The 57,671-nt window shown below is 65.5% G+C and carries 46 protein-coding genes and 1 tRNA gene (2 of these 47 running past the window's edge); 21 read left to right on the top strand and 26 right to left on the bottom strand.

Features of this window, described 5'->3' with window-relative positions:
- The 4 genes from GJV37_RS01555 to trmJ form a co-directional block, all read right to left on the bottom strand.
- Window positions 1-196: the beginning of an IscS subfamily cysteine desulfurase gene (locus GJV37_RS01555; protein WP_169888960.1), read on the bottom strand. It extends 1,019 nt beyond the left edge of the window; only the first 196 of its 1,215 coding nucleotides appear in the window; it begins with the start codon at window positions 194-196; its stop codon lies beyond the left edge, outside the window.
- 28 nt (window positions 197-224) lie between these two features.
- Window positions 225-719, bottom strand: coding sequence for a Fe-S cluster assembly transcriptional regulator IscR (gene iscR / locus GJV37_RS01550; protein ID WP_024762953.1), 495 nt, complete (start codon window positions 717-719; stop codon window positions 225-227).
- A 140-nt stretch (window positions 720-859) separates the two neighbouring features.
- Window positions 860-1,639 (bottom strand): serine O-acetyltransferase, encoded by a 780-nt coding sequence (gene cysE / locus GJV37_RS01545; RefSeq protein WP_054907347.1) that lies wholly within the window; start codon window positions 1,637-1,639, stop codon window positions 860-862.
- Window positions 1,632-2,411 (bottom strand): tRNA (cytosine(32)/uridine(32)-2'-O)-methyltransferase TrmJ, encoded by a 780-nt coding sequence (gene trmJ / locus GJV37_RS01540; protein ID WP_024762951.1) that lies wholly within the window; start codon window positions 2,409-2,411, stop codon window positions 1,632-1,634. The genes cysE and trmJ overlap by 8 nt, the downstream gene beginning before the upstream one ends.
- A 147-nt stretch (window positions 2,412-2,558) precedes the next feature.
- Between trmJ and suhB the strand changes: the two genes are divergently transcribed.
- The gene (gene suhB / locus GJV37_RS01535) at window positions 2,559-3,374 is read left to right on the top strand and encodes a type III secretion system regulator SuhB (protein ID WP_024762950.1); all 816 of its coding nucleotides are present in this window, start codon (window positions 2,559-2,561) and stop codon (window positions 3,372-3,374) included.
- 131 nt (window positions 3,375-3,505) lie between these two features.
- Here suhB and GJV37_RS01530 read toward each other — a convergent pair whose 3' ends face one another.
- From GJV37_RS01530 to queA, 6 genes are all read right to left on the bottom strand, one after another.
- The gene (locus GJV37_RS01530) at window positions 3,506-4,042 is read right to left on the bottom strand and encodes a glycine zipper 2TM domain-containing protein (protein WP_037010115.1); all 537 of its coding nucleotides are present in this window, start codon (window positions 4,040-4,042) and stop codon (window positions 3,506-3,508) included.
- A gap of 157 nt (window positions 4,043-4,199) precedes the next feature.
- Window positions 4,200-5,117, bottom strand: a complete 918-nt coding sequence (gene secF, locus GJV37_RS01525) for a protein translocase subunit SecF (RefSeq protein ID WP_024762949.1) — start codon at window positions 5,115-5,117, stop codon at window positions 4,200-4,202.
- Window positions 5,118-5,127: 10 nt separating this feature from the next.
- Window positions 5,128-6,990, bottom strand: a complete 1,863-nt coding sequence (gene secD / locus GJV37_RS01520; protein ID WP_193452105.1) for a protein translocase subunit SecD — start codon at window positions 6,988-6,990, stop codon at window positions 5,128-5,130.
- Between the two features lie 64 nt (window positions 6,991-7,054).
- Window positions 7,055-7,396, bottom strand: a complete 342-nt coding sequence (gene yajC, locus GJV37_RS01515; protein WP_024762947.1) for a preprotein translocase subunit YajC — start codon at window positions 7,394-7,396, stop codon at window positions 7,055-7,057.
- 38 nt (window positions 7,397-7,434) lie between these two features.
- Complete coding sequence (gene tgt, locus GJV37_RS01510) at window positions 7,435-8,553, bottom strand: tRNA guanosine(34) transglycosylase Tgt (protein ID WP_089285745.1); 1,119 nt, start codon at window positions 8,551-8,553, stop codon at window positions 7,435-7,437.
- A 12-nt stretch (window positions 8,554-8,565) separates the two neighbouring features.
- Entirely contained in the window at window positions 8,566-9,609 is a 1,044-nt protein-coding gene (gene queA, locus GJV37_RS01505) for a tRNA preQ1(34) S-adenosylmethionine ribosyltransferase-isomerase QueA (RefSeq protein ID WP_170859361.1), read from the bottom strand.
- 106 nt (window positions 9,610-9,715) lie between these two features.
- On the opposite strand from queA, the gene GJV37_RS01500 reads away from it, so the two are divergent.
- Window positions 9,716-9,801, top strand: a tRNA-Leu gene (locus GJV37_RS01500).
- 44 nt (window positions 9,802-9,845) lie between these two features.
- On the opposite strand, the gene GJV37_RS01495 is transcribed toward GJV37_RS01500, so the two are convergent.
- The gene (locus tag GJV37_RS01495; protein WP_024762891.1) at window positions 9,846-11,396 is read right to left on the bottom strand and encodes an EAL domain-containing protein; all 1,551 of its coding nucleotides are present in this window, start codon (window positions 11,394-11,396) and stop codon (window positions 9,846-9,848) included.
- A gap of 161 nt (window positions 11,397-11,557) precedes the next feature.
- On the opposite strand from GJV37_RS01495, the gene GJV37_RS01490 reads away from it, so the two are divergent.
- Window positions 11,558-12,070 carry an RDD family protein gene (locus tag GJV37_RS01490; protein WP_024762890.1) on the top strand — a complete coding sequence of 171 codons (513 nt, stop codon included), beginning with the start codon at window positions 11,558-11,560 and terminating at the stop codon, window positions 12,068-12,070.
- Between the two features lie 51 nt (window positions 12,071-12,121).
- Here the strand turns inward: GJV37_RS01490 and lptG are convergent, their stop codons facing one another.
- Both lptG and lptF read right to left on the bottom strand, forming a co-directional pair.
- On the bottom strand, window positions 12,122-13,189 hold the full coding sequence (gene lptG, locus GJV37_RS01485) for an LPS export ABC transporter permease LptG (RefSeq protein WP_024762889.1): 1,068 nt from the start codon (window positions 13,187-13,189) through the stop codon (window positions 12,122-12,124).
- Window positions 13,182-14,306 (bottom strand): LPS export ABC transporter permease LptF, encoded by a 1,125-nt coding sequence (gene lptF, locus GJV37_RS01480; RefSeq protein WP_024762888.1) that lies wholly within the window; start codon window positions 14,304-14,306, stop codon window positions 13,182-13,184. The genes lptG and lptF overlap by 8 nt, the downstream gene beginning before the upstream one ends.
- A 190-nt stretch (window positions 14,307-14,496) precedes the next feature.
- On the opposite strand from lptF, the gene GJV37_RS01475 reads away from it, so the two are divergent.
- The 6 genes from GJV37_RS01475 to GJV37_RS01450 all read left to right on the top strand — a co-directional run bounded on the left by GJV37_RS01475 (window position 14,497) and on the right by GJV37_RS01450 (window position 20,635).
- Complete coding sequence (locus GJV37_RS01475; RefSeq protein ID WP_170859362.1) at window positions 14,497-15,987, top strand: leucyl aminopeptidase; 1,491 nt, start codon at window positions 14,497-14,499, stop codon at window positions 15,985-15,987.
- 34 nt (window positions 15,988-16,021) lie between these two features.
- The gene (locus GJV37_RS01470; protein WP_024762886.1) at window positions 16,022-16,450 is read left to right on the top strand and encodes a DNA polymerase III subunit chi; all 429 of its coding nucleotides are present in this window, start codon (window positions 16,022-16,024) and stop codon (window positions 16,448-16,450) included.
- Between the two features lie 19 nt (window positions 16,451-16,469).
- Complete coding sequence (locus tag GJV37_RS01465) at window positions 16,470-16,841, top strand: DNA polymerase III subunit chi (protein WP_065084643.1); 372 nt, start codon at window positions 16,470-16,472, stop codon at window positions 16,839-16,841.
- 219 nt (window positions 16,842-17,060) lie between these two features.
- Window positions 17,061-19,910, top strand: a complete 2,850-nt coding sequence (locus GJV37_RS01460) for a valine--tRNA ligase (protein WP_170859363.1) — start codon at window positions 17,061-17,063, stop codon at window positions 19,908-19,910.
- An 88-nt stretch (window positions 19,911-19,998) separates the two neighbouring features.
- On the top strand, window positions 19,999-20,289 hold the full coding sequence (locus GJV37_RS01455; protein WP_037013244.1) for a nucleotidyltransferase family protein: 291 nt from the start codon (window positions 19,999-20,001) through the stop codon (window positions 20,287-20,289).
- Window positions 20,282-20,635 carry a HepT-like ribonuclease domain-containing protein gene (locus GJV37_RS01450; RefSeq protein ID WP_037013245.1) on the top strand — a complete coding sequence of 118 codons (354 nt, stop codon included), beginning with the start codon at window positions 20,282-20,284 and terminating at the stop codon, window positions 20,633-20,635. The genes GJV37_RS01455 and GJV37_RS01450 overlap by 8 nt, the downstream gene beginning before the upstream one ends.
- 88 nt (window positions 20,636-20,723) lie before the next feature.
- On the opposite strand, the gene GJV37_RS01445 is transcribed toward GJV37_RS01450, so the two are convergent.
- Window positions 20,724-22,628, bottom strand: coding sequence for a M14 family metallopeptidase (locus GJV37_RS01445; RefSeq protein ID WP_024762883.1), 1,905 nt, complete (start codon window positions 22,626-22,628; stop codon window positions 20,724-20,726).
- 223 nt (window positions 22,629-22,851) lie between these two features.
- Here GJV37_RS01445 and GJV37_RS01440 point away from each other — a divergent pair, with 223 nt between their 5' ends.
- From GJV37_RS01440 to rlmF, 5 genes are all read left to right on the top strand, one after another.
- The gene (locus GJV37_RS01440; protein WP_170859364.1) at window positions 22,852-24,507 is read left to right on the top strand and encodes a thiamine pyrophosphate-binding protein; all 1,656 of its coding nucleotides are present in this window, start codon (window positions 22,852-22,854) and stop codon (window positions 24,505-24,507) included.
- 114 nt (window positions 24,508-24,621) lie between these two features.
- A complete protein-coding gene (locus tag GJV37_RS01435) occupies window positions 24,622-26,451 on the top strand; it encodes an SLC13 family permease (RefSeq protein WP_037013073.1) in 1,830 nt (609 codons plus the stop codon).
- Between the two features lie 45 nt (window positions 26,452-26,496).
- Window positions 26,497-26,793: a winged helix-turn-helix domain-containing protein gene (locus GJV37_RS01430; RefSeq protein WP_024762881.1), complete on the top strand. Its 297-nt coding sequence runs from the start codon at window positions 26,497-26,499 to the stop codon at window positions 26,791-26,793.
- Window positions 26,794-26,802: 9 nt separating this feature from the next.
- Entirely contained in the window at window positions 26,803-27,381 is a 579-nt protein-coding gene (locus GJV37_RS01425) for a VTT domain-containing protein (RefSeq protein ID WP_024762880.1), read from the top strand.
- 58 nt (window positions 27,382-27,439) lie between these two features.
- Window positions 27,440-28,429: a 23S rRNA (adenine(1618)-N(6))-methyltransferase RlmF gene (rlmF, locus tag GJV37_RS01420; RefSeq protein WP_170859365.1), complete on the top strand. Its 990-nt coding sequence runs from the start codon at window positions 27,440-27,442 to the stop codon at window positions 28,427-28,429.
- Window positions 28,430-28,483: 54 nt separating this feature from the next.
- On the opposite strand, the gene GJV37_RS01415 is transcribed toward rlmF, so the two are convergent.
- Window positions 28,484-30,007, bottom strand: a complete 1,524-nt coding sequence (locus GJV37_RS01415; protein WP_170859366.1) for an MFS transporter — start codon at window positions 30,005-30,007, stop codon at window positions 28,484-28,486.
- Between the two features lie 158 nt (window positions 30,008-30,165).
- On the opposite strand from GJV37_RS01415, the gene GJV37_RS01410 reads away from it, so the two are divergent.
- Window positions 30,166-31,056 (top strand): LysR family transcriptional regulator, encoded by an 891-nt coding sequence (locus tag GJV37_RS01410; protein WP_170859367.1) that lies wholly within the window; start codon window positions 30,166-30,168, stop codon window positions 31,054-31,056.
- Window positions 31,057-31,062: 6 nt separating this feature from the next.
- On the opposite strand, the gene GJV37_RS01405 is transcribed toward GJV37_RS01410, so the two are convergent.
- Genes GJV37_RS01405 through GJV37_RS01395 form a run of 3 tightly spaced genes read right to left on the bottom strand, consistent with a single transcriptional unit; the run spans window position 31,063 to window position 42,458 of the window.
- Window positions 31,063-31,605: a hydrolase gene (locus tag GJV37_RS01405; RefSeq protein WP_170859368.1), complete on the bottom strand. Its 543-nt coding sequence runs from the start codon at window positions 31,603-31,605 to the stop codon at window positions 31,063-31,065.
- A gap of 52 nt (window positions 31,606-31,657) precedes the next feature.
- Entirely contained in the window at window positions 31,658-40,711 is a 9,054-nt protein-coding gene (locus tag GJV37_RS01400; protein WP_193452104.1) for a two-partner secretion domain-containing protein, read from the bottom strand.
- 13 nt (window positions 40,712-40,724) lie between these two features.
- Window positions 40,725-42,458, bottom strand: coding sequence for a ShlB/FhaC/HecB family hemolysin secretion/activation protein (locus GJV37_RS01395; protein ID WP_193452103.1), 1,734 nt, complete (start codon window positions 42,456-42,458; stop codon window positions 40,725-40,727).
- Between the two features lie 396 nt (window positions 42,459-42,854).
- Here GJV37_RS01395 and GJV37_RS01390 point away from each other — a divergent pair, with 396 nt between their 5' ends.
- Window positions 42,855-44,090, top strand: a complete 1,236-nt coding sequence (locus GJV37_RS01390) for a dienelactone hydrolase family protein (RefSeq protein WP_024762871.1) — start codon at window positions 42,855-42,857, stop codon at window positions 44,088-44,090.
- Window positions 44,091-44,116: 26 nt separating this feature from the next.
- A complete protein-coding gene (locus tag GJV37_RS01385) occupies window positions 44,117-44,923 on the top strand; it encodes a PA3715 family protein (RefSeq protein ID WP_170860113.1) in 807 nt (268 codons plus the stop codon).
- 67 nt (window positions 44,924-44,990) lie between these two features.
- Here the strand turns inward: GJV37_RS01385 and GJV37_RS01380 are convergent, their stop codons facing one another.
- The 4 genes from GJV37_RS01380 to sbcD form a co-directional block, all read right to left on the bottom strand.
- Window positions 44,991-45,701 carry a Dps family protein gene (locus GJV37_RS01380; RefSeq protein WP_084359461.1) on the bottom strand — a complete coding sequence of 237 codons (711 nt, stop codon included), beginning with the start codon at window positions 45,699-45,701 and terminating at the stop codon, window positions 44,991-44,993.
- Between the two features lie 145 nt (window positions 45,702-45,846).
- Window positions 45,847-46,302: an aminoglycoside 6'-N-acetyltransferase gene (aac(6'), locus tag GJV37_RS01375; RefSeq protein WP_084359459.1), complete on the bottom strand. Its 456-nt coding sequence runs from the start codon at window positions 46,300-46,302 to the stop codon at window positions 45,847-45,849.
- A complete protein-coding gene (locus tag GJV37_RS01370) occupies window positions 46,302-49,751 on the bottom strand; it encodes an AAA family ATPase (protein WP_193452102.1) in 3,450 nt (1,149 codons plus the stop codon). Before GJV37_RS01370 ends, aac(6') begins: the two co-directional genes overlap by 1 nt.
- Window positions 49,748-50,968 (bottom strand): exonuclease subunit SbcD, encoded by a 1,221-nt coding sequence (gene sbcD / locus GJV37_RS01365; RefSeq protein WP_193452101.1) that lies wholly within the window; start codon window positions 50,966-50,968, stop codon window positions 49,748-49,750. Before sbcD ends, GJV37_RS01370 begins: the two co-directional genes overlap by 4 nt.
- A 133-nt stretch (window positions 50,969-51,101) precedes the next feature.
- On the opposite strand from sbcD, the gene GJV37_RS01360 reads away from it, so the two are divergent.
- The 3 genes from GJV37_RS01360 (at window position 51,102) to GJV37_RS01350 (ending at window position 54,793) form a co-directional block, all read left to right on the top strand.
- A complete protein-coding gene (locus tag GJV37_RS01360) occupies window positions 51,102-52,466 on the top strand; it encodes a TAXI family TRAP transporter solute-binding subunit (protein ID WP_170860117.1) in 1,365 nt (454 codons plus the stop codon).
- Between the two features lie 115 nt (window positions 52,467-52,581).
- Window positions 52,582-53,589 (top strand): nucleoid-associated protein YejK, encoded by a 1,008-nt coding sequence (gene yejK / locus GJV37_RS01355; RefSeq protein ID WP_084359451.1) that lies wholly within the window; start codon window positions 52,582-52,584, stop codon window positions 53,587-53,589.
- A gap of 277 nt (window positions 53,590-53,866) precedes the next feature.
- Window positions 53,867-54,793, top strand: a complete 927-nt coding sequence (locus tag GJV37_RS01350; RefSeq protein ID WP_246228240.1) for a DUF4344 domain-containing metallopeptidase — start codon at window positions 53,867-53,869, stop codon at window positions 54,791-54,793.
- Here GJV37_RS01350 and GJV37_RS01345 read toward each other — a convergent pair.
- From GJV37_RS01345 to GJV37_RS01330, 4 genes are all read right to left on the bottom strand, one after another.
- Window positions 54,774-55,709 carry a glutathione S-transferase family protein gene (locus tag GJV37_RS01345; RefSeq protein WP_084359449.1) on the bottom strand — a complete coding sequence of 312 codons (936 nt, stop codon included), beginning with the start codon at window positions 55,707-55,709 and terminating at the stop codon, window positions 54,774-54,776. The two genes, GJV37_RS01350 and GJV37_RS01345, sit on opposite strands and share 20 nt — an antisense overlap.
- A gap of 63 nt (window positions 55,710-55,772) precedes the next feature.
- Window positions 55,773-56,078, bottom strand: a complete 306-nt coding sequence (locus GJV37_RS01340; protein WP_024762863.1) for a GIY-YIG nuclease family protein — start codon at window positions 56,076-56,078, stop codon at window positions 55,773-55,775.
- Entirely contained in the window at window positions 56,075-56,776 is a 702-nt protein-coding gene (locus tag GJV37_RS01335; RefSeq protein WP_024762862.1) for a glutathione S-transferase C-terminal domain-containing protein, read from the bottom strand. The genes GJV37_RS01340 and GJV37_RS01335 overlap by 4 nt, the downstream gene beginning before the upstream one ends.
- 70 nt (window positions 56,777-56,846) lie before the next feature.
- Window positions 56,847-57,332 (bottom strand): nuclear transport factor 2 family protein, encoded by a 486-nt coding sequence (locus GJV37_RS01330; RefSeq protein ID WP_193452100.1) that lies wholly within the window; start codon window positions 57,330-57,332, stop codon window positions 56,847-56,849.
- A 124-nt stretch (window positions 57,333-57,456) separates the two neighbouring features.
- Between GJV37_RS01330 and GJV37_RS01325 the strand changes: the two genes are divergently transcribed.
- A protein-coding gene (locus GJV37_RS01325; protein ID WP_038803580.1) for a GlxA family transcriptional regulator crosses the window boundary here: on the top strand, window positions 57,457-57,671 show its start. Its footprint extends 742 nt past the window's final position; 215 of the gene's 957 nt are visible here — the first part of the coding sequence; the start codon lies at window positions 57,457-57,459; its stop codon lies beyond the right edge, outside the window.

Here is a 57,671-nt window from a genome sequence, read left to right as displayed (position 1 = left end):
GGTCGGCATTGACCAGTTCGGCGACCTGGCGACGGGCATTCTCAGCCGCTTCCTCGGCCTTCCAGCCGAAGACGTGGGAACGCGAGGCCGGGTTGCCGAAATTGCCGTCAACCAGCAGGCAGTCGGCCATTTTCTGAGCGACACGCGGATCCACCGGGGTGGTGGCGGAGTAGTCGAGGTAAATCGGCAATTTCATCAGGTAACTCCTACAGGCGGGCGTTCGCTCAATCGATGGCGGACGCTTCAATCTTGTCGAGGCGCAGCGACTTGCTGCCGGAGCAGCGACGCTCGTCCTGGCGCTGGGCGACCTCTTGAACTTCGCGGCGCTCGACCAGGTCGGCCAGGCTGATGCCGCTGAGAAACTCGTGAATCTGCTGACTGAGGTCGCACCACAGGTGATGGGTCAGGCAGGTATCGCCGGAGTGGCAGTCACCCTGACCCTGACAGCGGGTGGCGTCGACCGATTCATTGACTGCATCGATCACCTGGGCGACGTGGATACCGGTCATGTCACGGGACAACTGGTAGCCGCCGCCCGGACCGCGCACGCTGACCACCAGGTTGCCACGGCGCAACTTGGCGAACAGCTGTTCCAGGTAGGACAGGGAGATACCCTGGCGTTCGGAGATATCGGCGAGAGAAACCGGGCCACGCTGGGCGTGCAACGCCAGGTCGAGCATGGCGGTAACGGCATAGCGGCCTTTGGTGGTCAATCGCATGGGGAAATCCGGAAGAATCGCTGGTATGGCGGAAGTATGCTCTTTTCCGACTATTTAAGTCAACTATAAGACCTATTACTTTAGTCGGATTTAGCCAGCGAACGGCGCCGTATTCTAACAGTAATAGCGGCGTCGGCACATCACTGCGCCGACTGGCTGCTCTCCTGGTCCTTGACCCCGGCGAAGTCCTCTTCCCGCAGAACCGGAAGATCCTTCGCGCAGTAGTCACTGCCCAGGGCCGTCAGGGCCTTGCACATGCCCTCCAGACGGCCGTCGACCGCCTGCAGGTGATCGAGCAACTGACCGATGGCGCGCGCCACCGGGTCGGGCATGTCCTGGCTGACGCCATAGGCATCGAACCCGAGCTTTTCTGCCATGGCCTGCCGCTTGGCGGCCTGATCCGCGTCATCCTTGACGATGATGCGACCCGGAATACCCACGACGGTTGCCCCAGGCGGTACCTCCTTGGTCACCACGGCATTGGAACCGACCTTGGCGCCAGCACCCACCGTGAAAGGACCGAGCACCTTGGCACCCGCTCCCACCACCACGCCATCGGCCAGGGTCGGATGGCGCTTGCCCTTGTTCCAGCTGGTGCCACCCAGGGTCACACCCTGATAAATGGTCACGTCATCGCCAATTTCGGCGGTTTCGCCGATGACAATGCCCAGGCCGTGGTCAATGAAGAACCGGCGACCGATCTTCGCCCCCGGATGAATCTCGATGCCGGTCATCCAGCGACCGAAGTTCGACACCATGCGCGCCAGCCACTTCCAGCCGGAAGTCCACAAGCCATGGGCCAGGCGATGCAGCCAGACGGCATGCAGCCCCGGGTAGCAGGTCAGCACCTCGAAGGCGTTGCGCGCCGCCGGGTCACGATGGAATACGCTCTGGATATCCTCGCGTACACGCTCAAACATCTTCATCACTCCGCTTGGAAAGCTCCCCGCGGGCAGCCTTCTGTGTCTCGGTGAGAATACCCCGCAGGATATTCATCTCCAGCTTGCTGACCCCGCTACGGCCATACAGGCGGCGCAGGCGCGACATCAGGTGGCGCGGCTTCTGCGGATCGAGGAACTGGATATCCACCAGGGTCGACTCCAGGTGCGCGTAGAAACGCTCCAGCTCGTCCGATGTCACCGGAACGCTGTTGAGCATCGCGGTGGACTCGACCTTCTCCTGTTTGGTCGGCTGCCCCTGAACAGCCAGCCAGGCCATGCGCACCTCGTAGACCAGCACCTGCACCGCCGTCGCCAGGTTCAGCGAGCTGAAGTCGGGATTGGCCGGGATGTGCACATGGAACTGACATCGCTGCAGCTCCTCGTTGGTCAGGCCGGCGTATTCGCGGCCGAACACCAGCGCGACCTCACCACCCTGCTGGACGTGCTCCAGGCTGGTGGTGGCGCACTCGCGGGGATCCAGCAGCGGCCAGGGAATACGGCGATCGCGCGCACTGGTGCCCAGTACCAGGCTGCAGCCCACCAGGGCATCTTCCAGGGTCGGAACCACCACGGCCGCGTCGAGAATGTCATCGGCACCGGAAGCACGCGCGCGCGCTTCACCGCTGGGGAAATCCATCGGATCGACCAGCACGAGGCGCGAAAGGCCCATGTTCTTCATCGCACGGGCCGTACCGCCGATATTGCCGGGATGGCTGGTGTTGACCAGCACCACGCGAATTTTGTCGAGCAACGCGCGACTCCACACATAAAGCGAAAAAGGGAGGGAATCCTACCGCAGCGGTGGGTCTTGCGCCACGCAGGCGACAGGTCGCTCTATGAACGCCGGCGCTTTCTGCTAGAATGTCCGGCTTTCTTTAACGACCCAGGTGACCTCTCCATGCAGCCTATGCTGAATATCGCCCTGCGCGCCGCTCGCAGCGCCGGTGAACTGATCTTCCGCTCCATCGAACGCCTGGATACCCTGTCGGTCAACGAGAAAGAAGCCAAGGACTACGTCACCGAAGTCGATCGCGCAGCCGAACTCTCCATCGTCACCGCCCTGCGCAAGGCCTACCCGAACCACGGGATCATGGGCGAGGAAGGCGGCATGCTCGAAGGCAGCGGCGAAGGCGCCGACTACCTGTGGATCATCGACCCGCTGGACGGCACCACCAACTTCATCCACGGTGTTCCGCACTACGCCGTCAGCATCGCCTGCAAATACCGCGGCCGCCTCGAGCACGCCGTGGTCCTCGACCCGGTCCGTCAGGAAGAATTCACCGCCAGCCGTGGCCGCGGCGCCGCACTGAACGGTCGCCGCCTGCGCGTGAGCAACCGCAAGAGCCTGGAAGGCGCACTGCTCGGCACCGGCTTCCCGTTCCGCGACAGCCAGATGGACAACCTCGACGCCTACCTGGGCATGTTCCGCAGCCTGGTCGGCCAGACCGCCGGCATCCGCCGCGCTGGCGCCGCCAGCCTGGACCTGGCCTACGTCGCCGCCGGCCGCTACGACGCCTTCTGGGAATTCGGCCTGTCCGAGTGGGACATGGCAGCCGGCGCCCTGCTGATCCAGGAAGCAGGCGGCCTGGTGAGCGATTTCACCGGCGGTCATGAGTTCCTCGAGAAGGGCCAGATCGTCGCCGGCAACACCAAGTGCTTCAAGGCACTGCTGACCAGCATCCAGCCGCACCTGCCGGCCTCGCTCAAGCGCTAAGCCTGAGCGGCACCAGAAAAAGCCCGGCGATGCCGGGCTTTTTTGTGCCTGCGAGAACGCACTTCCTACACAAGGTTGGAAAAGAAAAAGGCGCCCATTGGGCGCCTTTTCCACTTACACCTGGCGACGGCTTATTGCTGCCCCAGGACCAGTCGACCGCTCTTGTCGACCGGAATCTGCGAGCCCGGATCACGATCCATGCGGACCTGACCAGCCTTGCCATCGAGCAGGTACTTCACGTCATAGCCGACGACCTTCTCGCTGGTATCGTTGACGGTGCTGCAGCGGGTTTCGGTGGTGGTGTAGGTATCACGCTCCTGCATGCCTTCCTGCACCTTGTTACCCGCGTAGCCGCCGCCGATGGCGCCTGCCACGGTAGCGATCTTCTTGCCGTTGCCGCCGCCGATCTGGTTGCCGAGCAGGCCGCCGGCAATGGCGCCGATGGCGGTACCGGCGATCTGATGCTGGTCCTTGACCGGGCGCTGATGGGTCACTGCCACGTCCTTGCAGACCTGGCGCGGATTCTTGATGGTTTCCTTGACCGGCTGAACGGCGAGCACCTCGGCGTATTGCGGCGCACGGTCCACCAGACTGTAGGTAGCCACGGCGCCACCGGCAGTCACGCCTACAGCGCCCAGCACGGTACCGATTAGCAACGACTTGTTCATAGGGTTCTCCTGGTCTTTCTTCTCATTCGGGCCTTGCCCTTTACCCTGCCTTGGAGCAAAGGATTTGTAAGAAAGTTCCAACAAACCCGTGAGCTACTGCCCACAAACAAGAACTCCCGCCGAAGCGGGAGTTTTGTCGAAAGCCCGGAGCGCTCTATTACGGGCGCTCGTCGACTTCCTTGCTCGGCGGAGGAATCAGGTCCTCGCTGGACAGGTTCAGCCAGATCAGCACCACGTTGGCGATGTAGATCGACGAGTAGGTACCCGCCATCACACCGACGAACAGGGCGATGGAGAAGCCGAACAGGTTGTCGCCACCGAAGAACAGCAGGGCGGCGATGGCCAGCAGGGTCGACACCGAGGTGGCGATGGTCCGCAGCAGGGTCTGGCTGGTCGAGATGTTGATGTTCTCGATCAGGCTGGCCTTGCGCAGCACGCGGAAGTTCTCGCGCACCCGGTCGAAGATCACGATGGTGTCGTTCAGCGAGTAGCCCACCACCGCCAGCACCGCAGCCAGCACGGTCAGGTCGAAGGTGATCTGGAAGAACGACAGGACGCCCATCACGATGATGGCATCGTGGATCAGCGAGAGGATCGCCCCCAGGGCGAACTTCCACTGGAAGCGGAAGCCCACGTACAAGAGAATGCCACCCAGCGCCAGGAGCATGCCGAGGCCGCCCTGGTCGCGCAGCTCTTCACCCACCTGCGGGCCGACGTACTCGACGCCGTTGACCTTGGCCGGATTGGAAGCGTCGGCCTTCTGCAGCGCAGTGGCGACCTTCTTGCCCAGCTCCGGGTCCTCGCTGGGCATGCGCACCAGCACGTCGCGGGTGTCACCGAAGCTCTGCACCACGGCCTCGCTGTAACCGGCGGCGACCAGTTGCTCGCGGACCTTGGAGAGGTCGGCAGGCTGCTCGTAGCTCAGCTTGATCGACGTGCCGCCGGTGAAGTCCAGGCCGAAGTTGATGCCTTTGAAGACCCAGCTGCCGAGGGCGATCAGGGTCAGGATCAGGGTCGCGGCGAACGCAATGTTGCGCACGCCCATGAAGTTGATAGTACCGATCTTGATATTCATCTCTGGCCCCTTAGATCCACAGCTTCTTAACGTCGCGGCCGCCGTAGATCAGGTTCACCATTGCGCGGGTGACCAGAATGGCAGTGAACATCGAGGTGAGAATACCCAGGGACATGGTCACGGCGAAGCCCTTCACCGGGCCGGTGCCCATGGCGTAGAGGATGCCGCCGACCAGCAGCGAGGTCAGGTTGGCGTCGATGATCGCAGTGAAGGCACGGTTGAAGCCCTCGTGAATCGCCCGCTGCGTCGACATGCCCGCCGCCAGCTCCTCGCGTATCCGCGAGAAGATCAGCACGTTGGCGTCCACCGCCATACCCATGGTCAGCACGATACCCGCGATACCCGGTAGGGTCAGGGTCGCACCGAGGATCGACATCAACGCCACCAGCATGACCATGTTGAAGGCCAGGGCGACGGTGGCGATCACGCCGAAGAAGCGGTAGATGACGATGATGAACAGGGAAACGAAGACCATGCCCCACAGGGATGCATCGATACCCTTGGCGATGTTGTCGGCACCCAGGCTCGGGCCGATGGTGCGTTCTTCAGCGAAGTACATCGGCGCAGCCAGGCCACCGGCGCGCAGCAGCAGGGCCAGTTCCGAGGACTCGCCCGGAGCGTCCAGGCCGGTGATGCGGAACTGGTTGCCCAGCGGCGACTGGATGGTCGCCAGGCTGATGATCTGTTTCTCTTCCTTGAACGCCTGTACGGCGACTTCCTGCTCGACGCCGTCGACGACCTGCTTGGTATAGCGGGTGATCGGCTTCTGCTCGATGAACACCACCGCCATGCTGCGGCCGACGTTGTTGCGGGTCGCGCGGTTCATCAGCTCGCCGCCGTGGCCATCCAGACGGATGTTCACCTGCGGACGGCCGTTCTCGTCGAAGCTGGCGCTGGCGTCGGTGACCTGGTCACCGGTGATGATCACGCCACGCTCCAGGGTCGCCGGCGGACGACGCGGCTCGCGGAAATCGAAGGTTTCGGTGGAGGACTTGATCGCATCCGGCTCAGCGGCCAGGCGGAACTCAAGGTTCGCGGTCTTGCCGAGGATACGCTTGGCTTCGGCGGTGTCCTGTACGCCCGGCAGCTCGACGACGATGCGGTTGGCGCCCTGGCGCTGTACCAGCGGCTCGGACACGCCCAGCTCATTCACACGGTTGCGGACGGTGGTGAGGTTCTGCTTGATCGAGTATTCGCGGATTTCGGCCAGCTTGGTGGCGGTCATGGCCAGGCGCAGGACCTGCATGCCATTGCGCTCGCTCTGGGCGGTTTCGAAATCGCGGAAATCCTTGGCGATGATCGACTTGGCCTTGTCCAGGTCGGCCTCTTCAGTGAAGCCCAGCTGGATGCCGCCGTCCTGTACCGGCAGGCTGCGGTAGCGCACGCGTTCTTTACGCAGGGCGCTCTTGACCTCGTTCTCGTAGACCTTCATACGAGCGTCGACAGCCTTGTCCATGTCCACTTCCAGCAGGAAGTGCACACCACCGGACAGGTCCAGACCCAGCTTCATCGGGTGGGCGGCGATGTTGCGCAGCCAGTTCGGCGTGGTCTGGGCCAGGTTCAGGGCGACTACGTAGTCGTCACCCAGCGCACGGCGGACGATGTCCTTGGCCGGCAACTGGTCTTCCTGCTTGACCAGGCGGATCAGGCCGTTGTTCTTGCCCAGCGAGCCCGCCTTCACGGCGATACCGGCGTCGGCGAGCGCCTTGCTGGCCTTGTCCACGTCGGCCTGGGTGACCTGCAGCGCAGTGCTCGCGCCGCTGATCTGGACGGCCGGATCGTCAGGATAGAGGTTGGGTGCGGAATAGATGAAACCGACGGCCAGGACCGCCAGGATCAGCAGATACTTCCACAGGGGATACTTGTTGAGCATGACACCGCCCGTTATGACGCGGGGCGCATCTTGCGCCCCGTCGGTTGGGTTTCTAAGAGGTGGATCAGATCGCCTTCAGGGTGCCTTTCGGCAGGGTCGCGGCGATCGCGGCCTTCTGGAACTTCAGCTCGACGTTGTCGGAAACCTCGACGACGACGAAGTCATCGGCCACCTTGGTCACCTTGCCGGCGATACCGGCGGAAGTGACGACTTCATCGCCCTTCTGCAGGCCGGACAGCAGGTTCTTGTGCTCCTTGGAGCGCTTGGCCTGGGGACGCCAGATCATCAGATAGAAGATGACCAGGAAACCGACCAGGAAAATCCACTCGAAGCCGGTACCGGCCGGGCCAGCAGCAGCGGCCGGGGCTGCGGCGTCAGCGTAGGCAGCGGGGATCAGAAAACTCATTGGAAACTCCTGTCTCAAAGCTTTTTCGATGAATAAGGTCAGTCCGCCAGCGGCGGCACGGGTAGGCCGCGCTTGGCGTAGAAGGCGTCGACAAAGTTCGCCAATGTACCCTGTTGGATTGCCTCGCGCAAACCAGCCATAAGCCGCTGATAATGCCGCAAGTTGTGGATGGTATTGAGCATGCTGCCGAGCATTTCGCCGCACTTGTCCAGGTGGTAGAGGTAGGCGCGGGAGAAGTGCTTGCAGGTGTAGCAATCGCAGGTCGGGTCCAGCGGAGATTCGTCGTGCTTGTGCACCGCGTTGCGGATCTTGATCACCCCGGTGTCAACGAAAAGGTGGCCATTGCGCGCATTGCGGGTGGGCATGACGCAGTCGAACATGTCGACGCCCCGGCGCACACCTTCCACGAGGTCCTCGGGTTTGCCCACACCCATCAGGTAACGAGGTTTGTCAGCCGGCATGTGCCGGGGCAGGAAGTCCAGCACGCGGATCATCTCTTCCTTGGGCTCGCCCACCGACAGGCCGCCGATGGCCAGGCCATCGAAGCCGATTTCCTGCAGGCCTTCGAGCGAGCGCATGCGCAGCTCTTCGTGCATGCCGCCCTGGACGATGCCGAACAGCGCCGACGGGCTGTCGCCGTGAGCAGCTTTCGAGCGTTTGGCCCAGCGCAGCGACAGCTCCATGGAGCGTTTGGCCACGTCGAACTCGGCCGGGTACGGGGTGCACTCGTCGAAGATCATCACGATGTCCGAGCCAAGCGCACGCTGCACGGCCATGGACTCTTCCGGGCCCATGAAGACCTTGGCGCCATCTACCGGCGAGGCGAAGTACACGCCCTCTTCCTTGATCTTGCGCAGCGCGCCCAGGCTGAACACCTGGAAACCGCCCGAGTCGGTGAGGATCGGTCCCTTCCACTGCATGAAGTCATGCAGGTCGCCGTGCTTCTGGATCACCTCGGTGCCCGGGCGCAGCCACAGGTGGAAGGTATTGCCGAGGATGATCTGCGCGCCGATGCCCTCGATGTCGTGCGGGAGCATGCCCTTCACGGTGCCGTAGGTGCCCACCGGCATGAAGGCCGGGGTTTCCACCACGCCGCGCGGGAAGGTCAGGCGGCCGCGACGGGCCTTGCCCTCGGTGGCCAGCAGTTCGAATTTCATGAAGCTCATGGATCAGTCCTCGGGGCCGCGCGGTGCCGGGTTGCGGGTAATGAACATGGCATCGCCGTAGCTGAAGAAGCGATAGCCCTGCTCCACTGCCGCCGCGTAGGCAGCCATGGTCTCGGAGTAGCCGGCGAAAGCGGAGACCAGCATCAGCAGGGTGGATTCGGGCAGGTGGAAATTGGTCACCAGGGCGTCGACCACGTGGAACGGCCGGCCCGGGAAGATGAAGATGTCGGTGTCACCGCTGAACGGCTTGAGCACGCCATCACGGGCGGCGCTTTCCAGCGAGCGCACGCTGGTGGTGCCGACGGCGACCACACGACCGCCACGCGCCTTGCAGGCGGCCACGGCATCGACCACCTCCTGGCTGACCTCCAGCCATTCGTTGTGCATGTGGTGGTCTTCGATGCGCTCTACACGTACAGGCTGGAAGGTACCGGCGCCGACGTGCAGGGTCACGAACGCAGTTTCCACACCTTTGGCGCGGATAGACTCCAGCAGCGCCTCATCGAAGTGCAGGCCGGCAGTCGGCGCCGCAACAGCGCCCGCGCGCTCGGCGTAGACGGTCTGGTAACGCTCGCGGTCGGCGTCCTCGTCGGGGCGGTCGATATAGGGCGGCAACGGCATGTGGCCGACGCGCTCCAGCAGCGGCAGCACGTCCTCACTGAAACCCAGCTCGAACAGCGCATCATGGCGCTGCAGCATTTCAGCTTCGCCACCGCCGTCGATGAGGATCTTCGAGCCCGGCTTGGGCGATTTGCTGGAACGCACGTGGGCCAGCACACGGTGGCTGTCGAGCACACGCTCTACGAGGATCTCCAGCTTGCCGCCGGAAGCTTTCTGGCCGAACAGGCGGGCAGGAATCACCCGGGTATTGTTGAATACCATCAGGTCACCCGGCTTGAGGAAGCCGAGAATGTCAGCGAATTGCCGATGGCTGAGCTCGCCGCTCGGACCGTCCAGCACCAGCAGACGGCTGGAGCGGCGCTCGGGAAGCGGATGGCGGGCGATCAACGCCTCGGGCAGGTCGAAATGAAAGTCAGCGACGCGCATGGGAAGAGCTATCTCGAAGGGGCGCGTATCTTACTGGAAATGCCAAATTCTGACCATTCGAGCCGATTGACCGGCGCAGAGCGGCTCCCTATACTGCGCGCCCATTGCCTCGGTGGCGGAATGGTAGACGCGGCGGATTCAAAATCCGTTTCTGGCGACAGAGTGAGAGTTCGAGTCTCTCCCGGGGCACCATCCTCCCTCTCCTCAGTGGAGGGAACACTTGAAAGCCCGCTCATTCAGCGGGCTTTTTCGTTTCTGGCCTTCAGCGCTTCGATGAAGGCCGCCAGCGCCATCGGCTTGCCGAACAGATAGCCCTGCAGCACGTCCACCTCGCATTGCGCCAGGTAGCGCCACTGTTCCTCGGTCTCCACGCCTTCGGCAACGATCCGCAGATTCAGCTTGCCGCACAGTTCGACGATGCTGTCGAGGATGTGCGAGGACAGCGCGTCCACTCCGATCATCGCGACGAAACTGCGGTCGATCTTCAGCGCGTCGACCTTGAAACGGTGCAGGTACGCCAGGCTGGAGTTACCAGTGCCGAAGTCGTCGATCGCCAGGTAGACGCCCTGGGCATGGAGATTGTCGAACAACTCGTCGATGGCCGCACTGGAGACGATCAGCTCACGCTCGGTCAGTTCCAGGGTCAACTCGGGACGATGCGGCAGGAACCGCGCCTGGAACTCCTGGCAATCCTCGAACAGCCCCGGCTCGGTGAGGTGCCGGGCGCTGATGTTGAAGCCCAAATGGAAGCCATCGCCCAGCAACTCGCCGTGTGGCGCCAGGCCATCGGCGACCTGGTGCATCAGGTCGCGGGTCATCGGCACAATGAGCCCGGAACGTTCGGCCATGGGAATGAACAGATCCGGCCCGACCATCCCTTCGCGCGGGTGAATCCAGCGCATCAGTACCTCGGCGCCGATCCAGCGGCCGTCCCGTGCGTCCACCAGCGGCTGCAGGTAAGGGACGAACTCCCCCGCCAGCAGGGCTCTCTCCAGCTCCAGACTCGGGGTCGCGGAGCGGCCCCAGAGCCAGAAACAGGCAAGGCCTGAGACGCCGCCCAACATGAGCATCAGTGCCACCAGCGGCAGCGAGTCTTCGCGGATGTGCCGCCATTGCGCCCCGGCAGGGAAGCCACCGATCACCGCATACGGAAACAGCTCAGAGCGCCGCTCGACGTGCCCCAGCGGCAACGGCAACGGCTCGCCGTCGCGCACCGCGCCCTCCTCGTCCATCCACTGCCGTCCGACCTGCAGCTGCAGGTCACTGCGCTGATCGACCAATTGCAGGGTGTTGCTCAGGTAGCGTCCGTCAACAGTGGCAAGCGCCGCGTAGATTCCCTGCTGCCGACGCAGGATCAACAGGGCAGAGTCCGGCGTCACCCGGTTCCCGGCCATCATCCGCAACTGCCCCTGCGCATAGAGAGAAGGGTCCAGCAGCTCATCGAACTCGCCGAACAGCGACGTACAGTAGATGTCGTCGTCACGGGCCAGGTTGACCGAGCGGACGAACGGCACTACGGCGACCTGCTCCCTGAGCACCAGGGTCGCCTCGTCGCAGGACTCATCGGCGTGCAGCAGCGCCACGCGGGCCGCGCCGGTGGCATTGCCGAGCATCACATCGAATAGGCGCACGGCTTCGTTCGCAGCGGTACTGGCCTCGACGGTCAGGCTGCGCAAGGCCTGCCAATAGATAATGGCGCTGCCCAGCAGCAGCGGCAGCAGTGCCATGGAAAGTGAAAAGACCAGGCGGGGCAGCAGCCTGCGCCGGGTATAACTGCGTAGCGGCATCCTTGATCCTTGCTCGACGGCGTCGCGACCTGCGGCGCATTGCCACTCCCCGTGGGCAGCGGACGTGGTTTGAGCTTAGAACAGCCTCCGCCGCAGGGCGCCGTGCGCAGGAATCCGTATAATCCCGGCCCCATCGATCCCAGCCTCCATAGAAGACGCTCATGCCCAAGCAGCAGCTCCAGCCCGCGGGAGACTTCCCGCCCGCCACGCTCGTCCGTCGCTTTGCCGCGATGTTCTACGACTTCCTGCTCTGTGTGGCCTTGCTGATGGTGGTGACGCTCATCTACCAGCAAGGCTTCCTGCGCCTGATCTATGGCAGCGAGAAACTCCGCATGCTGGCCGACCAGGGCGCGCTGACCGGCGATCCGCTGCTGTCCAGCCTGCTGTTCATCAGCGTGTTCGCCTTCTTCGCGAAATTCTGGACCCATAGCGGCCAGACCTTGGGCATGCAGGTCTGGGGCGTGCGCGTGCAGAACGCGGACGGGACGCGCATCAGCCTGATGCAGGCGCTGCTGCGCTTCGTCATTGCCATCGTTTCCTGGGGTTGCGTCGGTCTGGGCTTCCTCTGGATGCTCTGGGACAAGGACAAGCGCACCTGGCAGGACCGCTACTCGGAAAGCGTGGTGATCCAGATTCCCAAGGCGGTGCGCAAGGCAACGCAAGGCCGGGGCTGACCCCGGCAGACAAAAAAGCCGGCGATTGCCGGCTTTTTCATTTGCGATGGATCAACCCGCCCTTTTCAGCAGCAATGTGCCAAGGAAAGCGCAGATGGCCGCCGGCACCAGCACCGCCAGCAGCGGCGGGAAGTTGAACACCTGGCTGGACGGACCAAGCAGGTCCTGGGCGATACGGAAGGTGAAGCCCACCAGCACGCCGGTGAACACCCGCTGGCCGAGGGTCACGCTACGCAGCGGACCGAAGATGAAGGAGATCGCCATCAATACCAGGGCGGCCGTCACCAGCGGCTGCAGGATCTTGGTCCAGAACGCCAGCCAGTAGCGATTGGAGTTCAAGCCCTGCTCTTGCAGGTAATGGATGTAATCCCACAGTCCGGTGATCGACAGCGCTTCGGGCTCCATCACCACCGTATTGAGCAGTTGCGGGCTGAGCTGGATATTCCAGGCCTCGCTGGGCTTGCTCACGACCTCACTACGCTTTTCCGCAGCATGCAGCACCGTGGTGGTCACGCCCTGCAACTGCCACTGGTTGTTCTCGAAGACCGCCTGGCGGGCGAAACTCGCGGTCTGCAGACGACGGTTCTCGTCGAAGTCGTAACGCGTCACCCCCAGCAGCACGCCGTCCGGACGCACCACGTTGATGTGGATGAATTCATGCCCCTGGCGGTGCCACAAACCAGACTTGGAGCTCTGCGAGCCGTTGCCGCTCTGCGCCAGGGCGCGCCCGCTCTGGGCGGCGGTTTCGGTATAGGGAATCACGTACTCGCCGACCAGGATGCCGGCGAACATCAGCACCAGCATCGGCTTCATCACCGCCCAGACGATGCGCTGCAGCGACACGCCTGCGGCGCGCATGATGGTCAGCTCGCTGTTGCTGGCCAGGGTACCCAGCCCCACCAGGCAGCCGATCAGCGCCGCCATGGGCAGCATGTCGTAGCCACGGCTCGGCGCGGTCAGCAGGACGAACTTGAGGGCTTCGGTCAGGGTGTAGCTTTCGTCGATCTGCCCCAGTTGGTCAACGAAGGCGAACAGCTCGGCCAGGCCGAGGATCACCCCGAGTACCGCGAGAATGGAAACGAAGACGGTCGTGCCGATGTAACGATCCAGCTTACGCATGCTTCAGCTCCCCGCCCGACTTCGCTCGCTTGGCGGCCAGCTTCAGACGCAGCGGCTCCCAGTACAACAACAGCAGGCCGATGGCCAGGAATATCCCGTGGATCCACCACAGGCCGAGGGCCATGGGGATCTTGCCCTTGTCGAGCATGCCGCGCCCGGCGATCAGCAGCGCCAGGTAGGCCATGTACAGCAGCACCGCCGGCAGCAGCTTGAGGAAGCGCCCCTGGCGCGGGTTCACGCGCGACAGCGGCACCGCCAGCACAGTCACCACGAACACCAGCAGCGGGATGGACAGGCGCCACTGCAGCTCGGACTTCATGCGCGGGTCGTCGCTGCCCAGCAGGTCGGAGGTGGGGATGGCGTCGCGGTCGTCGATCTCGCTGCTCACTTCCGGCTTGGGCAGCAAGGCAGCATAGGTGTCGTACTTGATCTCGCGGTAATCAGCCTGGCCAGGCGTGCCGTCGTAGCGGTAGCCGTCCTTGAGGATCAGGTAGCGGCTGCCGTCGGCATGGATTTCCTGCACGCCAGTGGCGCCGACCAGCACCGAAGTGCCGCCATCCTTGCCGTTGCGCGGGCGGTTCTTGTCCGAGATGAAGACCCCGCCCAGCTCGGTGCGTTCGTTGGCCAGGGTTTCGGTATAGGTCACCCGCGTGCCATCGCGCATCGACTGGAAGCGCCCCGGCGCCAGGGTGTCGAATTCGGTCATCGCGTCCTGCTTGTTCAGCAGCAGCTGCATCTGGGTGATGCCCTGCGGCGCCAGCCACAGGCTCAGCCAGGCCACCAGCAGGGCGATGAACAGTGCCGGTGCCAGGGTGATGGCGAGCAGGCGCTGCTGGCTCATGCCGGTGGCGGTGAGCACGGTCATCTCGCTGTCCAGGTACAGGCGGCCATAGGCCAGCAGGATGCCGAGGAACAGGCCCAGCGGCAGGATCAGCTGCAGGAAGCCCGGCAGGCGCACGCCCATGATCATGAACAGCGAACCCGGATCGAGCAGGCCTTGGGCCGCCTGCGCCAGGTACTTGATGAAACGGCCGCTCATGATGATGACCAGCAGCACGGCGCTCACCGCGCTCATGGTGATCAGCACTTCACGGGACAGGTAACGGAAGACAATCAAACCGGACACTCCAGGGTTGTCACGCTCGGGCGGCTACGCTCAAACTAGCCGCCGTGAAGCATTGCCGGGTGCGCGCGGACGCGACCCAGCGCAAATAGCCGGCATTATCCTGCGATTCGCCAGGCCTGTCACTGCGCAGTCCATCTTCATTCGCAGACCCTTCTGCTCTTTGTCCCGGGGACACTCAGCCATGGAATTCCTTGTAAAAAGCGTACGTCCGGAAACCCTGAAGACCGCCACCCTGGTCATCGCCGTGGGCGAAGGCCGCAAGCTCGGCGCCAGCGCCAAGGCCGTCGACGAAGCCACCGGCGGTGCCATCGCCAACCTGCTCAAGCGCGGCGACCTGGCAGGCAAGGTGGGCCAGACTCTACTGTTGCAAGATTTACCCAACCTTAAGGCCGAGCGCGTGCTGCTGGTCGGCGCCGGCAAAGAGCGCGAACTCTCCGACCGCGCCTACCGCAAACTGGTTTCCGCCGTCCTCGGTAATCTGAAGAACCTGGGCGGCGCCGACGCCGTGCTGGCCCTGGGCGACCTAGCCGTAAAAGGCCGCAATGCCCACGGCAAGGCTCGCCTGCAGGTGGAAACACTGGCCGACGGCACCTACGTCTTCGACCGCTTCAAGAGCCAGAAGGCCGAAGCGCCGAAGCTGAAGAAGATCACCCTGCTCGCCGACAAGGCCGACGCCGCCGCTGTCGAACAGGGCGCCAAGGAAGCCCAGGCCATCGCCAACGGCATGGCGCTGACCCGCGACCTGGGCAACCTGCCGCCGAACCTCTGCCACCCGACCTTCCTCGGCGAACAGGCCAAGGCGCTGGGCAAGGAATACAAGGGTCTCAAAGTCGAGGTCCTCGACGAGAAGAAACTCCGCGAGCTGGGCATGGGCTCGTTCCTCGCCGTCGCCCAGGGCAGCGACCAGCCGCCGCGCCTGATCGTGCTGCAGTACAACGGCGCGAAGAAGAAGGACGAAGCCCCGCACGTCCTGGTCGGCAAGGGCATCACCTTCGACACCGGCGGTATCAGCCTCAAGCCCGGCCTGGGCATGGACGAGATGAAGTTCGACATGTGCGGCGCCGCCTCCGTGTTCGGCACCTTCCGCGCCGTGCTGGAGTTGCAGCTGCCGATCAACCTGGTCGGCGTGATGGCCTGTGCCGAGAACATGCCCAGCGGCGGCGCCACCCGTCCGGGCGACATCGTCACCACCATGAGCGGCCAGACCGTCGAGATCCTCAACACCGACGCCGAAGGCCGCTTGGTGCTGTGCGACGCGCTGACCTACGTCGAGCGCTTCAAGCCGCAGTCCGTGGTGGACATCGCCACCCTCACCGGCGCCTGCATCGTCGCCCTGGGCTCCAACACCTCGGGCCTGATGGGCAACAACGACGCGCTGATCAAGCAACTGCTCAAGGCCGGTGAAGTCGCCGACGACCGCGCCTGGCAGTTGCCGCTGTTCGACGAGTACCAGGAGCAGCTCGACAGCCCCTTCGCCGACATCGCCAACATCGGCGGGCCGAAGGCCGGCACCATCACCGCCGGTTGCTTCCTGTCGCGCTTCGCGAAGAAGTTCCACTGGGCGCACCTGGACATCGCCGGCACCGCCTGGATCAGCGGCGGCAAGGACAAGGGCGCCACGGGCCGCCCGGTTCCACTGCTGGCCCAGTACCTGCTGGACCGCGCCAAGTAATGGCACAGTGCAACCTGCCGATGGGATCGAACGCATGACGCGTGTGGATTTCTACGTCATTCCCAGCGCCGATCCCGACGCACGCCTGACCATCGCCTGTCGCCTGGCCGAAAAGGCCTGGCGGCAAGGCATGCGCATCTTCGTGCTGTGCAGCGATGAGGCCCAGCGCGACGCGCTGGATGCCCGGCTGTGGAACTTCCGTGGAGAAACCTTCATCCCACACAACGCGGTGGAAGAAGACGCCGACTCGCCCATTGTGCTGGCCCTGGGCGAGCCGCCGGAGAGCCACCGGGACCTGCTGATCAACCTGACCCTGGCCATTCCTGCGTTCGTCGACCGCTTCAACCGAGTCGCCGAGCTGGTGATCGAGGAACCGGCGATTCGTCAGGCCGCGCGGGAGAATTTCCGTCGCTACCGCGAGCAGGGCTATCCTTTGCAGGACCATCGCCTGCCGCGCCCTTGAGAGCGTCACCGCCAAGACCATGGACAACCGCAAGCCCCCGCACGACCCCGACCACCTGCTGGAAGACCTGAAGAAGATCCAGGATCTGCTGGACGAATCGGCGGCCGAGCCGCCCCTGCTCACCGAATCCTTCGAGCCGGACAACATCCCGTTGCTCTCCGACGTCGTCACGCCCGCGCCCCAGGGCCCGGCGGCGCCTGCCATCCAACCGGTCGAGCCGAACGCCGTTGCCCAGGCTAGCGAGCTGAATCGCCTGGACCTGGAGCTGCGCGCGGCCGCTCAACTGATCCTGCAGGATGTGATCGACGACTTCGCCCCGCAGATCGAAGCCGAACTGCAGCGCCGCCTGGAAGCGCGGATGCAGCGCCTGCTGGCCCAGCGCAAGCCCTGACATCCCGCGCCATTCCGCTTTTGGAGGAACGAGGGTGTGCCTAGCCCTTGCTCGCGAACCATCGCCACTGCGAGCTTGCAGAAGAGCGTTGGCGAGCAGGCTTGCTCCTGCATGCCCCTTTTGCGGGCACACGGCCATCCGCGCCGGTGGCCTGAGTGCCCCGCCTCCCGTTATACTCAGCGGTTTTCCGTCTAGCCTTATCAGGGTCCCGCCGCGCTCATGGACAAGACCTACCAGCCCCACGCCATCGAATCCCACTGGTATCCCCTGTGGGAGAAAGAGAACTACTTCGCCCCGCAAGGTTCCGGCGAGCCGTACACCATCATGATCCCGCCGCCGAACGTCACCGGCAGCCTGCACATGGGTCACGGCTTCAACAACGCCATCATGGACGCGCTGATCCGCTACCGCCGCATGCAGGGCCGCAACACCCTGTGGCAGCCGGGTACCGACCACGCCGGCATCGCCACCCAGATGGTGGTGGAGCGCCAGTTGGCCGCGCAGGGCATCGCCCGTCATGACCTGGGCCGCGAGAAGTTCCTCGAGAAGGTCTGGGAGTGGAAGGACCAGTCCGGCGGCACCATCACCCGCCAGATCCGCCGCCTGGGCTCCTCCGTGGACTGGTCGCGCGAGCGCTTCACCATGGACGACGGCCTCTCCGAAGCGGTCAAGGAAGCCTTCGTGCGCCTGCACGAGGACGGCCTGATCTACCGCGGCAAGCGCCTGGTCAACTGGGACACCAAGTTCCACACCGCCATTTCCGACCTGGAAGTGGAGAACCACGACGAGAAGGGCCACCTCTGGCACCTGCGCTACCCGCTGGCCGACGGCAACAAGACCGCCGACGGCAAGGACCACCTGATCGTCGCCACCACCCGTCCGGAAACCATGCTGGGTGACAGCGCGGTCGCCGTGCACCCGGAAGACGAGCGTTACGCCGCCCTGATCGGCACCTTCATCGACCTGCCGCTGGTGGGCCGCCGCATCCCGATCATCGCCGACGACTACGTCGACCGCGAGTTCGGCACCGGCTGCGTGAAGATCACCCCGGCCCACGACTTCAACGACTATGAAGTCGGCAAGCGCCACAACCTGCCGCTGATCAACATCTTCGACAAGAACGCCGCCGTGCTCGGCACCGCCCAGGTGTTCCAGCTCGACGGCAGCGTCAACGCCGAGTTCGACGCCAGCCTGCCCGCCGCCTATGCCGGCCTCGACCGCTTCGTCGCACGCAAGCAGATCGTCGCCGACTTCGAAGCCGCCGGCCTGCTCGAAAAGATCGACGACCACGCGCTGAAAGTGCCCAAGGGCGACCGCTCCGGCACCGTCATCGAGCCGTGGCTGACCGACCAGTGGTACGTCTCCACCAAGCCGCTGGCCGAACCCGCCATCGCCGCCGTGGAAGACGGCCGCATCCAGTTCGTGCCCAAGCAGTACGAGAACATGTACTTCAGCTGGATGCGCGACATCCAGGACTGGTGCATCAGCCGTCAGCTGTGGTGGGGCCACCGCATCCCGGCCTGGTACGACGACGCCGGCAACGTCTACGTCGGCCGCAACGAAGCCGAAGTCCGCGCCAAGCACAACCTGGGCGACGCCAACCTGCGCCAGGACGAAGACGTACTGGACACCTGGTTCAGCTCGGGCCTGTGGACCTTCTCCACCCTCGGCTGGCCGGAACAGACCGAATACCTGAAGACCTTCCACCCCACCGACGTGCTGGTGACCGGCTTCGACATCATCTTCTTCTGGGTGGCGCGCATGATCATGCTGACCATGCACCTGATCAAGAATGGCGATGGCAGCGCGCAGATCCCGTTCAAGACCGTCTACGTCCACGGTCTGGTGCGCGATGGCCAGGGCCAGAAGATGTCCAAGTCCAAGGGCAACGTGCTCGACCCGCTGGACATAGTCGATGGCATTACCTTGGACGAACTGCTGGAAAAGCGCACCAGCGGCATGATGCAGCCCAAGCTCGCCGAGAAGATCGCCAAGCAGACCCGCGCCGAGTTCCCCGAAGGCATCGCCAGCTACGGCACCGACGCCCTGCGCTTCACCTTCTGCTCGCTGGCCTCCACCGGTCGTGACATCAAGTTCGACATGGGCCGCGTCGAGGGTTATCGCAACTTCTGCAACAAGCTGTGGAACGCCGCCAACTTCGTCATCGAGAACACCGATGGCAAGGACACCGGCGTGAATGGCGAGCCGGTCGAGCTGTCCTCGGTGGACCGCTGGATCATCTCCGCCCTGCAGCGCACCGAGATCGAAGTCGCCCGTCAGCTCGATGCCTTCCGCTTCGACCTGGCCACCCAGGCCCTCTACGAGTTCATCTGGGACGAGTACTGCGCCTGGTACCTGGAACTGGTCAAGCCGGTGCTGTGGGACGAGAACGCGCCGATCGAACGTCAGCGCGGCACCCGTCGCACCCTGGCGCGCGTGCTGGAAACCGCACTGCGCCTGGCGCACCCGTTCATGCCGTTCATCACCGAGGAAATCTGGCAGCGCATCAAGGCGTCCGCCGGCAAGGATGGTGAAACGCTGATGCTGCAACCCTGGCCGGTCGCCGACGAGGCGAAGATCGACGCCGCCGCCGAAGGCGACATCGAGTGGGTCAAGGCCCTGATGCTGGGCATCCGCCAGATCCGTGGCGAGATGAACATCTCCATGGCCAAGCGCATCGACCTGGTGCTGAACAACGCCTCGCCCGAAGACCACCGCCGCCTGGCCGACAACGAGCCGCTGCTGATGAAGCTGGCCAAGCTCGAGACCATCCGCGTGCTGGACGAAGGCGAAGAACCACCGATGTCCGCCACCGCGCTGGTCGGCGACCTGCAGGTGCTGGTACCGATGGCCGGGCTGATCGACAAGGCCGCGGAAATGGCGCGCCTGGACAAGGAAATCCAGCGCCTGGAAGGCGAAGTCAAACGCGTCGGCGGCAAGCTGTCCAACGAAAGCTTCGTCGCCAAGGCACCGCCGGAAGTGATCGAGAAAGAACGCGCCAAACTGGCTGAAGCGGAACAGGCGGTGACCAACCTGATCCAGCAGCGCGAGAAGATCGCCAGCCTGTAAGTGCCCCCATGAGGCCCGCGAACGCGGGCCTCATGCTATTCGAGCTGTGCTAACTTCAGCCGATCATCAGGTAATACGTGAGGCCACGATGAATCGCGAGATAACCCTCAGGTTGCTGGAGAACAGCAAGGCGGAACTAGCGAGCCGCTTCGGCGTGATTCGCCTCGCGTTGTTCGGCTCCACTGTTCGCGGCACAGCCCAACCGAACAGCGACGTCGACATTCTGGTCGCGTTCGACGGGCCGGCCACTTCCGAGCGCTACTTCGGCGTGCAGTTCTATTTGGAAGACCTGCTGGGCAGCCCGGTCGACCTGGTCACCGATAAAGCCCTGCGTCCCGAACTGCGCCCCTTCATCGAAGCGGAAGCAGTGAATGTCTGAGCGTCCGGAGCGCGTCTGGCATTTCTATGTCGATGACATGATTGCCTGTGCGGAGAAAGTCCTCACCTATTGCGCGAATCTGGACCAGCAGGCGTTCATCGATAATCCACTGGTCTATGACGCAACGGTGCGCAATCTGGAAATCATTGGCGAAGCGGCGACACGCATTCCCGAAGATGTTCGTCTGGCACACCCGCAAGTACCGTGGCGCATACTGGTCGCAACCCGCAATCGACTCATCCACGGTTACCTCGGCATCGATAACGACACCTTGTGGAGCATCGTCCGCAATGAGGTTCCCAAGCTGCTGGCGCAACTGCGAGAGCTGCGCCAACGACAGCCTTGAGCGACATTTGTAGGAGCGAGCTTGCTCGCGAATCGACCGCCCCCTGAGCAAGAGCGTTCGCCAGCAAGCTCGCTCCTGCGGTTCGCCGCTAGTACACCGTCCCCACCGGATACACGTAGGCATTCACGTCATAGAACGGCGTGCGCTGGTAAAACCACTGCAGGCGCGCCTGGGCGTCCTTGGCGAAGGCCTTGTCGTCCTTGAGCTTCTTCTCGAACTCGGCCTTGAGCTTCGGGTCCTCGGCGAGCATCTTGCGCGCCATCGGTTCCATCACGTACTCCTCCGGCTCCTCGGCGACCACCAGCGTCGAGTTGAAGAAGCCCCAGGACCAGAACGAATCCGGGCTCTCCGCCGTCAGCAGGTTGATCGCCAGCACGCCCAGCGGCTGGTCCGTGTCGATCACCACGGAGCCCGCCGGGTAGGTCTGCAGGCGTTGGAACGGTTTGCCGGTGCCGCTCACCAGCAGATGTCCCTCGTAGCCGGGAATCTCGTTGGTGGCGGCACGGTCCGGCTCGAAGCCGCCGGCCAGCTTGATGTCGTCCATGCGGTTCAGGGTCACCTCGATGGGCGTGGCCTTGTCCAGGGTCTTCATCTGGATGCCGTGGGACTTCAGGCGCGCAATCACCTCGCCCCACTGCACCGGCACGACGAACTGCTTCGGTCGTTTCACCACCAGGTCCGGCACTGAGTTATCGCTGATCGGCACATCGAGTTGCTTGGGCTTGTTGCTCCAGACGATGGTCTTCTTGCCGGTGATCGGCGATTCCTCGTAGCGGTAGTCGCCGACGGTGAACGGCGTGTGCTGCTCTTTTCCGGGCTTCCAGGTGAGGATCACGTCCTTCTGCGCGGCCAGGCGCTCGCGGTCCTTGGTGATGGCCTGCTTGAGCGAATCGGCGTTATCGCCGATCACCTGGAACATCGCCTTGAGCATCACGTAGTTGCCCAGCACCTGGGTTTCGTAGGGATGCAGCGCGTGCTGCTCGATGAGGATCGACGGCACGTTGCGGATGTCGCCGTACTGGTTGGAGAATCGCGCCAGGTCGGTGCGATAGGGGTAGTAACCCTTGGTCGGATCCTGGTTGTCGTTGAAGCTGATGCACTCGTGGACCACATGGCCGTCGCCTTCCAGCTCCTTGTAGACCGGCGGCCGCATGACCTTGTCCATCCACTCGCTGGAGGCCGGCGACCAGCCGTTGCCGTTGTGGCAATAGGAGCTGTCGTAGGGGTACATGGCGCCGTCGGTGGAATGGGTATCGACGAAGAAGCTCAGGTCGTACTGGTTGAACACTGAGGCGACGTTGCGGATTTCCGCGCTGTCGAGCTTGGTGAAGTCGCGGTTGAGGTTGTAGTTCAGGCCGTTGACGCGCCAGCCGGTAACTTCCGGGCCGTTCTGGTTGATCCGCCCGTAGGGGCTGCGGCGCAGGTCGCCGTCGATGTTCACGGTGGGGATGAAGAGGATGTTGACCTTGTCCAGCAGCCCCGCCAGTGGCTTGTCGCCGGTGGTCATGTCGCGCAGCAGCATGAACATCGCGTCCTTGCCGTTGGCCTCGCCGGGATGGATTTCCGCCTCGACGAAGAGGGTCGGTTTGCCGGACTTGTTCAGCCCCTCCGCCGACTTGTCTGCCTCGCGGCTGGCCGTGACCAGCAGCATCGGCTCGCCGGTGGCGCTGTTCTCCGGCAGGTCGCTCAGGGTGATGGCGCCGCCGGAAGCGTCCGCCAGCTTCTGCAGCCAGGCGCGGGTCTGGTGATAGTCGGAGGTTTCCTTGAAGCCGCTGGACTCGGCCAGGGTGATCAACGGATTGTCGGCCTTGGCGATGTACTTCGTACTGGTGAGCTTCTGCTCGAACATCGCCGGCAGGATGCGGGTCTTGGCCGCGGCGCTGTAGCCGCTGTCATCGACATACCCCGGAGCCGAAGGCAGGGCGGCGAAGAGGGGCAGGCTGGAGCTGGCGAACAGGCCGGCGAGCAGGGCTCGCGTCGAGAGGTGGGGCATGGGAGGTTCTCCTTTTGCAGCAAAACGTCCTGCGGACGCAGGTGCGCCCGTGCATCAACCATAGACAACTCAGGGAAAACGCCAGCGCGGTTCGTCGTCGCGTCAGCTCCCGGCCAGTGCATTCATTCCTCGGAGGAATAACCTTGCGAAGAATGCTCGCTTGGTTCGTCCTGGCAGTTGTTCGAAGATCAGCCCACCCCTGCCCTCCAGGAATCCGATCCCCATGTCCGACCTCCCGGCCCGCAACGGCGGCCAGATCCTCGTCGATGCCCTGCAGCTTCACGCGGTGGATACCGTCTACTGCATCCCCGGCGAAAGCTACCTGCCGGTGCTCGACGCGCTGCACGACGCGTCCGGTATCCAGACCATCGTCACCCGCCACGAAGGCGCCGCCTCGAACATGGCCGATGCCTACGGCAAGCTCACCGGCCGCCCCGGTATCTGCTTCGTCACCCGCGGGCCGGGCGCGACCCATGCGGCCAACGGCGTGCATACGGCGATGCAGGACTCGACGCCGATGATCCTGTTCATCGGCCAGGTGGAAAGCGCCTTCAAGGGCCGCGAGGCCTTCCAGGAAGTGGACTACCGGCAGATGTTCGGCGGTCTGGCCAAATGGGCCACCGAAGTCGACGACATCCGCCGCATTCCCGAGATCGTCACCCGCGCCTTCCGCGTCGCCCAGTCAGGGCGGCCCGGTCCGGTGGTGATCGGGCTGCCGGAGGAGGTGCTGTTCGGTTCGGCACAGGTCGCCGATGTGGCGCCGTCGCCCATCACCCGCGCCGCGCCGACGTCCAGCGCGCTGGCCGAGCTGCGTGAACGGCTGAGCCAGGCCCGGCGCCCGCTGCTGATCGTCGGCGGCACCGGCTGGACCACCGAGGCCTGCGAGCAGGTACGCGCCTTCGCCCGCGCCAACCGCCTGCCGCTGGTGGCCTCGTTCCGCCGCCAGGACCTGATCGACAACCGCGACGAGCAGTACGCCGGCCAACTCGGCTTCGGCGCCTCGCCCAGGCTCACCGCGCGGGTGCAGGAAGCAGACCTGCTGCTGGTGCTCGGCTCGCGCCTGAGCGAAACGCCCAGCGCCGGCTACACCCTGATCCAGAGCCCGCGCCCTCAGCAGAGCATGATCCACGTGTACGCCGATGCCAGCGAGCTGGGCCGCGTCTACCAGGTCGACCAGATGGTCGAGGCCGGCATGCCGGAGATCGCCACTGCCCTGGCCGGGCTCGCTCCCCTGAGCGAAACACCCTGGGCGGAGTGGACCGCCGCGGCCCGCGCCGACTATCTCAGCTACGTCACCCCACCCGAGCACGCCGAACCACCGCAAGGCGTGGACCTCACGCAAGTCATCAATTACCTCAACGAAGCGCTCCCGGACGATGCGGTGATCAGCAACGGCGCCGGCAATTACGCCGTCTGGGTGCATCGTTTCTACCGCTATCGCACGCCACGCAGCCAGCTCGCCCCCACCAACGGCGCCATGGGCTACGGCTTCCCCGCCGCCATCGCTGCCAAGCTGCGCGACCCGCAGCGCAGCGTGGTGTGCTTCGCCGGTGACGGCTGCTTCATGATGTACCCGCAGGAGCTGGCCACCGCCGTGCAGTACGGCGCGGCGCTGACCGTCATCGTGGTCAACAACGGCATGCTCGGCACCATCCGCATGCACCAGGAACGCGAATACCCCGGCCGCATCAGTGCCACGCAGCTGCGCAACCCGGACTTCGTCGCCCTCGCCCGCGCTTTCGGCGCCCACGGCGAGCTGGTCGAACGTACCGAGGACTTCGTCGCCGCCTTCGAGCGTGCCCAGGCCAGCGGCAAGCCGGCGCTGATCGAGTTGCGCACCGATCCGCAGCAGATCACCCCGGTTTCGCGCCTGCCATGACCCGGCGAACGCCCCGCGCGCGGGGCGTCACGCTTCGCTAAGCTGCATCGGATCAACGCAACGTGCCTGCCACAACGGGCACAATGGCGCGCCGAAATAAAGCTAGGGAAGCGCATGAGTCTGCAACTGATCTGGGTCCTCGCCCTCCTCGCCACCGCGGTCGGGCTGTTCGTCGCCAACCGCCCGCGGATGGACGTGGTCGCCCTGCTGGTGATGGTCGCCCTGCCGTTGTCCGGTGTGCTCAGCGTGCAGGAGTCGCTGGCCGGCTTCGCCGATCCCAACGTCATCCTGATCGCCGCGCTGTTCGTCATCGGCGAAGGCCTGGTGCGCACCGGCGTGGCCTACCGCATCGGCGAATGGCTGACCCGCCGCGCCGGCTCCAGCGAGACGCGCCTGCTGGTACTGCTGATGCTCGCCGTTGCCGGCCTCGGGTCGGTGATGAGTTCGACCGGCGTGGTCGCCATCTTCATTCCCGTGGTGCTGAGCATCGCCGCGCGCCTGCACGTGTCGCCGCGCCGGCTGATGATGCCGTTGAGCTTCGCCGGGCTGATCAGCGGCATGCTCACGCTGGTCGCCACCGCACCCAACGTGGTGGTGCACAGCGAACTGGTGCGTGAAGGTTCGAAAGGTTTCAGCTTCTTCAGCTTTACCCCGTTCGGCCTGGTCGTGCTGGTGCTCGGCGTCGGCTACATGCTGGTGGCGCGGCGCTGGCTGGGCGATGACGGCGGCGACGACAAGCAGAGCGTCAAGCGCCGCACCCTCAGCGACCTGATCCGCGACTACCAGTTGGCCGGCCGCGAACGCCGCCTGCGCATCCGTGCCGACTCGCAACTGGTGGGCATGAGCCTGGCCGACGTGGAGCTGCGCGCCCGCGCCGGGACCAACGTGGTAGCCATCGAGCGCATGGTGCACTTCCGCCTGAAGATCCTGACGCCCAGCGCCAACATCGTGCTGCACGCCGGTGACGTGTTGCTGGTGGATATCTCCGGCGAACGCAATGACCTGCTCGGCATGTACCACGAATACGGCCTGGAGCCGCTGAGCCTGCAGGGCGACTATTTCACCGAGCGTGCCCACGAGGTGGGTATGGCCGAAGTCACCCTGCCGCCGGAGTCCGGGTTGCTGGGCAGGAGCGTGCGCGACCTGGAGTTCCGCAGCCAGTTCGGTCTCAACGTGGTCGGCCTGCGGCGCAACCGCGAAGCGCTGGTGGAGGGACTGCTGGAGGCCAAGCTGAAGGTCGGCGACACCCTGCTGGTGATCGGCGACTGGAAGGAAATCCGCCAGCTGCAGGCGCGCAGCCGCGACTTCCTGGTGCTCAGCCTGCCGGCCGAAGTCGACGAGGCGGCCCCCGCCGCCAGCCAGGCGCCCCACGCGCTGTTCAGCCTGGCGGTGATGGTGATCCTGATGGTCAGCGGCCTGGTGCCCAACGTCATGGCCGCGCTGATCGCCTGCCTGCTGATGGGCGCCTTCCGCTGCATCGACATGGACAGCGCCTACCGCGCCATTCACTGGCAGAGCCTGCTGCTGATCGTCGGCATGCTGCCCTTCGCCCTGGCGCTGCAGAAGACCGGCGGCATCACCCTCGCGGTCAATGGGCTGGTGGGTGCGCTGGGCGGCGCAGGCCCCTACGCGATCCTCGCCAGCCTGTTCGCGCTTACCGCGATGATCGGCCTGTTCATCTCCAACACCGCCACCGCCGTGCTCATGGCCCCGGTCGCCATCGCCACGGCCAAGGCGCTGGGCGCCTCGCCCGAGTCATTCGCGATGATCGTCGCGCTGGCCGCTTCAGCCGCCTTCATGACGCCGATCTCTTCGCCGGTCAATACGCTGGTGCTCGGCCCAGGCCGCTATCGCTTCGGAGATTTCGTCAAGGTTGGCGTACCCTTCACGATTCTGGTGATGATCGTCAGCGTTGTGCTGGTACCCTGGCTGCTGCCGCTGTAGCCGGCCACTGCAAGATCGTCACAAGATCACCAAGGAAACGTCACGATGGAAGTGAGCAAGACCAAGAGCAGTTTCTACCGCCGCCTGTACGTCGCCTGGCTGATCGACAGCGGCACCGCCACCAGCGTCCCGGCGCTGATGGAAGCCACCGGCATGCCCCGGCGCACCGCCCAGGACACCCTGGCCGCGCTGGCCGACCTGGACATCGACTGCGCCTTCGAGCAGCACGACGGCGAGCGCAATAACGCCGGCCACTACCGCATCCGCGACTGGGGCGCCATCGATCCGCGCTGGATTGCCGCGCACCTGCCGAAGATCAAGGACATCCTGCAGTACCCCTGAGCCGCCATCATGCTTGCCGTCCCGCCCGCCCTCTGGCGCTTTCGCCGACTGATCCTGCTGCTGGCCTTCGCCGTGGTGCTGGTCCTGCTCTACCGCGCCAGCGGCCTGCACGAGGAATTCAGCCTCGATTACCTGCGCGACGAACTGGCTGACAACCGCCTGCGCGGCCTGTTGCTGTTCGTCGGCCTGTTCGCCCTGGGCAACCTGTTGCACATCCCCGGCCTGCTGTTCCTCGCCGCCGCCGTGCTGGCCATGGGCAAGCTCTGGGGCGGGTTGACTACCTACGCCGCCGCGCTGTTTTCCTGCGGATTCACCTTCCTCATCGTGCGCGCCGTGGGCGGCAATGGCCTGCGGCTGCTGAACAACAAGATGACCCGCGCCATCTTCAGCCACCTCGACCAGCGCCCGGCGACCAGCGTGTTTCTCCTGCGCCACGCCTTCATCACCTCGCCGACGCTGAACTACAGCCTGGCCCTCTCCGGCATCGGCTTCGGGCCCTACATGCTCGGTACGGCGCTCGGCCTGCCGATTCCGCTGCTGCTGTGCTGCCTGCTGTTCGACCGCCTGGGCAGCCTGCTGATCGGCTGAGGCGCGGCAAGCGCATCTGTGGGAAAATCGCCCTCCGCTTTCCAGCCCCACGCCCGCCATGCCGAAACCGCCGAAACGCCCTGCCGCCAAACCCGAGCCCCTGCGCGACCCTGCCGCGAAGCGGCCGAACCTGCTGCACCCGCGCAACCGCCACCAGGGGCACTACGACTTCCCGGCGCTGATCGAGGATTGCCCGGAACTGGGCCGTTTCGTCATCACCAACCCCTACGGCAAGCCGAGCATCGACTTCGCCAACCCCGAGGCCGTGCGCATGTTCAACCGCGCGCTGCTCAAGGCGCAGTACGGCATCGGCCAGTGGGATATTCCCGCCGGCTTCCTCTGCCCGCCGATTCCCGGCCGCGCGGACTATGTGCACTACCTCGCCGACCTGCTCGCCGAGGACAACGCGGGCAATGTGCCGCGCGGGCCGAACGTGCGCATGCTGGATATCGGCGTCGGCGCCAACTGCATCTACCCGCTGATCGGCCACCGCGACTACGGCTGGAGCTTCCTCGGCTCGGACATCGAGCCGGCCGCATTGGCCTCGGCCCGCGCCATCGTCAATGGCAATCCCGGCCTGGGCGAGGCCATCGAACTGCGCCAGCAGCACGATCCGAAGCACATTTTCCAGGGGCTGCTGGCCGCCGATGAGCGCTTTGCCGCGACCCTCTGCAACCCGCCCTTCCACTCCTCGCCGGAAGAGGCCAGCAGCGGCAGCCGACGCAAATGGAAGAACCTCGGCAAGCTCGACCCCTCGCGCCAGCTGCCCAAGCTGAACTTCGGCGGGCAGAGCAACGAGCTGTGGTGCGAAGGCGGCGAAATCGCCTTTTTGCGCAAGCTGGCGACGGAAAGCGCGACAGTCGGCCAGCAGGTGCGTTGGTTCAGCTCCCTGGTGTCCAAGGCCGGCAACCTCGACGACTTCCACCGCGCCTTGAAGAAGGCCGGGGCCATCACGATTCGCACCGTGGACATGGCCCAGGGCCAGAAGCAGAGCCGCTTCGTCGCCTGGACCTTCCTGGAGCCGGAGCACCGTCGAACTTCGCCGTAGGGCGCATAACGCGGCACGCGTTATCCGCCGTCAGCCAGCGCACGGCATGGTCCGTCAGGCCTCGGCCGCGATGGCCGGTATGCGCTCGCGGCCCAGCAGCACGAACACCAGCCCCGCCACAATGAACGTGATCCCGGCGAGCAACTCCAGCACGCGGCTGAACACTGCGGTGTAATCGCTGCGCAGTTGCTCCACCGGCACTTGCGGCAGCTGCTCGACCACCGCCGCCAGGTTGCCGATGGCCAACTGGTTGGCGCTCATCAGGCGCTCCGCCGGGGCCATTCCCAGCGGCTCCAACTGCGCGGCGATCAAGGTTGCCAGCAAGGCACCGACCACCGCGATCGCCACTGCATCGGCGGACACCCGCACCGTGTTGAAGATGCCGGTCGCCATGCCAGCGCGCTCGCGCTCCACGACACTCACCGCCAACCCGTCCATCAACCCCCAGGGCAGGCCGATACCGATGCCGATCATCAGCAGCGGCGCATCCGGCGCGACGCCTTCCGCCAGGTTGCGCGCCAGCCAGAGCAACCCGCCCGCGACGATCAGCAGGCCGATTGCCGAGAGGCTGCCAGCGCTGAAGTGCTTTGCCAGAAGCGCTGCGACAAAGGGCACCACCAACAGCGGCGCCGACAGTGCCAGCATGGTCCAGCCGGCCTGCAGCGCGCCCTGCCCCTCAACGCCGATGAAGCGTCCCGGCAACAGCACGATCAGCACCACGTAGGCAAAGGCCGGCGACGCACCCAACAGTTGCACGCCGACGAAACGCCAGTGGTTGAACAGCGAGAGGTCCAGCAGCGGCCGCTGGACACGACGCTCGATGGCGATGAACGCCGCCAGGAGCACGGCACTCGCCACCAGCGTGACGATGACCGCAACGCTGCTCCAACCCTGTTCCGGGGCCAGCAACAGACCGTAGGTGAACAGGCTGAGCGCGGCGGTGAAGCTCAGCGCACCGGGCCAGTCCAGGCCACGCGCCTGTGGGTCGCGGGTCTCGCGGCAGAAGTACACGACCACCGGCACCGAAGCCAGCGCACAGGCTGCCGGCACCAGAAACACCCAGCGCCAGCCCGGCCCATCGGTGAGCCAGCCGGCCAGCAATGGGCCGAAGGCCAGGCCAACGCCGAAGGTCGTCCCCAGCAGGCTGAATACCCGCGTGCGGATCGGCCCGTCGAACTCCTGCGCGAGCGCCGCCATGGCGGCGGCAAAAGCAGCCGAACCACCGGCGCCCTGCAGCAGGCGCAACCCATCGATGGCCACCACCGAAGGTGCCAGGGGAATTGCCAGGGTAGTCGCGCAGAACAGCGCCAGGCCGACCAGCCAGATGCGCTTGCGGCCGTAGACGTCGGCCAGGCTGCCCGCCGCCATCATCGCCGCGCCGTAGGCGAGCACGTAGCCGTTGACGATCCAGTTCAGCGCCACCGCCGAACCGCCCAGTTCATGGGCAATGGCCGGCAACACCACGGCCGGGCCGGTGAAGCACAGGGGAATCAGCACCGCCGTCAGGCTGGCGGCGAGCAACAGCAACCAGCACGAAACGTCATTGCCGTCTTGTCGAGTGTCGTGGGAGGGATTCATGGTGGGTCCGTGATGATCCGAAGAAGACCCGCTGCACCCTAAACAACCCGGCATTACGGAAAAACAGGCTAGGATTCCGAACATAACGGACACCAATGTCCGCAATTCATACCCTGCCAAGCGGCACAATGGACGCCCGCCTACACGGATACATTCACATGGACAGCCTCAACGGGCTCCGGGTCTTCCTTCAGGTCGCCGACACCCTGAGCTTCGCCCAGGCCGCGCGACTGCTCGGCCTCTCCGCCTCGGCAGTGGGCAAGAGCATTGCGCGCCTGGAGGATCGCCTGGGCGTGCGCCTGTTCCATCGCAGTACGCGCAGCCTCAGCCTGAGCAACGAGGGGCAGCTGTTCCTCGAACGCTGCCGACGCATCCTCGACGAGCTGGAGGCGGCAGAGCAGGAACTGGCGCTGTCCACCCAGCAGGCCCGCGGCCGGCTGAAGATCAGCATGCCGCTGGTGGCCGGCCTGCTGCCCCAGGTGCTACCGGAGTTCCTGCGCTGCTATCCGCGCATCCAGCTGGACATCGACTTCACCGACCGCCTGGTCGACGTCATCGAGGAAGGTTTCGACCTGGTAGTACGCGGCGGCGAACTGCGCGACTCACGGCTCAAGGCGCGCAAGCTGGGCGATTTCAGCCTGCTGCTGGTAGCCGCGCCGGCCTATCTGCGCCAATACGGTACGCCTCGCCGGCCGGCCGACCTGAACCAGCACCTGTGCCTGCACTACCGCTACCCCAGCAGCGGGCTGGTGCAACGCTGGCCACTGAACCTTGCGCCGGGTGAGTCGGAGCCGCGCCTGGAGGGCGGCCTGATCTGCAATACCGCCGACATGCTGATCAACGTCGCCTGCCAGGGCATGGGCATCGCCTGCCTGCCCGACTTCGCCGTGCGCGGTGCGCTGAACGACGGCAGGCTGGTGCAGGTGCTCGCCGAGCACACCGCGCACCAGGGCAGCTTCCACGCGCTGTGGCCGGCAGGCCGGCGCATGCCGCTCAAGCTGCGGGTGTTCCTCGACTTCCTTGGCGACCGCCTGTTCGTCAGCCGATGAAGCAGGTCAGCGGATGAACTGCCTGCTGATCTCGCGGAAGACCTCTGTCCCAGCACGCTCCAGCCACTCGAAGGCGACCATCTCCCGCGAGACGACCACCGCGCCGGCCTGACGCATGCGCTCCAGCGCCAGCGCCTTGTCCTGCGGACGACGCGAACCGAGCGCCTCCTCCACCACGAACACTTCGCGATCTTCGGCCAACAGGCCGAGGACCGTCTGCAGCACACAGACATGCGCCTCGGTGCCGCACACCACGAACTGCCGGCGATCGCCGCCGGGCATCTGCAACAGGCCGGGATCGTTAACGGCGGAGAAGGCGACCTTCTCCAGCAGCTCGCCCTCGTCCAGCTCGTCGCGCAGCGCCGGCAGCGTCGGCCCGAGCCCTTTCGGATACTGCTCGGTGGCCAGCACCGGCACGCCCAGCCGCCGCGCGATGGCCAGCAACCAGGCGCTGTGTTCCAGCATCGATGCGTTGGCGTGGATGGCCGGGAACAGGCGTTCCTGGATGTCGATGATCAGCAGGGTCGACGTACGCGCCTGAATCAACATGGGCAATCCTCTCGAAAATCCCTTTGTCGACCAGGCGCGCGCGGGTGTCAACTCAAGGCTTGAGTACTGCCGGCTTCGCGCTGCCCGCCGCCTTGGTGGCCGCTCCGGATGCTGCGGCGCCTGCGGCAACCTGCGCAGCGCCAGCCCCGATGGCCCGTTGCATCTGCTGTGCCATTTTTTCCTGAACGGCTGTAGCCGCACTCATGCCCTGCTGCATGGTTTGCTCCGTCGATTCCTGCTTCGATTGTGCCCGAGCGACACGTTCGGCATTAAGCTGAGCCCCCAATGTCTGCAGTAACAGTGGCAGTTGATCCAGCGCAGCGGGGGAGAGTGTCTTCCCCGCGGTCGCCCCTGTGCCCCCCACATCTCGCATGCCCGCACCGTCGTTGGCCGAAGCGGCGCCCAGGCTCTTGATCAGCGAATCAATCTGCGCCTGTATCTGCGCGAATTGCGCCGCGTTGTCCGGCTGACTGGCGGAGCTCGACAAGCGAGCGATGAGCTGCTGTATCTGCTCGACAGCCTGGGTCTGCTGAGGGTTCGCCCCGTCTTTGATCTGCTGGACGAGGCCGTTGGCCTCATTCATGGCGTCCTGGTACTGCTGATGGGCGTCACTGACCGCAGTGCTGGTGCGGGCTGGCAGTCCCGCCACCGTTCCCGGATCGGTCTGCGCCCCGCTGGCGGGTGCAGCTGGCGATGCGGAAGCCGCACTCTCGGCGGGCTTGCCGGCGGTCTGCTGTGCTGCCTTGAGCGCCGCCTCCTTCTGCGCCTGAAGTTTCTTCAGTTGCTCGCTCTTCGCATCAGCGGCAGCACTGGCCTGTGCTTTCAAGGCAGCCTCCTTCGCCTTCTGCGCCTGCTCGCGCGCGCCCGCATCTCCCGGCTGCTCCAGCGGGCGACTTTGGGTCAGGTCCGGCGTGCCACTCTGTTTCTGCTTTGCCTGCTCGATGAGCGTATTCAACTGTGCGGTATCCAGCTTGCCCTTGGCAGGCCCCTCCAACTGCCCAATCAAGTCGTTCATGTGCTGTTCCAGCGCCGCGAGCTGGGCGGGACTAGCGGCCTCAGACTCTCCTGTACCGGTCATTTGCTGCTTCTGCGCGATGAAGGCAGCATTCTCCGCCTCGATCTGCTGCTTGGCCTTCACGAGGTCCTCAATCAATTGCGGCGGGGCTTGCTCAAGCAGCGCATTGATGTCCACCGGCGTCACCCTCGCCGCGTCCGTCCCAGCGCCGGCAACCTGCGCGGGCGCGCTCTGGGCCAGCGACTTGAGCATCGCCGCGTCAGCGGTGGTGGTGCCACCGGGGGCCTGAAGTCGCGCGGCAGCCTGGGGTTGAGCCGAAGCGCCCGAGGCCGGTTTGTCCTTCGGGTCCTGGTTCATCTTCAGGTTGAGCTGACGCTCGTCGCTGTTGTCATGGCTGTCGGCACCGACCTTCACCAGCGTCCCGCTGATCTGCGTGCCCTGGCCGGACTCTATGCTCGCCTGCTGGTCCACCACGGTGCCGCCGGCGACTCGCGTGCTGCCGCCCGACTGGATCAGAGTACCGCTGGACGCCGCGCGGTCGGTAGTCGACTCGCCGGCGCCCAGGCTGCCCTTCTTCTTGCTGCCGGCCGCGTTGGTTTGCAGGCCTCCGGACACCTCCAGGCGCTTGCCCTCGCCGGTCTCGGTGCCGCTGGTGGCCCCCAGACGAACGTTGCCGCCCGCAGCAATTTCGGTATCCCCGCCGGTGCTCAGGCGAGCGCCCTCGAAATTGCTGTCGCCGCCGCTGCGGATACTGATTCCGCCATTACCGGCCTGGATGCTGCCGCCGCGTGCCAGATCGCTCCGGTCGTTGGACTCATCGTGGGTGAAGCCACCGCTGACCGAGGAACTGCCCGCCCGCTCCGTGCTGCCGCCGACCTCGACGCTGGTGGAGCTGGACTGGCTCTCGGCGGTGTCGTGGGCCGCCTTGAAGTTGACGTTGCCGCCGGCATCGATGCTTGCGCCGTTGCCGGCCGCCAGTTGGGTGCCCTCCAGGGTGGTATCGCCCCGGGTGCGGATGTTTAGGTTGCCTCCCGCGCTGATACCACCGACCTGCGCCGTGCTGCTGCTTGAGCTGGACTGCGACTGGCTGTGCCCGGCGGTCATCTCGCCGCCGGCCTTGCCCACCACATCCACCTTGAGCTCGGCATTGGTGCTCTGCGAATGGCTCTCGCTGCTGCTGGTGTCACGGGCAGCCTGGTAGTCCAGCGTGCCGGCCTGCAGGTTGACGTCGCCCCCGGCCTGCATCTGCGCACCAATCAGTCGGGTGGTGCCGCTGGAGCTGGAGTTGATGTTGCCGCCGGCCTTGTAGCGAGTCGTCACCGCCTGGGTATCGCGCTGTTCGGCGCTTTCGCTGCCACCGTCATAGCTGGCGCGTATACCCACCCCTGCGCTGGCACCCGCGCCGGCTTGAGTTTCGCCCTTGTGATTGGCACCGGCGGCGGCTTCTGCTCCGGCGCTCGCACCGACACCAACCCGCGCCTCGTGGTGGCTGCCGTCGTTGCTGCTGTACTGGCTGTCGCTCACCGCCACATCACGGATTTCCCGCGCCGATTGGTGGATGTCACCGCCTGCCTCCAGCTGGGTTCCCTGATCGGTAAGGGTGCCCGTGGCGGTGCGGGTGAGCGTGCCGCCGGCCTTGAAGCTGGAGGTCACCTGCCTCACCGAACCGCTGGTTTCGCTGCTGTCTTCGCGCTGGTAACGCAGCCCGGCGCTGCCGTTGGCTTCACCGCCAACGCTGGCTTCGGCCTTGGCGCCGGCGCCGGTGCTACCCACCTTGCCATGGGCGCCAGCGGAGGCCTGGGCGCTGGCATCACCACCAAAGTAGACGCCAGCCGTTTGCGAGGAATGGTCGCTGGAATGTTCGTCGATGTCCTGTGCAGCGCGGTTGTCGATGTTCTTCGCAGCGATGTTGATATCGCCGCCGGACACCACATTCGCCCCGACGAAGGTGGCGTTGCCCTGGCTGCTCAGATTCAGGTCGCCGCCGGCCTTGAGCGTCGAGCCGATGTTGCGCAGGGAATAATCCGAACTGCTGTCGTGCTCGGTACGCACACCGATGGTTGCCGTACCCTCGGCGCTGGCCGACGCTGCGGCCTGTGCGCCGGTCTTGGCGCCAGCGGGTACGCCGGCCTGGGCTTCGGCGCTGGCCTGGGCGCCCGCCTGCGCGCTGCCGTCGCTGAAGATGCCGGTTGACTCGCGGGAGGTGCTGGTGTTGCTCCAGGTTTCGTTACGGCCAGCAAGCACTTCGGTGTTTCCGGCATTCAGGGTCATGTCGCCACCGGACTGCACCGTCGAGCCTTGCACCTTGAGCGTACCGTCGGTGTTGGCACGCAGGTCGCCGCCTACCTGCAGCGTCGAACCGACGCTGGTCCGCGAGCCGGAGTTGCTGGTGGTGGTGGTGCGCTCGGAGAACTTCAGGTCGCCGTTGCCGGAGGCCTGCGCGTCGGCCGTCGCCTCGGCACCAGCCGACGCCTTGCGACCTTCGGCTCCAGCGTGAGCGCCGCTGCCTGAGCTGGACGAAGCGTTGCCGGCGCCGCCCACCTTGAGGAAGGTCGTAGTCTCGGTCGTCTTGCTGTGGCGCTCCTCGTCCAGCCCATCGAGTACATTGATGCCCTTGCTGGCATCGATGTCGGCATCACCTGCGACCTTCATCGACGAACCCTGCAGGGCCATGCTGCCCTTGGAGTCCACGCTGGCATTGCCGCCGACGGTGATGCCGGAGCCGGCGTTGGTGCCTTTGAAGTCGTCAGTGGTAATAGTTTCGCTGCCCGCGAGCCCACCGCCGACACCCAGTCCGGATACGTGACTGCTGGTCTGGGTGGAACGCGTATCCTGGCGTGCCTCGACGCTGAAGTCACCGCCGGTCTTCACGGCCAGATCACCGCCCGCGCCGACCGTCGAGCCGGCAATGGTGGTATCCCCGCCGCTGCTGATCGCCAGCTTGCCGCCGCTGCTCAGCGTAGAGCCGATGTGTTGATCGCCGGTAGTGGTCTGCGATCCCCAGGCGTTGCCGCCGCTGTGCTCCGGCGCGACGTAGCCAGTGGTGGTGGTCGTATGGCTGACGATGGTGTCGAAGGTGACATTCTCGCCGGCGGTGAGTGTCGCATTGCCCTGGGCGGCCACGTTGCCGCCGGTAACGGTGAGGTCCTTGCCGGCATTCATCGCCAGGTTGCCGGTCGACTCGATGCTTGCCGTGTTGCCGATGCTCGTCGATGCGGTATGGCTATCGCCATTCTGCTCGGCCAGAGTCTGATTGCGAATGCTGCCCTGACTGGACGCCAGGCTTACGTCGCCGCCGCGCAGGGTGCCGCTGGTGTTGCTGATATCGCCGCTGGTATTTACCGTCAGGCGGTTGCTGCCAGCAATGGTGCCGCCGGTGTTGTTCAGACCGGAGCCACCGATAGTGATGTCATTGGCGGCAATCACGGCCCCCGTGGCGACCGACGCGATGGTGTTCGCGGCAAGATAGACACGCGGCGCCAGCACCTTCTGGCCACCCACCTGGACTTCCTCCATCCAGACGATGTCCTGGGTCAGCGAAGCGGCCTGCTCGGTTGTCAACGGTTTGCCGAATTCCAGACCCAGCGCCCCGCTCTGGGCATAGGCCTGATCCATCATCTGCTTCATCTGCTCAGCTTCGTTGGCGTAGCCGTGGATCACGTTGCTGCCGATCTGCTGGATCAGCTGCTGGCGGATCAGGTAGGCCTCGTAGTCGGCATCGCCCAGGCGTTTCTGCAGGGTGTCGGTGTCGTATCCGTAAAGTCGCGCCAGGTAATCCGAGCCCAGGTAAGCGGAGCCAACGGCGAATAGCGGGTTGGTTTCGATCAGGAAGCCCGCGCCTGGCTCGCGGCTGATCACAAAGTAGCCGTTGGGATTGCTGGGCAGGCGCAGGTCCAGGGAGGCGAAGGACAACGGGCCTCCGGCGACGATACCCACGCGCCCGGCTGCATCGATGGCGCCCAGCGAACTGACACCGCTGGCCACTGTACTGCCCTCCCCCGCGCTGCTGCGAGTCTTGACGGAACCAGAGATCAGACCGCTCTGGGCAGCCCTGGTAGGGTCGCCAGCATAGGGAGAACCGGCGTTGTTCAATGTGCCCGAGGTGAAGCGAAAATCGCTCGCAAAGATCCCGGCACCGAAGCCACCCAGGTTGGTCGGAGTTCCTTTGCGCACGGCCCCGGCGATGGATGCCTGCTGGGCCCAGCGTTCCAGCTCCGCAGGGAAGCTGCCACCGGACATCTCCTCGCTGCGAGCCCACCCCCAACCGGGGTTCCAATCCCACATGTCGTTGTCATCGTCATCCGGGTCACCGTCCCAGCCATCGCGATTGGGGTTGATCCTGGCCCAGGTGACGAAGTGGTCATCCGCCGACGACTTCTCATCGTCAACTCGAATCCAGCGACGGGTGTAGTCGAATGAATAGAGGATCAAGTCCTCGTTGGTGAACGTCCCCGTGCCGCCAATCGACACGTTGCTTGCCGAGAGCACAGCGATCTTGTTGAGGCCGGAACCACCGTAGTTGACGCTCAGCCGGGATCCGGAACCGGTGGCAATGATGCCCGCCTTGGGCAATGCCCGAAGCGCGCTCTCGGTGATGCCCACCAGATACTCACGCCGGGTGAAGTCTTCTTCGTAGACCCAGGCGTTTATCCCCTTGTCGAGACTGCCCTCGTTGGCAATCTGCCACGAGTTGCGGTTACGAATCTCCTCTGCGCCACCCAGCGCCTTGCTGATGGATTGCCCGCTGGCCAGCGTGGTTTCGTTCGTGAAGCTACGGAGGGTATTGATGGTGATGTTGCCCAGCGCCACCACCGAGCTGTTGTTGACGAAGTCGTAGCTGTTGCTGGTCATCCCGCCACTACTGTCGATAGTCGCGCCGACGCGGTTGTATACACCGTTCTCGGTGGCGTTCAACCACAACCACTGTCTGGCATACAGCGCCCCGTAGTTGTCGATCGCGCCGCTGGAAGCTCTCACGTCAAGCTCGCCCAGGGACGACAGCCCACCCGTGTTGTAGTTGTTGATAGTGCCGGCGTTCAGATTGAGGTTGGCGTTGGCGTGAATGGCACCGTAGTTGTTCAGCAGGGTGCCTATCGTGAACTGGCTGTCGCCGGTGGAGCCGCCGGCGACGATGGCCGCGTTGTAGTTGCTCGCCGCTCCGTTGGTCAACCAGTCCAGCTGCGCGGCAATCGTACCCGCCGTGCTGACCTTGCCCTGGTTGTCCAAGGAGCGGCCGTACAGGTTCAGCGCATTGCCGGCCAGCAATACGCCGGAAAGGCTGTTGTTCAGCGCGGCAAACCGTGCGGCGTTGTCGCCGATGCGCAGGCTGCCGGTCGCCTGGATACGCCCGGTATTGGTGAGGTTGGCCGTCGTGGCGGTATCGAGGCTGAGGTTACGGTCCCCCAACAACTTGCCGGTATTGCTCACATCGCCCTGAGTGCTCAGCGCCAAGTCGCCCGCACTGTGCACCTGCCCGCTGTTGCTCAGCAGCCCCCTGCTGAGCAATGACGTGGCGCCTGCGCCTTCGATGTTGCCGCTGTTGTTCAGCGCACCGCCCTGCAACAGCAGGCTGCCCGAGGCGTACTGGGCCCACAGCGTACCGCTGTTCTTCAGCGCGTCGCTGCTGGTGATGCTCAGGCTGCCGGCCGATTGCAGTTGGCCCTGGTTGTCGAAGCTGCCCAGGTTGAAGTTGTCCTGGCTGCCCGCCACGGTGGACGCCAGCAGCTTGCCCGCTCCCGCATTGAGCAGGCTGCCCGCCGTGATTTGCGTACCGCTCCCCGCCTGGATCGCGCCACGGTTCTCCAGTGTTGAGCCCGCGAGCACGAGACGCCCGCCGGTCAGCACCTGGCCGTTGTTGAACAGGGCAACGCGGCGATTCAGCTCGCCCAGCGCCAGCCCCGTGCGTCCTTGCAGCAGCCCCAGGTTGCCCAGGCTGAAATCGCCCAGGGCCGAGGTCACGCTCAGCGCGCCATCCGCGATGACCTGGGCGCCGGCGCCGTTGCTCAATGCGCCCCCCACGTCCAGGTGCAGGTCGCCGGCGCTTTGCAGCGTGCCATTGTTGACGAAGCTGTCGGCCGCAGCCGAGCGAGCGGTAGCTCGCAAGTCACCGCCTCCATCCAGCACACCGCTGTTGTCGATTCGCTGTGCGCTCACGTCCAGCGCGCCATTGCTACCACCATGCGCGCTATCGAGCGCCAGCAGTTTGCCGCGGTTGCCGAGCACCCCATCGGCGTCGATGCGCAACGCGCCGGCCGACTGCACAGTCCCCTGGTTGGCCAGCGCGCCACTCAGGCGAATCTGCGTGTCCTTGCCAGCCACCGTTGAGCCGAGGATCTGCCCACGATTGTCCAGGCTTCGCGCGTTGATCTGGCTGCCGTGCGTCGCCTGCAGCGTGCCGGCATTGGTCAGTACGCCGGCCTGGATCGCCAGGGTATCGCCCAGCAGTTGGCCGCTCGCTTGGTTGTCCAGCTTCAACTCGCGCCCGGCAGCACCCAACCGCAGCGCACCCGCCGCCTGCACGGTGCCGCTGTTGCTCAAACCGGCGCCCTGTACATCGAGATCGCCGCCGCTGAGCAGTTGCCCGGCGTTCTCCAACTGCCCGGCCGCTTCCAGGCTCAGGCCACTCTGCGCCTTCACCTGGCCGGCGCTGCGCAGGCTGCCGGTTTCCGATGCCAATTGTGCACGGGTCCCGGCGCTCAGTGTCGCCGTGTCCAGGTTCACATCACCGCGGCCGCGCAGATCAAGACCGCTGCCGGCATACAGGCTCGCGCCGCTGGCCCCCACCTGCAGGCTGCCGAAACGCAGGGTCGATGCGCCGCCAGCCCCCCAGGCGGAACCGTCCACCGCCGCATTGCCGCTGATACTCAGGCGCAGGTTACGGGCGGCGAAGCGACTCTGGCCCGCGGAGCTGTCCAGCAGGCTGGCAGCGCTCACGCCAAGGTCGCGCTCGGCGGTCAGCTTGCCAGCGTTCAGGCTGACACCACCGACGCCCGCATCGAGTCCGATATCGCCCTTGGCGCTGAGTTCGGCGTTGCTGCCATTGAGTTGCAGAGCGCCGCCATCGACCTGGCTGCCGGTGTACTTCACCGCCAGGTTCTGCGCGGCGCCAACCCGCCCGTTCAGCTCGATCCGCCCGGAAGCGCTCAGGGTGAAGTCACTGGAGCTGGCCGCCTCGCCGCGCATGCGCACGCCAACGCCATCTTCGGTCGCGAGCAGGCGGATGCGGTTGGCGTACATGCCGCCCAGCGCCGTGGAGTCGATGGCGTAGGCCGGTTTGTCGCCGTCCGCCGCCAGGGCGTTGACGGAGCGATCGGCATAGTTGAAGCGGTTGCTGCCGGCGACGATGCCGACATCCTTGCCGTTCACCTGGCCATCGATCAGCACGTTGCGCGCCACCAGGTCGAGCACGTCCTGGCGCTGGCCATCCAGGCCCTTGCCGGTGACCAGGATATCGCCACGGTTGACCTGGAAGCCGCTCACCGAACCGTCCGCGCCCAGCACCGGCTGGCCAGTGGTGAGAGTCGCGCGGTCACTGTTGATGAAACCACAGCCGGCGCAGGTGATGCCGTATGGGTTGGCAATGATCACGTCGGCCTTGCCGCCGAGCACTTCGGCGTAGCCTTGCAGGCTCGAACGATTATTCGCCACCACCTCGTTGAGGATGACCCGCGCCTGATCGTTCAGGTTGAGGTTCGGCATCACCTGGCCTGCCAGCTGCGACTGCAGGGCTCCCGTGCCCGTCTTCGCCGAGTTGTTGTTGAGCACCTGGCCGCTGGGGTCGATGTTGTACTGGATGTAGCGGTTGTGCGAGACACCGGCGGCATTGCCGGCAGCGATGTCGATGACCTGCACACCGTTGCCGGCTCGGTAGGCCTGGGTGTTGCCATCGGCAATCTGCACCCCGCCGGCCAGCGCCGACTGCGCGTAGAGCGCGGCGGACAGGCTGCCCAGCACGAACACCCCGATCTTCCCGCCCGCCCCTGCGCTCCCCGCACCGGCCGCGCCGCGCTTACCCTGGGAGCAGGCGTGCTCCGAGGCGACGACGAAGGCGTTGCGGCACAAACTCCAGATCACTCGATAGACGTGGTTCATGACGGCTGCTTCCTCAGAAACTCAGGCTGGCGCTGAAGTAGGTGGAATCGCTGGGGCGATCGAGAAAATCCGGCTTCTCGAGAGGCCAGGCGTGGAAGACATCGAGGTTGAACACCCCCAGGGTGGTGCTGACGCCCAGCGCCGCGCCGGTCAGCTTGCCTTGCGGCAGGCCGGGCTCGCGGTTCCACACCTTGCCGTGGTCCAGCGCGACATAGGGCCGGATCTGTCCGGCCAGGCCCTGGCGCAGGGCGAAGCTGCGGTGCAGGTTGAGTTGGTTGCGCAGGAACCAGCCGTTGTCGCCCGACAGGCTCTGGTCCTCGAAGCCGCGCACGCTATAGAGGCTGCCGACGAGTATCTGCTCGGAGCCGTAGAGCACGTCCTGCGCCTTCTGCCCGGTGAACTGCGAGGTGAAGCTCCACGACTGGCCGAGCATCAGGAACGGCCGGAACCAGTTGGCGCCGTACTTGAACGCGGTGTACTGCGCACGGGGCGCGTAGTCCGGCAGGCCGGACGGGTCATCCAGCGCATCGAACAGTTTCAGGCCACGGGAAACCCCAGCGTTTACGGTGAACGAGCCGCCGAGCAACTGGGTGGTGAAGGACGAATCCAGGTCCAGCACGGTCAGCTTGCGACTGCTGACGTCCAGGTAGATGTCTTCCAGGTAGTTCTTGAAGTCCTTGCGGGTCAGCGTCGCCGACAGGTTCCACAGTGATTGCCGGCCACGCCAGGCCACGTAGTCGGTCCGCAGCGAGTAGAAACTGGAATCGCCGCTGGTGCGCAACCGAGTGCCGCCGGCCGTACGGATGTGGCTGGCGTAATGGGTGTCGGAGGCATTGAAACTGACCGTGGCGTAGCCGAAAGGCACCACGTAGCTCAGGTTGCTCAGGTACGACGCGCGGCTGCCAGCGTCATAGGGCACGGCACGCCGATGGGTGAGGCTGAGGAAGTCGTTGAAGCCCAGCGGGTTGTCCAATGCCAGGTTGGCGCCGGCCTGGTTCTGCCCGGTGGAATCCTGGCCATAGTTGTCGTAGGTGAGGTTCAGTCGTGCCGGTCGCATGGGATGGTTGCTGAACAGCACCACACTGTCACCCGGCGCACTGCCCGGCGCGATGTCCATCACCGCGTCGTTGGAAGGCAGACGGTTGATCTGGTCCAGCGCCTGTTCGAGATCGCGCAGGTTCAGCGGCTTGCCGACCACCCCGGGCGCGACGTTGGGCACTGAGATGGAGCCGGCGCCGCCGTCCTCCACGCGGATCGTCTCGACCCGGCCCTCCTCCACGTCCACCGTCAGCGTACCGCCGGAAAGATCCTGCGCCGGCAGGTAAGCCCGCGCCGCCACATAGCCCTTGGCGATATACGCCGCGGTAATGGCCGACAGCACCTGCTCGATCTCCCGCACGCCCAGACACTTGCCTTGGTAGGGCTGCACCAGCAGGTCGACGCTAGAGGGGCGGATCAGCTTCGCACCGCGTACCTCGATAGAGCGGATATCCCGGCAGGGGCCTTCGGGCAGCTCCCGCGCCTTGCCGGCCGGAACCTGCAGGTGCGTGGGTGGCTCTGCGGAACTGCGGTCCTGTTGCTGTTGCTGCTGCAGGCGTTCGATCGAGTCGCGTTGCAGGCGGTCGGCCTGGCGCACCGCGTTCTCGATTACCGCACCCGGCCCGGCGGCATTGCCAGCGCCGGGCCACAATGCGGCGAACAGCAGAAGGGAACAGCGGCCGATCGTGCGCAGCGCGCTACCGATCATGGATGCACATCCTGGCAGGGACATCGTCGAACCTCTCCTCGGTTTGGGAACGCCCACCGCAAGACGCCGAGCAGACAGATGCCCGGTACGACGGGGGGCTGGGGGACGAGGAGAAGGCTGCCGTGGCAACGGCGCTCAGGAGATCGAAAGGGAGACAGCCACGACGGCTGCCATCAGCGGGCACGACGACTCGACCATGCCCTGGGTCTCTCCATGATCCTTCGAACTGCGTCCTTTGGGTGGGATCAGCTTAGGGAGGGCGGTGGCGGCGGCACATACGGCAAGTGTCGTATTTTTGAGACACCTTTGATGCGGGAGCACCGGTCTTTCCGATGCCGGTGAATACCGGAATAATCCCGTCCGACAGAACAACAACGAGCCAGACAGGAGTGGACCATGGGCAAGAGCATCAGCATCGCCGCGCGTGACGGCAGCGGCAGCTTCAGCGGTTATCTCGCGGTACCGGCCAGCGGGCGTGGCCCCGGCGTGGTGATCGGCCAGGAGATCTTCGGCGTCAACGCCAACATGCGCAGCATCGCCGACAGCTACGCCGAGGAAGGCTACGTCGCCCTGGTACCCGACCTGTTCTGGCGCCTGCAGCCCAACCTCGAGCTGGGCTACAGCGAGGCCGAGTTCGGCCAGGCCATCGACCTGTTCCAACGCTTCGACGTGGACAAGGGCGTGGACGACATCGCGGCCGCCATGGACGCCCTGCGCGCACTGCCGGAAGTCGAAGATCGCGGCATCGGCTACGTCGGCTTCTGCCTGGGCGGCAAGCTCGCCTACCTCACCGCCGCGCGCACCGACGCGGCCTGCTCGGTGGGCTACTACGGCATGGGCATCGAGCACCTGCTGGACGAGGCGCAGAATATCCGGGGTCGCCTCGTGCTGCACTTCGCCGAGCAGGACGTGTATTGCGACGCCAACGCCCGCGCAGCCATCGGCGAGGTGCTGGGCAAACTGCCGAAGGCGGAGATCTACAGCTACCCCGGCGTCGACCACGCCTTCGCCCGCCCCAACGGCATGCACTTCGACAAGCCCGCCGCGCTGATGGCCCACGAGCGCAGCATCGGCGCGCTCAAGCGCGAGATCGGCCCGGACTTCGACCTGTCGAAACTCTGGGAAGACCACATCCACCACGAATTCGCGGCCCGCGACGTGCCCGCGACCATGGCAACCATGGTCGCCCAGCCTTACGTCAACCATATCCCCACCATGACTGGCGGCGTCGGCCAGGACGAACTGGCGCGCTTCTACCGCAACCACTTCGTCCACGGCAATCCGCCGGACATGAAACTGGTGCCGATCTCCCGCACCGTCGGCGCGCTGCAGGTGGTGGACGAATTCGTCATGTGCTTCACCCACTCCACCGAGATCGACTGGATGCTTCCCGGCGTGCCGCCCACCGGCAAGTACGTGGAGATCCCCATGCTCGGCGTGATCCGCTTCCGCGGCGACAAGCTGTGCCACGAACACATCTACTGGGACCAGGCCAGCGTGCTGGTGCAGATCGGCCTGCTCGACCCTGCCGGCCTGCCGGTGGCCGGCGTGGAGACGGCGAAGAAGCTGCTCGACGAGAGCCTGGTTTCCAACACCCTGATGAACAAGTGGAAGGACAGCGACGGTCGCTGATCCTCCGCTCGCACAAGGAGCCACTGATGTACCCCATAGGGAAATGGATCTGCGCCGCGCTGCTGGTACTTGCCGGTAGCGTTGGCGCAGCGGAGCGCACCGCACAGCCCTGCGACGACGCCACCCTGCAGACCCTGGCCGGGCTGCTCGGCCAGCAGGGCTGGCAGGCACCGGAGTCCGCTGCGGCAACGCCGGTGGTCGCTGCCGCCTGCAAGGCCTGGCCGGATGATCCGAAGCTCGAGGTGGTCGCAGTCGCCTACAGCACGGCGGACGACAAGACCGAGCCCGGCGAGCGCAACCTGAACCTGCTGGTCGGCCAGTTCGACACGGCCAGCGGCAAGCTGGTGACGCGCGTCGACGACAGCATCGGCGAGGACGCCATGGTGGAGATCGACAGCTCCAGCCTGTGGCTCGACACCGCCCGCTATCGCCTGGCGCCGGATGTGCGCGGTTTCGGCCTGGTCATTGGCAGCGTGGCGCGCGGCGCGAGCTGCCCGGACGCCTGGTCCTACGACGACTTCAGCCTCTACGCGCCGCAGGGCGCCAAGCTCAAGGAAGTCTTCCGCACCTACCTGCGGCAGTGGACGACGTTGGAGGGCCAGACTTGCAGTGATCAGCGCACGGTCATCGAACGCTCGCAACTCACCCTGTCGATGGGCCAGGAAGTCCATCACGGCTATGCCGACCTGATCGTCACCTCGAAGGTGCAGCGCGAATCGGCGGGTGAGAATGTCGGCGCCTCAAGAGTTGTGCGCAAGACCGTCAGCTTCGACGGCGAGCGCTATCCGTTCGAGGAATGTTCCACCTTCTGGCAGAGCCAGCCGGCACTGTAGGAGCAAGCGCGCTCCTACAAATACCAAGGCCGCCCGAAGGCGGCCTTGGTATATCTTGTCGTACCGATCAGTGTCCGGTGTTATCACCACGGCGGCTGGTCTCGAAGAGGAACCAGGTGCGCTGCTCGGTCTCGTCGATCCAGTTCTCGATCAGGCTGGCAGTGGCGATGTCGTGGTACTCGTCGCACAGGCCATGGACCTCGCGCATGTAGGAGGTCAGCGATTTGTTGTCCTCCTGCAACTCGGCCAGCATGTCCAGCGGCTGCACGAACTCGGCATCGTTGTCGAGGATGCGCTTGAGGCGCGCGATGTGGCCGATGGAGCGGATGGTGTTGCCGCCGATCTTGCGGTTGCGCTCGGCAATCGCGTCGGTCATCGCGAAGATCTCGGTGGCGTGGTCATCCAGCAGCAGGTGGTAGTCGCGGAAGTGCGGACCGCTCACGTGCCAGTGGAAGTTCTTGGTCTTCAGGTAGAGCGCGAAGACATCCGCCAGCAGGCGATTGAGCGCCGCAGACAGATCGCGGGTGGCGTTCTTGCTCAGGTCAGACGGCGTGGCCAGCGCGGGCGCACGGCGCGGGACGGCCTTGGCAGCAGCCGGTTTTGCGGCGGCAGGCTTGGCAGCGGCCGTCTTCGCAGCAGCGGGTTTGCTGGCAGCGGCCTTGGCGGCCGGCTTGGCAGCGGCCGGTTTTGCGGCAGGTTTGCTGGCCGCTTTCGCAGCCGGCTTCGCGGCGGGTTTGGCCGCTGCGGGTTTCTTCGGAGCCGATGCGGATTTCTTCATCACCAATCACCTCTACGAAAGATCACGATACCTGTGGATGCCGACCCAGGCGGGAGCGGCTGACTTACGCGGTCTTGAGCCTATCTCGCCTGACGTCGATTGCAAGTTGACCGCAGTGCCGCGCTCGCGTTCCTCCTGATGTGGATCAACCCCGCAGCGGCTTTCTGAAGTACACGACACGCTCGGTTTCGATGAAGCCCAGGGCACGATGAAGAGCATGGCTGTCGGTATTGTCGAGCGCCGCATCGGAAGCGAAATCCAGGCAGCCGAGCGCGCCGCCCCAAGCCTGCACCACGCCCACCAGAGCCCGCGCCACGCCTTGCCGGCGGGCGTCTTCGCGGACGTAGATGCCCTCCAGAAACAACACCGGCGAGCCTTCCGTGCCGTTCACGTAATCGCTGCGCACAGAGGCCTCCGCCAGCCCCAGCGCCCTGCCCTTTTCGTCGCGGGCCAGCCAGGCGCCGTGGCGTTGCGGCTGCGCGAGGATGTCCCGCGCCTCCGCAACGAACGCGTCTGCATGATCGCCCGGCCAGAGTTGCAGACGCAGCTCGATCCAGTCGGGCAGATCCCGTTCTTCGCAGCGGTGCACGGAGAGGCCCATCAGGCTTTCTCCGGGTCGAATCGGAACTGCTGGTCGAGCTGGCTGTAGCCCATGCCAACGCCCTTGTGCACCTTGAGCTGCACCGGAATGCGCTCCTTCAGTGCCTCGACGTGGCTGATCACGCCAATCGTCTTGCCCGTGGCGTTGAGGCTGTCGAGGGCATCCAGCGCGACTTCCAGGGTCTCGCCATCGAGGGTGCCGAAACCTTCGTCGAGGAACAGCGAGTCGATGCTGGTCTTGTGGCTGACCAGGTCGGACAGCGCCAGCGCCAGCGCGAGGCTGACCAGGAAGCTCTCGCCCCCGGACAGCGTCTTGCAGTCGCGCGCCGTGTCGCCCTGCCAGGTATCCACCACCTCCAGCTCCAGCTCGCCATCGCTGCGCCGCGCCAGCTGGTAGCGTCCATGCAGGCGCTGCAACTGGCGGTTGGCAAGGTGCACCAGGTGATCGAGGGTCAGGCCCTGGGCGAAGCGCCGGTAACGCGCGCCGTCGGAGGCGCCGATCAGGCTGTTGAGGCGCTGCCAGAGATCGTGCTCTTGCTCCTGCTTGGCGATATCCGCGAACAGGCTCTGCTGGCTGGCGCGACGGTTGTCGTCGCCCTGCAACTGGGCGCGGATTTCGCCCTGGCGCTGACCCAGCTCGCGCAACTGCGCAGCGAGCGCCTGCAATTGCAGGTCGAGTTCCTCCAGCGGCAGTTCGCCGTGGGGTTCTGCCTGCAAGCGCTCGACATCCTGCGCAGCAGCGGCACGCAGGGTGACGGCTTCGGTAATTGCCGTTTCCAGGCGCTGGCGCAGTTGGCTGAGTTCGCTGCGCTGGGCATCGTCCAGCAGCGCGGCAAGATAGGTCGACTCGTCGACAAAGGGGCTCGCCGCCAGCGCCTGCTGCCAGCTCGCCAGGTGTTCGGCGAGACGTGCCTGCTCCTGCTCCTGCCGCTCGCTCAGCGACTGCTCACGGCCTCGCAAGGCATCGGCCTGGCGCTGGGCGGCCGCCAGTTGCTCCTCGGCCTGCACCAGTGCCTGTTGCGGCGCCACGTGAATCACCAGAGGCAGGCGCGCATCGAAGCCGGCGGCCTGCCAGCGCTGCTGCCATTGCGCGGCGAGCTGTTGCGCCGTGCGGGCAGCCTGTTCGGCATCCCGCTCAGCGGCTGCCAGCTCCTGGCTGCGCTGCTGATCCTGCTGCCATTGCTGCCATTCTGCCGAGCGCTCGGCCAGCCACTGCTCGCCGTCTTCCGGCACGCTGTAGCCCAGCTCGCCGAGTGCGGCGGCCAACGCCTGGTCCTGCTGTAACAGGTCCGCGCGCTGGGCCGCGAGCTGCTGCGCGCGCTCTTCCTGGCGCTGGCGTTCATGGGTTTGCTGCTGGTCGAACAGCGCCAGTTGCTGTACGGCCTCGGCGTGATCGCGCTCGGCGCGCTGGCGTTGCTGTTGTGCCTGCTGGAGCTGGTGCCGGTGCTCTTCCAGGGTTTTCAGCTGCTGCAACAATGCCGTCAGCGAAGCCTCGTGGCGCTCGCGTTCGGCGTGGAGCTGCTGGTCGTCGTCCAGCGCTACCCCTTGTTCCGCGCAGAGTTGCTGCCAAGCTTGCTGATGCTGCACCAACGCGGCCCGCGCTTCGTCCAGCTGGCGCTGCCCCTGCTGCAATTGCGCCTCCAGCCCGGCCAGCTCGCCACGCAGGGCAATGCCCTCGCTTTCCAGCTCGGCCAATTGCTGGCGCGCCTGCTCCAGCGCCGCCTGTGTCGAGGACACATCCAGCGCCTGGTAGGCCGCCACCGCCGGGTGCTCCTGTGAGCCGCACAATGGGCACGCCTCGCCGGGCTGCAACTGCGCACGCAGGTGCTCCAACTGGTGAATGCGCTGTTCCTGCTGCAGGAGCTTTTCCTTGTCGGCAACCTGCTGCTTGGTCGTCTGATAACGCTCGCGCAACGCGACGATAACCGTTTCGCGCTCGGCCTTGCGCTGGTGCAGCGCGTCCAGCTCCGGCTGGCAGCGCGCCAGTTGCGCGGCGGCCTCGGCGCGGGCCCGGGCCAGTTGCTCCAGGCGGTCCAGCCCGCGGCTGTGCAATTGCCCGTGCTGCTGCCGCTCACGCAGCTCACCTTCGGTAGCGCCACCCAGCAACGCCGAGAGCTGCTGCTGATGCTGGCTCTCCTGCGCGCCCGCCGACTCGACCTGCTGCCGCATGAAGGCGACGTTGCCTTGCAGGGTCTGCCGTTGTGTCGTCGCGCTCTGCAATGCCTGGTCGGCCGTCTGCGCCTGCCGCTGCACGTCGGCGATGGCCTGGGCCAGACGCGAACGCTGGGCGAACTGTGCCCGCCAGCCGCCGAGCAGCTCACCCAGCTTCGCTCGCTGCGGGTACTGCGCCAGGCGCGCCTGCAGCTCCTGGCGCTGCTCGCCAAGGGCCTTGCGCTCGCCCTCGCATGCATCCTGCGATTGCTGAGCATATTGGTTCGCCGCCCACAGCGCCTGGGCGATCTCTTCTCGCCGGAGCGTCTGCTGAGCGAGATTGTCCTCCAGCGCCGTGCGGCCCTGTTCGACATTCTCCCGGGTGCTTCGCCAGGCCTGGTGCAAGGGCTGCAGACGAGCAGCGGGCTCGCTGTCCGCCAGGCGCTGCAGATCGGGTCGTGCCTGCTCCAGCGCCTCGCGGGCAGCGGATTCCTTCGCGCCGGCCTGCTCGACCTGCTGCTGCGCACGGCTGAGGTCTTCGCACCAGCGACGCTGCGCCTGGAGGGCCGACTGCTGCGCCTGCAAAGCCGCTTCCTGCACCGCAGCATCGCGCCCCTGCTGCTCCAGCTCGCCGCGCTGTTCGGCGCTGAGCAGTTCAACGCCGTCGGCACGGGCGCGCAGTTGGTCCAGCGCGCCGCGAACTTCACGGGTGCGCTCGAAGACGCGCTGGGAAATCAGGCCGTAGATCTCCGTGCCGGTGAGCTCCTCCAGCAGTTCCGCGCGCTGGTTGGCGTTGGCCTCGAGGAAGGCGGCGAACCCGCCCTGGGCCAGTAGCATGGATTTGGTGAAACGCTCGAAATCAAGGCCGGTGAGGGTCTCGGTCTGCTTGAGCTTGTCGTTGATCTTGTCGGTGAGGATCTGCCCTTCGCCGGAGGCGCGGTCGATACGCACCAGCTCCACCTTCGGCGCCTGCAACGCGCCTTCGGCCTTGTCGCGGGCGCGACGCTGGCTCCAGAAGGCGCGATAGGGCTGCCCCTTCACTTCGAACTCGACTTCGGCGAGACAGTCGGCAGTATGCCGGGTCATCAGCTCATTGCCGCTCTGCGACAGCACGCTCATGCGTGGCGTACGGTGGTACAGCGCCAGGCAGATGGCATCGAGCAAGGTGGTCTTGCCCGCTCCGGTCGGCCCGGTGATGGCGAACAGGCCGTTGCCGGCGAAAGGTTCGGCAGTGAAATCGATCTTCCATTCGCCCTTCAGCGAATTGAGGTTCTTCAGGCGCAGGCTGAGGATTCTCACGAGCGTTCCTCCTGCAGGTCGGCGACGACCTGTCGGTATAGCCCGGTCAGTCGTTCGCGCAGCGCTGCGTCCAGTTCCTCGGCGTCCAGCCGCTGGCGAAACACATCCTCGGGGCTCAGCTCGTCGAGGGTTTCCTTCGCTTCGCTGAACAGCGCCGCCTGCGCGGTGCCGCGCTCGCGGCGGGTGCGCAGGACGATCACCGGCAGTTCTTCGCAAAGCTTCTCGACGCGCAGCTGGATGTCGGTCAGGTAGTCATCGGTGTGCACCATGACTTCCAGCCAGACGGGTTGCTCCGCACTGCCTTCGCGGGCGACGCGGGCCAGTTCGGCGGGCAGTTCGGCGAGGCTGCCGGACACCGATTTCAGCGGCTGGAAGCGCGGCACCGGCAGCGCGGTGACGCTGCGCAGGCCACTGTCATTCAGGTCCACCAGCAGTACTTCCTTGCCCTGTGTCGCCTCGTCGAAGCTCAGCGCAATGGGCGAGCCGCAGTAGCGGATGTGTTCCAGGCCGCCGACCTTCTGCGGCCGGTGGATGTGGCCCAGGGCGATGTAGTCCGCCGCCGGGAAGGCGCTGGTGGGAAAGGCTTCCAGGGTACCCACGTAGATTTCCCGCACCGACTCGCTGGCGCTCGCGCCCACGGTGGTGAGATGGCCGGTGGCGATGATCGGCAGGTGCCGGCCGAGGGCCTCGCGCTGCGCCTCGGCGCGCTCGAACAGCTCGCGGTAGTGCGCCTGGATCGCCTGCTGCAGCGCCAGTTGCTTGTCCTGCGCACTCTGTCCGGCCTGGCTGGTGAGCACGTCGCGTGGGCGAATGAAGGGGATAGCGCAGAGAATCGCGCCGGGCTGGCCGTCACGTTGCGGCAGCACCAGCAACTGGCGCTCGAGGTCGGTGCCGACCGCGGCGATCACCTGCGTATCGAGGCAGGCGAGCAGGTCGCGGGACTCCTCCAGCATCGCCACCGAGTCGTGGTTTCCACCCAATACCACCAGGCGAGCGCCGGTATCCCGCAGCTCGACGATGAAGCGGTTGTACTGTTCGCGGGCGTAACTGGGCGGCGCGCCGGTGTCGAATATGTCACCGGCGATGATCACCGCATCCACGGCCTGCTCGCGCACCTGTTCGATCAGCCAGGCGCAGAACGCCTGGTGCTCGGCCTCGCGGCTCTTGCCCATGAAATGCTGGCCCAGGTGCCAGTCGGAGGTGTGGAGAATGCGCATGCCGTGAAGTCCGCAGCCGTATTTCGAAGCTGGGGATGATAGCGGTTAAGGCTCCATCGGGGGCGGATTCGCCGGCCGCCGCCGCACAGGCTGGCTATCTTTTCAGGACAGCACGTCGTCACAAGGACTTCCCATGCAACGCCTTCTGAACATGCTCAAGGACCTCGCCATCCTGGTCCGCGCCAACCTCTGGCTGGTGCCGGTGCTGGCTGCACTGGTCGCCGCCGTCTTCTACTTCGTCGCCCCGCCGCCGCCGATGAGCGCGACCCTGGCCACCGGTGCGCCGGGCGGCGGTTACGCGGTGTTCGGCCAGCGACTGAAGGAGGAGCTGGCCAAGCAGGGCTTCGATCTGCAACTGGTACGCACCGCCGGCTCGCGGGAAAACCTGGGCAAGCTGCTGGACGGCAAGAGCGGTGTGGACCTGGCACTGGTGCAGAGCGGCCAGGAGCAGCAGCTTGAACCCAAGCAGCGCGAGCACCTGCAAACCCTCGGCGCGATGTTCCAGGAGCCGCTGTGGCTGTTCCAGCGCCGCGAGGCGAAGATCGATCGCCTGGCCGACCTGCTCGCCCTGCGCGTCGCCATCGGCGGCGAAGGCAGCGGCACCGAAGCGGTGACCCAGGCCATCCTCAAGGCCAACGAGATTCCCACCGCGCCCCTGCCGGCAGGCTGGCAGGCGCGCGGCGGCAACGCGGTGGCCAACGAACTGCTGGCCGGCCAGCTGGACGCGGCCTTCTTCGTCGGCCCGGCGGAGAACCCGCTGGTGCAGCGCCTGGCGGCCAGCCCCGAGCTCACGCTCACCGGCTTTCGCCGTGCCCACGCGTACGAGGCGCGGATTCCCTTTCTCAAGCGCGTCGATGTCAGCGAGGGCCTGCTGAACCTCGCGCAGAACGTGCCCGACCAGGACCTCGCTACGCTTTCGCCGGTTGCCACCCTGGTGGTCAATGGCGACTTCCACCCGGCGCTCACCCCGCTGATCCTGGAGGCCGCGCGAGCCGTGATGAAGAGCGGCACCCTGCTCGACCCGGCCGGCGCCTTCCCCAGCGCCGAGCCGCGCACCCTGGCCCTGCAGGAAGATGCCGAGCGCTACTACAAGAGTGGCCCGCCGCTGCTGCAGCGCTTCCTGCCGTTCCGCATCGCCTCGCTGGCGGACCGCTACATCATCCTGCTGATTCCCTTCATCGCAATCCTTATCCCGCTGCTCAAGTCCATCGGCCCGCTGTACCGCTGGCGCATCCGCGCGCGCATCTACCGTTGGTACCGCTACCTGCGCGAAATCGACCGGCGCCTGGACGAACGTACCGGCAGCGCCGAGCTGAGCACCGAAATCGAACGCCTGGAACAACTGGAAGCCGAGCTGGCCAAGGTCGAGGTGCCGCTGTCCTACTACAACGAGCTGTACGAGCTGCACCTGCACCTGAACTACGTGATCCGCCGCCTGCGCCAGCTGCGCCGCAATCGGCGCGAGCGCGACGAGGGGCTGGCACCGGCGGCGGACTGACCGGCGTCGCGCATCCCGGCGCCTTGTCGGGTAAACTCTGGCGTTTTCCAATCCGCCCGCCCCGCCGCCGCTTCGATGCGCGCGGCGCCGCCGGCACTGAACATCCGGGTCCGCCATGCCGATTCGCCACGCCATCGTCCACCTGATCGACAAGAAGCCCGACGGCAACCCCGCGACGCTGCATGCGCGCGATGCCGAGCTGGGCGACTCCCAGGCCATCGAGAACCTGATGGCCGACCTCAACGAGAGCTACAACGCCAAGCCGAACAAGGCCTGGGGCCTGTTCCAGGGCGAGTCCGGCGCCTACCCGTTCAGTGGTTGGCTGGGCGAGTACCTGGACAACGGCAAGGACTTCGTCGCCTTCTCCAAGCAGGCGGTGGAACACCTGAAGACGCTGATGGAAGAGTCCAACCTCTCCACCGGCGGCCACGTGCTGTTCTGCCATTACCAGCAGGGCATGACCGATTACCTGTCCATCGCCCTGCTGCACCACAGCGAAGGCGTGGCGGTCACCGAGGCGCTGGAAGTCACCCCGTCGCGCCATCTGGACCTGGGCCAGTTGCACATGGCTGCGCGGATCAATATCTCCGAATGGCGCAACAACAAGACGTCCAAGCAGTACATCTCGTTCATCAAGGGCAAGGGCGGCAAGAAGGTCTCGGACTACTTCCGCGACTTCATCGGCTGCACCGAGGGCGTCGACGGGCCGAGCGAGACCCGCACCCTGCTCAAGGCCTTCAGCGACTTCGTGGAAAGCGAAGACCTGCCCGAAGAGCAGGCCCGCGAGAAGACCGACGTGCTGGTGGACTACGCCACCAGCCAGGCGAAGATCGGCGAGCCGATGGCCCTCGACGCGCTCTCCGAGCTGATGGACGACCAGGCACCGCGCGCCTTCTACGACTACATCCGCAACAAGGATTACGGCCTGTCGCCGGAAATTCCGGCGGACAAGCGCACCCTCAACCAGTTCCGCCGCTTCACCGGTCGCGCCGAAGGGCTGTCGATCAGCTTCGAAGCGCATCTGCTGGGCAGCAAGGTGGAGTACGACGAGGAGCGCGACATGCTGATCATCCGCGGTCTGCCGACGCAGTTGCAGGACCAGCTCAAGCGCCGCAAGGACTGACGATTTTTCCCCCATGAGAAAGCCCATCTCGCGATGGGCTTTTTTGTCCGTGACGATTGGGCGCAGGGCGGTTCGCGAGCAAGCTCGCTCCTCTAAAAAAGCCCACCGGGCATTCCGGCGAACTGCAGGAGCGAGGGGGGCGCCCAGTTCTTGCTCATGAGCCTGCAGGACAGAGGACTCAAACGAGCGCGGCACGGACTTCCGACAAAACGCCCCGCAGCCCGCGCGGTGCGGCTGCTAGAGTCAAATCAGGCGCCTCTCGCTCGCGGTGGCCGCCATGCCCGCCTTGCACGCCTTCACTGTCGTAGCGTCCCCGCTCTCCGGGCATCCCCGGATGCACTGCTCGTACCTCGCGTTGCTGTTGCTGCTCTGCGCCAACCTCCTTTTCACTGCCCCGACGCCGCAGCCGCTCACACCCAACGTCGCGCGCTTCGTGCTGGCCAACGCCGAATTCAGCGTGATGCACGAGATGGGGCACATGCTGATCGCCGAGTACGACCTTCCGGTCCTCGGACGCGAGGAGGACGCGGCGGACCAGCTCGGCTTCATCCTGCTGTTCCGCCTCTACGCGAAGCTGCCGCGCGACGAGGTGGACGCGCGCCTGCTGGACATCGCCGATTACTGGCGCCTGGAATGGCAGACACCCAAGCCGCCGCCGGACCAGGTGCTGGCCTGGGACAGCCATCCGCTGGACGAACAGCGCTACTACAACATCGCCTGCCTGCTCTACGGCAGCGACATGGCGCGCCTGGACTGGCTGCCGCCCCTGACCGGGCTGCCCTACGAACGTGCCGTCTACTGCGACCAGGAGTTCCTGCAGGCCAGCAAGGCGTTCGAGTGGATTCGCCACGCGCGGCGGCATCCGTCGATCCAGCACCGCGCGGCGCTGCGTCTGAACTACGACACGCCGGCGGTGGACCGCGATAGCACGCTGCCGCTGATCGCCCTGCTACGTGACGGCGATCATCTGCAACGCATGGTGGACGAGGTGTTCCGGCTGTTCCGCCCGCCGCGTCCGCTGACGATCCAGCTGGTCAGCTGCGGCGCGCCGGATGCCTGGTACAACAGCAACAGCGGGGAAATGGCGCTCTGCTACGAGCGCCTGCAGCACTTCCGCGAAATGGCCGAGAACCTGCCACGCCTGCGCACCCCGGTGACGCGGCAGTGCCCCGGCCCGGCCGGGCTCAGGCCGGGCGGATGCTGAAGCCGACGCGAGGGAAGTGCACATGCACCGTACCGGCGCGCGGGTCCTCGCGGCGCAGGATCAGGCTTTCCAGCCCGGCGTGCACCAACTCGCCTTCCACCGGATCGCAGCCGTAGTCGGTGGCGGCGATCACCACGCGCTGGCCGGGTGTGAAGCCGTTGGGATCGACGAAGTCCTCCTGGGGCAGTGCAACTGGCTGGCTGTCGCGCGCCACGGCGATGGCTTCTTCGCTGCTCATTTCACTCGGCGCACCATGGCCAAAGCCCAGCACACGAGCGAGCCAGGCACTGACCGCCGGATAGGCGTCCACCAGCGGTGAGGTGACCGGCGTGGCCTTGACGAACCACAGGCAATGGGCGAGGGACAGGTCGGCTACCGAAGGTTCGCCGAACAGGAAATCGCCGTCTTCGCGGGCCAGTTGCTGCTCGACTCGCGCCATGAAGGTCGGCCACTGGTGCTTGGCTTGCTCGGCCGACAGTTTGCTGGCCGTGCCGCCACTGAACAGCTGACTGCGATCGGCGACGAAGGCCTTGAGGAACTCCGGCGGCAGCTTGCCGAAGCGCATGGCAATGGATTCGGGTTGGAACACCAGGCTGACCGCATGCTGGAACACCACCGAGTCGACCCACAGCGAGAAGCTTGCAACGGTGAATTCGTGGCCTTCCGGGAACAGGGCGGGCACGGCCTTTTCCTGGTCCAGGCGGCGGGCGATCAGCGCAGTGTCGCAGTAGATATCGGCGCCGACCTGCAACACGGGCGTCTTGCGGTAGCCGCCGGTGAGCGGCATCAGGTCCGGCTTGGGCATCAGCGGCGGGATGGTTACCGAGCGCCAGGGCAGCTGCTTGAAGCCCAGCATCAGGCGCGCCTTTTCGGCGAACGGCGAAGTCGGGTAGTGGTGCAGGATCAGCTCGGACATGGTGGGCTCCAGCGGCCGGAAAGTGGTCCGGCAGCTTAACCCGTGCTTCGCGCGAGTCCTACCTCATCCCTCGGATGGGACGACATCCACGGCGTTGATGACGAACGGATTGGCCAGTACCAGGCGCTCCTTGGCTTTCTTGGTCAGCGCCTTGATCGCGCGCTCACGGCGCAGGGCGTCCCCCTTGCCGGGGCAGGCCTCGACGTAGACCAGCGCCTGGGCCGGGCTGGAGTGGAAAAAGCGCGCGCCCTTGCCGGTGCGATGGGTCTCGAATCGGCGCTGGGCGTCGTCGCTGATGCCACAGTAAAGCGCGCCATTCTCGGCGCGCACCAGGTAGACGAACCAGGGTTTGGGTTCGGCCGCGGTCACGACGCCCAGACCCGCGCCTGCATGCGGTCGCAGTAGCCGACCAGGCGTTCATAGCTGCGCGCCATGTCGTTGAGCGGCGTTTCCAGGGTGCTGAGGATCAGGTTGGCCAGCACCCCGTAGGTGGCCGCATCGGCGCTGCAAGGCTGGGCGCCGCCGAAGTACGGCAGGTCGCCGAGCATGCCGTCGAGGGCTTCGAGGTCGTCGCGGGCGAAGCCCAGCAGCTCGTCGCGGCTATGGCGCAGCAGGCCGCGCCCCTTCAGGTCGCCGCGGATCTTGCGCTGCAGCATTGTGCCCACTACCGGCCGCAGCGGCGCGGGAATGCCGCGCAGCATCACATCCTTCACCTGACGGAAGCCCTGTTCGTCGAGCCAGCGGAAGTACACCAGCAGCGGCACCAGGTGCTCGTCGCACAGACGGGTGATCGATACCGCCCAACCGCGGCCACGGGCGTCGAGCCCCGCGTCCAGGTCGAATTCGTAGTACTGCTGCAGCGTACGCATGATGATCGCCGTATCGGCGATGGCCTTGCCGTCCAGCGTTATGAACGGCAGCTTGCCCTTGGGCCCCTTGCGCGGGTCCATCACGGGCTTGACCTGATACTCCAGCCCGGCAAGGCGCAGGAAGGTCTCCAGCTTCAGACAGAAGGGGCTGACGTTGGGTACGTTGAAGGCGGGCGGGAACTGGAAAAGAGTGATCATGGCGGTGTCCGGTTCTCAGTCGCCTGTCATTTAAGCCTATCCCGCCGCCAGGGGCGAGCCCGAAAGCCCTCTATCCGGCCTTCGCTGCTCGTTGTGCGCGGTAGGCCGAGAGGCCTTTGGCGGCTTGCGCGCGGATCGCCGCCTGCACCGGCGGCGCCCAGCCCAGCAAGACTCCCTTGGCGCCGAGGGCCTGGCGCGACCACTTCCACAGATCGAAGCTGTCCACATGCTGACAGATCAATCCGTCGCGAAAGTGGAAATGTGCCCGGATGTGATTAGTCACTTTCCGACCGGTCTGGGTGAAGGTGTAGGACGCCACCCAGCGAGCCGAACCCCGCTGCCCATCCGCCTCGACGCCCTCATAGGTCAGCGATAAGTCCTGGGCGCGAGCGGTGAGCATGCGCCACATGTCCCCGGCCTCGGCGCCGTGCAAGTCGGTGAAGACCGGGTCGCTGAATTGCACATCGGCGCTGTAGCAGGCGGCCATGGCCTCGCCGTCGCGGCGCTGGAAGGCCTGGTAGAAACGTTCGATCAGCTGGACATTGGGATGGGCCATGGTGTGCTCGTGTCGGTGGGCAATGGGCGCAGTATCCCCAAGGGCTCGACTGGACACGATTGGCGTTATGGACAACATTATGATCAATAGCGCCAAGTTTCTTACACGAGCACAGTGAGACGCCATGTTCAGGATAGCCCTGTTCGTCTGCCCGCAAACCCTGTGTTCCAGCCTTGGCCTGGCCATGGACAGCTTCCACCTCGCCAACCGCCTGGCGGGCGAACGCCACTTCGAGGTACTGCGGGTCAGTGCCGAGGGTGAGCCGGTGGACCTGTCCTTCGGCCGCGTGGCGGTGGAGGGCGGGCTCGATCTCGCCGCCGGCTGCGACCTGCTGCTGAT

The sequence above is a fragment of the Pseudomonas nitroreducens genome (genome assembly GCF_010994165.1).
GTDB classification, from domain to species: Bacteria; Pseudomonadota; Gammaproteobacteria; order Pseudomonadales; family Pseudomonadaceae; genus Pseudomonas; species Pseudomonas nitroreducens.
The sequence above is the reverse complement of the archived record's forward strand: the minus strand, read 5'-3'. Positions and strand labels throughout refer to the sequence as shown.

Bases quoted from the DNA above. Each gene is read 5' to 3' on its own strand.
- iscR (WP_024762953.1), bottom strand. From the start codon at position 719: ATGCGATTGACCACCAAAGGCCGCTATGCCGTTACCGCCATGCTCGAC.
- cysE (WP_054907347.1), bottom strand. From the start codon at position 1,639: ATGTTTGAGCGTGTACGCGAGGATATCCAGAGCGTATTCCATCGTGAC.
- suhB (WP_024762950.1), top strand. From the start codon at position 2,559: ATGCAGCCTATGCTGAATATCGCCCTGCGCGCCGCTCGCAGCGCCGGT.
- GJV37_RS01530 (WP_037010115.1), bottom strand. From the start codon at position 4,042: ATGAACAAGTCGTTGCTAATCGGTACCGTGCTGGGCGCTGTAGGCGTG.
- secF (WP_024762949.1), bottom strand. From the start codon at position 5,117: ATGAATATCAAGATCGGTACTATCAACTTCATGGGCGTGCGCAACATT.
- secD (WP_193452105.1), bottom strand. From the start codon at position 6,990: ATGCTCAACAAGTATCCCCTGTGGAAGTATCTGCTGATCCTGGCGGTC.
- yajC (WP_024762947.1), bottom strand. From the start codon at position 7,396: ATGAGTTTTCTGATCCCCGCTGCCTACGCTGACGCCGCAGCCCCGGCC.
- tgt (WP_089285745.1), bottom strand. From the start codon at position 8,553: ATGAAATTCGAACTGCTGGCCACCGAGGGCAAGGCCCGTCGCGGCCGC.
- queA (WP_170859361.1), bottom strand. From the start codon at position 9,609: ATGCGCGTCGCTGACTTTCATTTCGACCTGCCCGAGGCGTTGATCGCC.
- GJV37_RS01495 (WP_024762891.1), bottom strand. From the start codon at position 11,396: ATGCCGCTACGCAGTTATACCCGGCGCAGGCTGCTGCCCCGCCTGGTC.
- GJV37_RS01490 (WP_024762890.1), top strand. From the start codon at position 11,558: ATGCCCAAGCAGCAGCTCCAGCCCGCGGGAGACTTCCCGCCCGCCACG.
- lptG (WP_024762889.1), bottom strand. From the start codon at position 13,189: ATGCGTAAGCTGGATCGTTACATCGGCACGACCGTCTTCGTTTCCATT.
- GJV37_RS01475 (WP_170859362.1), top strand. From the start codon at position 14,497: ATGGAATTCCTTGTAAAAAGCGTACGTCCGGAAACCCTGAAGACCGCC.
- GJV37_RS01470 (WP_024762886.1), top strand. From the start codon at position 16,022: ATGACGCGTGTGGATTTCTACGTCATTCCCAGCGCCGATCCCGACGCA.
- GJV37_RS01465 (WP_065084643.1), top strand. From the start codon at position 16,470: ATGGACAACCGCAAGCCCCCGCACGACCCCGACCACCTGCTGGAAGAC.
- GJV37_RS01460 (WP_170859363.1), top strand. From the start codon at position 17,061: ATGGACAAGACCTACCAGCCCCACGCCATCGAATCCCACTGGTATCCC.
- GJV37_RS01455 (WP_037013244.1), top strand. From the start codon at position 19,999: ATGAATCGCGAGATAACCCTCAGGTTGCTGGAGAACAGCAAGGCGGAA.
- GJV37_RS01450 (WP_037013245.1), top strand. From the start codon at position 20,282: ATGTCTGAGCGTCCGGAGCGCGTCTGGCATTTCTATGTCGATGACATG.
- GJV37_RS01445 (WP_024762883.1), bottom strand. From the start codon at position 22,628: ATGCCCCACCTCTCGACGCGAGCCCTGCTCGCCGGCCTGTTCGCCAGC.
- GJV37_RS01440 (WP_170859364.1), top strand. From the start codon at position 22,852: ATGTCCGACCTCCCGGCCCGCAACGGCGGCCAGATCCTCGTCGATGCC.
- GJV37_RS01435 (WP_037013073.1), top strand. From the start codon at position 24,622: ATGAGTCTGCAACTGATCTGGGTCCTCGCCCTCCTCGCCACCGCGGTC.
- GJV37_RS01430 (WP_024762881.1), top strand. From the start codon at position 26,497: ATGGAAGTGAGCAAGACCAAGAGCAGTTTCTACCGCCGCCTGTACGTC.
- GJV37_RS01425 (WP_024762880.1), top strand. From the start codon at position 26,803: ATGCTTGCCGTCCCGCCCGCCCTCTGGCGCTTTCGCCGACTGATCCTG.
- rlmF (WP_170859365.1), top strand. From the start codon at position 27,440: ATGCCGAAACCGCCGAAACGCCCTGCCGCCAAACCCGAGCCCCTGCGC.
- GJV37_RS01415 (WP_170859366.1), bottom strand. From the start codon at position 30,007: ATGAATCCCTCCCACGACACTCGACAAGACGGCAATGACGTTTCGTGC.
- GJV37_RS01410 (WP_170859367.1), top strand. From the start codon at position 30,166: ATGGACAGCCTCAACGGGCTCCGGGTCTTCCTTCAGGTCGCCGACACC.
- GJV37_RS01405 (WP_170859368.1), bottom strand. From the start codon at position 31,605: ATGTTGATTCAGGCGCGTACGTCGACCCTGCTGATCATCGACATCCAG.
- GJV37_RS01400 (WP_193452104.1), bottom strand. From the start codon at position 40,711: ATGAACCACGTCTATCGAGTGATCTGGAGTTTGTGCCGCAACGCCTTC.
- GJV37_RS01395 (WP_193452103.1), bottom strand. From the start codon at position 42,458: ATGATCGGTAGCGCGCTGCGCACGATCGGCCGCTGTTCCCTTCTGCTG.
- GJV37_RS01390 (WP_024762871.1), top strand. From the start codon at position 42,855: ATGGGCAAGAGCATCAGCATCGCCGCGCGTGACGGCAGCGGCAGCTTC.
- GJV37_RS01385 (WP_170860113.1), top strand. From the start codon at position 44,117: ATGTACCCCATAGGGAAATGGATCTGCGCCGCGCTGCTGGTACTTGCC.
- GJV37_RS01380 (WP_084359461.1), bottom strand. From the start codon at position 45,701: ATGAAGAAATCCGCATCGGCTCCGAAGAAACCCGCAGCGGCCAAACCC.
- sbcD (WP_193452101.1), bottom strand. From the start codon at position 50,968: ATGCGCATTCTCCACACCTCCGACTGGCACCTGGGCCAGCATTTCATG.
- GJV37_RS01360 (WP_170860117.1), top strand. From the start codon at position 51,102: ATGCAACGCCTTCTGAACATGCTCAAGGACCTCGCCATCCTGGTCCGC.
- yejK (WP_084359451.1), top strand. From the start codon at position 52,582: ATGCCGATTCGCCACGCCATCGTCCACCTGATCGACAAGAAGCCCGAC.
- GJV37_RS01350 (WP_246228240.1), top strand. From the start codon at position 53,867: ATGCCCGCCTTGCACGCCTTCACTGTCGTAGCGTCCCCGCTCTCCGGG.
- GJV37_RS01345 (WP_084359449.1), bottom strand. From the start codon at position 55,709: ATGTCCGAGCTGATCCTGCACCACTACCCGACTTCGCCGTTCGCCGAA.
- GJV37_RS01335 (WP_024762862.1), bottom strand. From the start codon at position 56,776: ATGATCACTCTTTTCCAGTTCCCGCCCGCCTTCAACGTACCCAACGTC.
- GJV37_RS01330 (WP_193452100.1), bottom strand. From the start codon at position 57,332: ATGGCCCATCCCAATGTCCAGCTGATCGAACGTTTCTACCAGGCCTTC.